54 protein-coding genes and 1 tRNA gene (2 of these 55 running past the window's edge) are annotated in these 56578 nt (G+C 62.0%); 29 read left to right on the top strand and 26 right to left on the bottom strand.

What is annotated here, in order from left to right; genetic code table 11:
* Window positions 1-549: the 3' portion of an FkbM family methyltransferase gene (locus tag MVC20_RS17150; RefSeq protein ID WP_297543592.1), read on the top strand. Its footprint begins 372 nt before the window's first position; the window shows 549 of its 921 coding nt (coding positions 373-921); its start codon lies beyond the left edge, outside the window; the stop codon is at window positions 547-549.
* A 30-nt stretch (window positions 550-579) separates the two neighbouring features.
* The gene (locus tag MVC20_RS17145) at window positions 580-1173 is read left to right on the top strand and encodes an HD family hydrolase (RefSeq protein WP_297543590.1); all 594 of its coding nucleotides are present in this window, start codon (window positions 580-582) and stop codon (window positions 1171-1173) included.
* Here the strand turns inward: MVC20_RS17145 and MVC20_RS17140 are convergent.
* The 5 genes from MVC20_RS17140 to cysQ all read right to left on the bottom strand — a co-directional run bounded on the left by MVC20_RS17140 (window position 1170) and on the right by cysQ (window position 5850).
* The gene (locus MVC20_RS17140; protein WP_297543588.1) at window positions 1170-2201 is read right to left on the bottom strand and encodes a glycosyltransferase family 2 protein; all 1032 of its coding nucleotides are present in this window, start codon (window positions 2199-2201) and stop codon (window positions 1170-1172) included. The two genes, MVC20_RS17145 and MVC20_RS17140, sit on opposite strands and share 4 nt — an antisense overlap.
* A 36-nt stretch (window positions 2202-2237) precedes the next feature.
* Complete coding sequence (gene galE, locus MVC20_RS17135) at window positions 2238-3221, bottom strand: UDP-glucose 4-epimerase GalE (RefSeq protein WP_297543587.1); 984 nt, start codon at window positions 3219-3221, stop codon at window positions 2238-2240.
* Window positions 3222-3242: 21 nt separating this feature from the next.
* Entirely contained in the window at window positions 3243-4136 is an 894-nt protein-coding gene (locus MVC20_RS17130; RefSeq protein ID WP_297543585.1) for a UTP--glucose-1-phosphate uridylyltransferase, read from the bottom strand.
* A 114-nt stretch (window positions 4137-4250) separates the two neighbouring features.
* A complete protein-coding gene (locus MVC20_RS17125; RefSeq protein WP_297543583.1) occupies window positions 4251-5051 on the bottom strand; it encodes a manno-octulosonate cytidylyltransferase in 801 nt (266 codons plus the stop codon).
* A gap of 1 nt (window position 5052) precedes the next feature.
* The gene (gene cysQ / locus MVC20_RS17120) at window positions 5053-5850 is read right to left on the bottom strand and encodes a 3'(2'),5'-bisphosphate nucleotidase CysQ (RefSeq protein ID WP_297543581.1); all 798 of its coding nucleotides are present in this window, start codon (window positions 5848-5850) and stop codon (window positions 5053-5055) included.
* Between the two features lie 133 nt (window positions 5851-5983).
* On the opposite strand from cysQ, the gene MVC20_RS17115 reads away from it, so the two are divergent.
* A complete protein-coding gene (locus tag MVC20_RS17115) occupies window positions 5984-6805 on the top strand; it encodes an ABC transporter permease (RefSeq protein ID WP_297543579.1) in 822 nt (273 codons plus the stop codon).
* Between the two features lie 10 nt (window positions 6806-6815).
* On the opposite strand, the gene MVC20_RS17110 is transcribed toward MVC20_RS17115, so the two are convergent.
* The 12 genes from MVC20_RS17110 to MVC20_RS17055 form a co-directional block, all read right to left on the bottom strand.
* Window positions 6816-8435, bottom strand: a complete 1620-nt coding sequence (locus MVC20_RS17110; RefSeq protein ID WP_297543577.1) for a DUF4139 domain-containing protein — start codon at window positions 8433-8435, stop codon at window positions 6816-6818.
* Between the two features lie 99 nt (window positions 8436-8534).
* Window positions 8535-9812 carry an amidohydrolase family protein gene (locus tag MVC20_RS17105; protein ID WP_297543575.1) on the bottom strand — a complete coding sequence of 426 codons (1278 nt, stop codon included), beginning with the start codon at window positions 9810-9812 and terminating at the stop codon, window positions 8535-8537.
* Window positions 9812-10756, bottom strand: a complete 945-nt coding sequence (locus MVC20_RS17100; RefSeq protein ID WP_297543573.1) for an ABC transporter permease — start codon at window positions 10754-10756, stop codon at window positions 9812-9814. Before MVC20_RS17100 ends, MVC20_RS17105 begins: the two co-directional genes overlap by 1 nt.
* Before the next feature lie 3 nt (window positions 10757-10759).
* Window positions 10760-11809, bottom strand: a complete 1050-nt coding sequence (locus tag MVC20_RS17095; protein ID WP_297543571.1) for an ABC transporter permease — start codon at window positions 11807-11809, stop codon at window positions 10760-10762.
* Entirely contained in the window at window positions 11799-13346 is a 1548-nt protein-coding gene (locus MVC20_RS17090; protein ID WP_297543569.1) for an ABC transporter ATP-binding protein, read from the bottom strand. The genes MVC20_RS17095 and MVC20_RS17090 overlap by 11 nt, the downstream gene beginning before the upstream one ends.
* Entirely contained in the window at window positions 13347-14375 is a 1029-nt protein-coding gene (locus tag MVC20_RS17085) for a BMP family protein (protein WP_297543567.1), read from the bottom strand.
* A 148-nt stretch (window positions 14376-14523) separates the two neighbouring features.
* A complete protein-coding gene (locus tag MVC20_RS17080) occupies window positions 14524-15357 on the bottom strand; it encodes a transglutaminase family protein (protein WP_297543565.1) in 834 nt (277 codons plus the stop codon).
* Complete coding sequence (locus tag MVC20_RS17075) at window positions 15354-16409, bottom strand: permease (RefSeq protein ID WP_297543563.1); 1056 nt, start codon at window positions 16407-16409, stop codon at window positions 15354-15356. Before MVC20_RS17075 ends, MVC20_RS17080 begins: the two co-directional genes overlap by 4 nt.
* Window positions 16410-16449: 40 nt before the next feature.
* A complete protein-coding gene (locus MVC20_RS17070; RefSeq protein ID WP_297543562.1) occupies window positions 16450-16767 on the bottom strand; it encodes a metalloregulator ArsR/SmtB family transcription factor in 318 nt (105 codons plus the stop codon).
* Between the two features lie 40 nt (window positions 16768-16807).
* Complete coding sequence (locus MVC20_RS17065; protein WP_297543560.1) at window positions 16808-17626, bottom strand: MaoC family dehydratase N-terminal domain-containing protein; 819 nt, start codon at window positions 17624-17626, stop codon at window positions 16808-16810.
* A 9-nt stretch (window positions 17627-17635) separates the two neighbouring features.
* Entirely contained in the window at window positions 17636-18820 is a 1185-nt protein-coding gene (locus tag MVC20_RS17060; protein WP_297543558.1) for an acyl-CoA dehydrogenase family protein, read from the bottom strand.
* Window positions 18821-18908: 88 nt separating this feature from the next.
* The gene (locus MVC20_RS17055) at window positions 18909-19844 is read right to left on the bottom strand and encodes a LysR family transcriptional regulator (RefSeq protein ID WP_297543556.1); all 936 of its coding nucleotides are present in this window, start codon (window positions 19842-19844) and stop codon (window positions 18909-18911) included.
* 153 nt (window positions 19845-19997) lie between these two features.
* Between MVC20_RS17055 and MVC20_RS17050 the strand changes: the two genes are divergently transcribed.
* The 5 genes from MVC20_RS17050 (at window position 19998) to MVC20_RS17030 (ending at window position 24203) form a co-directional block, all read left to right on the top strand.
* Entirely contained in the window at window positions 19998-21125 is a 1128-nt protein-coding gene (locus MVC20_RS17050) for a CaiB/BaiF CoA-transferase family protein (protein WP_297543554.1), read from the top strand.
* Window positions 21118-21807, top strand: a complete 690-nt coding sequence (locus MVC20_RS17045) for a class I SAM-dependent methyltransferase (protein WP_297543552.1) — start codon at window positions 21118-21120, stop codon at window positions 21805-21807. The genes MVC20_RS17050 and MVC20_RS17045 overlap by 8 nt, the downstream gene beginning before the upstream one ends.
* Window positions 21808-21880: 73 nt before the next feature.
* A complete protein-coding gene (locus tag MVC20_RS17040) occupies window positions 21881-22588 on the top strand; it encodes an ABC transporter permease (protein WP_297543549.1) in 708 nt (235 codons plus the stop codon).
* 13 nt (window positions 22589-22601) lie between these two features.
* Window positions 22602-23351, top strand: coding sequence for an ATP-binding cassette domain-containing protein (locus MVC20_RS17035; RefSeq protein WP_297543547.1), 750 nt, complete (start codon window positions 22602-22604; stop codon window positions 23349-23351).
* Between the two features lie 24 nt (window positions 23352-23375).
* On the top strand, window positions 23376-24203 hold the full coding sequence (locus MVC20_RS17030; RefSeq protein ID WP_297543545.1) for an extracellular solute-binding protein: 828 nt from the start codon (window positions 23376-23378) through the stop codon (window positions 24201-24203).
* 87 nt (window positions 24204-24290) lie between these two features.
* On the opposite strand, the gene MVC20_RS17025 is transcribed toward MVC20_RS17030, so the two are convergent.
* On the bottom strand, window positions 24291-25160 hold the full coding sequence (locus tag MVC20_RS17025; RefSeq protein WP_297543543.1) for a helix-turn-helix transcriptional regulator: 870 nt from the start codon (window positions 25158-25160) through the stop codon (window positions 24291-24293).
* A 155-nt stretch (window positions 25161-25315) separates the two neighbouring features.
* Between MVC20_RS17025 and MVC20_RS17020 the strand changes: the two genes are divergently transcribed.
* Both MVC20_RS17020 and MVC20_RS17015 read left to right on the top strand, forming a co-directional pair.
* Entirely contained in the window at window positions 25316-26230 is a 915-nt protein-coding gene (locus tag MVC20_RS17020; RefSeq protein ID WP_297543541.1) for an MBL fold metallo-hydrolase, read from the top strand.
* Window position 26231: 1 nt separating this feature from the next.
* Window positions 26232-27182 carry an MBL fold metallo-hydrolase gene (locus tag MVC20_RS17015; protein WP_297543539.1) on the top strand — a complete coding sequence of 317 codons (951 nt, stop codon included), beginning with the start codon at window positions 26232-26234 and terminating at the stop codon, window positions 27180-27182.
* Window positions 27183-27228: 46 nt separating this feature from the next.
* Here MVC20_RS17015 and doeA read toward each other — a convergent pair whose 3' ends face one another.
* The gene (gene doeA / locus MVC20_RS17010; protein ID WP_297543537.1) at window positions 27229-28413 is read right to left on the bottom strand and encodes an ectoine hydrolase DoeA; all 1185 of its coding nucleotides are present in this window, start codon (window positions 28411-28413) and stop codon (window positions 27229-27231) included.
* A 168-nt stretch (window positions 28414-28581) separates the two neighbouring features.
* On the opposite strand from doeA, the gene eutB reads away from it, so the two are divergent.
* The 10 genes from eutB to MVC20_RS16960 all read left to right on the top strand — a co-directional run bounded on the left by eutB (window position 28582) and on the right by MVC20_RS16960 (window position 41295).
* Window positions 28582-29583: a hydroxyectoine utilization dehydratase EutB gene (gene eutB / locus MVC20_RS17005; protein ID WP_297543535.1), complete on the top strand. Its 1002-nt coding sequence runs from the start codon at window positions 28582-28584 to the stop codon at window positions 29581-29583.
* Window positions 29573-30562: a cyclodeaminase gene (locus MVC20_RS17000; RefSeq protein ID WP_297543533.1), complete on the top strand. Its 990-nt coding sequence runs from the start codon at window positions 29573-29575 to the stop codon at window positions 30560-30562. The genes eutB and MVC20_RS17000 overlap by 11 nt, the downstream gene beginning before the upstream one ends.
* A complete protein-coding gene (locus tag MVC20_RS16995; protein ID WP_037275922.1) occupies window positions 30559-31032 on the top strand; it encodes an Lrp/AsnC family transcriptional regulator in 474 nt (157 codons plus the stop codon). The genes MVC20_RS17000 and MVC20_RS16995 overlap by 4 nt, the downstream gene beginning before the upstream one ends.
* 110 nt (window positions 31033-31142) lie before the next feature.
* A complete protein-coding gene (locus MVC20_RS16990; protein ID WP_297543531.1) occupies window positions 31143-32618 on the top strand; it encodes an NAD-dependent succinate-semialdehyde dehydrogenase in 1476 nt (491 codons plus the stop codon).
* A 79-nt stretch (window positions 32619-32697) separates the two neighbouring features.
* Window positions 32698-34068, top strand: coding sequence for an aminotransferase (locus tag MVC20_RS16985; protein WP_297543528.1), 1371 nt, complete (start codon window positions 32698-32700; stop codon window positions 34066-34068).
* A 227-nt stretch (window positions 34069-34295) separates the two neighbouring features.
* Window positions 34296-35405, top strand: coding sequence for an ABC transporter ATP-binding protein (locus MVC20_RS16980; RefSeq protein ID WP_297543526.1), 1110 nt, complete (start codon window positions 34296-34298; stop codon window positions 35403-35405).
* A gap of 110 nt (window positions 35406-35515) precedes the next feature.
* On the top strand, window positions 35516-36631 hold the full coding sequence (locus MVC20_RS16975; protein ID WP_297543524.1) for an extracellular solute-binding protein: 1116 nt from the start codon (window positions 35516-35518) through the stop codon (window positions 36629-36631).
* A 98-nt stretch (window positions 36632-36729) separates the two neighbouring features.
* Window positions 36730-38394 (top strand): ABC transporter permease, encoded by a 1665-nt coding sequence (locus MVC20_RS16970; RefSeq protein WP_297543522.1) that lies wholly within the window; start codon window positions 36730-36732, stop codon window positions 38392-38394.
* 5 nt (window positions 38395-38399) lie between these two features.
* The gene (locus MVC20_RS16965; RefSeq protein WP_297543520.1) at window positions 38400-39590 is read left to right on the top strand and encodes an ABC transporter permease; all 1191 of its coding nucleotides are present in this window, start codon (window positions 38400-38402) and stop codon (window positions 39588-39590) included.
* An 82-nt stretch (window positions 39591-39672) separates the two neighbouring features.
* Window positions 39673-41295 carry a GMC family oxidoreductase N-terminal domain-containing protein gene (locus MVC20_RS16960; RefSeq protein ID WP_297543518.1) on the top strand — a complete coding sequence of 541 codons (1623 nt, stop codon included), beginning with the start codon at window positions 39673-39675 and terminating at the stop codon, window positions 41293-41295.
* On the opposite strand, the gene MVC20_RS16955 is transcribed toward MVC20_RS16960, so the two are convergent.
* Window positions 41283-41900 (bottom strand): TetR/AcrR family transcriptional regulator, encoded by a 618-nt coding sequence (locus MVC20_RS16955; RefSeq protein WP_297543516.1) that lies wholly within the window; start codon window positions 41898-41900, stop codon window positions 41283-41285. The genes MVC20_RS16960 and MVC20_RS16955 overlap by 13 nt on opposite strands.
* 97 nt (window positions 41901-41997) lie before the next feature.
* A complete protein-coding gene (locus tag MVC20_RS16950) occupies window positions 41998-42156 on the bottom strand; it encodes a hypothetical protein (RefSeq protein WP_297543514.1) in 159 nt (52 codons plus the stop codon).
* Window positions 42157-42328: 172 nt separating this feature from the next.
* On the opposite strand from MVC20_RS16950, the gene mbfA reads away from it, so the two are divergent.
* The 4 genes from mbfA to sthA all read left to right on the top strand — a co-directional run bounded on the left by mbfA (window position 42329) and on the right by sthA (window position 47174).
* The gene (gene mbfA, locus MVC20_RS16945; protein ID WP_297543512.1) at window positions 42329-43306 is read left to right on the top strand and encodes an iron exporter MbfA; all 978 of its coding nucleotides are present in this window, start codon (window positions 42329-42331) and stop codon (window positions 43304-43306) included.
* Window positions 43307-43937: 631 nt separating this feature from the next.
* On the top strand, window positions 43938-44870 hold the full coding sequence (locus tag MVC20_RS16940; protein WP_297543510.1) for an AEC family transporter: 933 nt from the start codon (window positions 43938-43940) through the stop codon (window positions 44868-44870).
* Window positions 44871-44900: 30 nt separating this feature from the next.
* Entirely contained in the window at window positions 44901-45734 is an 834-nt protein-coding gene (fghA, locus tag MVC20_RS16935; protein ID WP_297543508.1) for an S-formylglutathione hydrolase, read from the top strand.
* 3 nt (window positions 45735-45737) lie between these two features.
* On the top strand, window positions 45738-47174 hold the full coding sequence (gene sthA / locus MVC20_RS16930) for a Si-specific NAD(P)(+) transhydrogenase (protein WP_297543506.1): 1437 nt from the start codon (window positions 45738-45740) through the stop codon (window positions 47172-47174).
* Between the two features lie 55 nt (window positions 47175-47229).
* Here sthA and clpB read toward each other — a convergent pair whose 3' ends face one another.
* Complete coding sequence (clpB, locus tag MVC20_RS16925) at window positions 47230-49848, bottom strand: ATP-dependent chaperone ClpB (protein ID WP_297543504.1); 2619 nt, start codon at window positions 49846-49848, stop codon at window positions 47230-47232.
* A gap of 235 nt (window positions 49849-50083) precedes the next feature.
* Here clpB and MVC20_RS16920 point away from each other — a divergent pair, with 235 nt between their 5' ends.
* The 3 genes from MVC20_RS16920 to pyrF all read left to right on the top strand — a co-directional run bounded on the left by MVC20_RS16920 (window position 50084) and on the right by pyrF (window position 51487).
* Window positions 50084-50338, top strand: coding sequence for a hypothetical protein (locus tag MVC20_RS16920; RefSeq protein WP_297543502.1), 255 nt, complete (start codon window positions 50084-50086; stop codon window positions 50336-50338).
* 146 nt (window positions 50339-50484) lie between these two features.
* Window positions 50485-50739 (top strand): hypothetical protein, encoded by a 255-nt coding sequence (locus tag MVC20_RS16915; RefSeq protein ID WP_297543500.1) that lies wholly within the window; start codon window positions 50485-50487, stop codon window positions 50737-50739.
* Window positions 50740-50794: 55 nt separating this feature from the next.
* Window positions 50795-51487, top strand: a complete 693-nt coding sequence (gene pyrF, locus MVC20_RS16910) for an orotidine-5'-phosphate decarboxylase (RefSeq protein WP_297543498.1) — start codon at window positions 50795-50797, stop codon at window positions 51485-51487.
* Window positions 51488-51494: 7 nt separating this feature from the next.
* Here the strand turns inward: pyrF and MVC20_RS16905 are convergent.
* The 3 genes from MVC20_RS16905 to MVC20_RS16895 all read right to left on the bottom strand — a co-directional run bounded on the left by MVC20_RS16905 (window position 51495) and on the right by MVC20_RS16895 (window position 53702).
* Window positions 51495-51568: transfer RNA gene (locus tag MVC20_RS16905), tRNA-Gly, on the bottom strand.
* An 89-nt stretch (window positions 51569-51657) separates the two neighbouring features.
* Entirely contained in the window at window positions 51658-52581 is a 924-nt protein-coding gene (locus tag MVC20_RS16900) for an orotidine 5-phosphate decarboxylase (RefSeq protein WP_297543497.1), read from the bottom strand.
* Window positions 52582-52655: 74 nt separating this feature from the next.
* Window positions 52656-53702: a Glu/Leu/Phe/Val dehydrogenase dimerization domain-containing protein gene (locus MVC20_RS16895; RefSeq protein ID WP_297543496.1), complete on the bottom strand. Its 1047-nt coding sequence runs from the start codon at window positions 53700-53702 to the stop codon at window positions 52656-52658.
* 119 nt (window positions 53703-53821) lie between these two features.
* Between MVC20_RS16895 and MVC20_RS16890 the strand changes: the two genes are divergently transcribed.
* Complete coding sequence (locus MVC20_RS16890; protein ID WP_037275888.1) at window positions 53822-54277, top strand: Lrp/AsnC family transcriptional regulator; 456 nt, start codon at window positions 53822-53824, stop codon at window positions 54275-54277.
* A 3-nt stretch (window positions 54278-54280) separates the two neighbouring features.
* Window positions 54281-55441, top strand: coding sequence for a geranylgeranyl reductase family protein (locus tag MVC20_RS16885; RefSeq protein ID WP_297543495.1), 1161 nt, complete (start codon window positions 54281-54283; stop codon window positions 55439-55441).
* A gap of 76 nt (window positions 55442-55517) precedes the next feature.
* On the opposite strand, the gene MVC20_RS16880 is transcribed toward MVC20_RS16885, so the two are convergent.
* On the bottom strand, window positions 55518-56578 hold the 3' portion of the coding sequence (locus MVC20_RS16880; protein WP_297543494.1) for an iron-containing alcohol dehydrogenase. 85 nt of this gene lie beyond the right edge of the window; only the last 1061 of its 1146 coding nucleotides appear in the window; its start codon lies beyond the right edge, outside the window; the stop codon is at window positions 55518-55520.

Here is a 56578-nt window from a genome sequence, read left to right as displayed (position 1 = left end):
TCGGCGCGGACATTCGATCGGTTGCGGGTCAACGCGGGCACACTGCCGGGCGTCACGATCCACCGCGCGGCGATCCATGCGCGGTCTGGCCAGGTGCTGACGTTTGTGAATACACATCTCAGCCATGCCTCTGCCCGCCTGATGGGCGCCGTGCCAGCGGGCGCGCAGGACCGGACCGAGACCGTGACGACGCTTGCCATCGACGATCTTGTCCCAACTGGCACCGCCGCACTGATCAAGCTTGATGTCGAGGGAGCCGAGATAGAGGCCATCGCTGGCGCGGCCCGCGCTCTGAGCGATGGGTCCGTTCTGATCTACGAGGATCACGGCAATGATCCGGATTGCACGGTGAGCGCGCATTTGCTGGCACAGCCGGAGATGAGGCTCTATTCCAGCGAAAGCACCCTCAGACCGATGTCCGATCTTGCCAGCGTCAGGGCGGTAAAGACCGACACGTTCAAAGGATATAATTTCGTTGCGGCACGCGCTGATTCCCCTCTTTTGGCGCGGATACAAGAGAGCTTTGCAAAAGCGCCTCAGCCGCGCTAGGCAGGGTCGGTCAAATCAACCGGAGGACCCATGCCGAAACCCCGCGCTTGGCAAAAGATGCTCTCGGGCCGCCGGCTCGACCTTCTCGATCCCACGCCCGTCGATATCGAGATCGAGGACATTGCACACGGGCTCAGCTTTGTTGCGCGCTGGAATGGGCAGACCTTGGGCGATTTTGCCTACTCGGTGGCCGAGCACTCCTTGCTGGTCGAAAGGCTCTATTCCCGCCTGACGCCTGCTGCTCCCGCCAAATGGCGATTGGCCGCGCTCCTGCATGATGCGCCGGAATACGTGATCGGCGACATGATATCCCCGGTCAAGAACGCGGTCGGGCCGGGCTATGACGATCTTGACAGACGCCTTGCTGCGGCGATCCACATCCGCTTTGGCCTGCCCGCCGCGATCCCGCCTGCGATCAAGAAACAGATCAAGCAGGCCGATAAAATCAGCGCCTGGATGGAGGCAACGGAGATCGCGGGGTTCTCGGTGGCTGAGGCGGATCGTTTCTTTGGCAAACCTGATCCTGCGCTGCTGCAAGGGCTTTGCATCACCCTTCGTCCCCCGGTCGAGACGCGCAATGACTACACCGCGCGCTATCAGGCCCTTATCGCCGAGATTGGCTAATTCCAACCGCCGCGCGACATGAGCCCCATCGCCTCGAGTTGGCGCCAGCCAACCAGCCGGGTCGAACCTTCGCACCATAGATCCGGGTCTGCCTGCAACGCGTCGTAGTAGCCGTCATAGAGACTACTATTGGCAAAATGCTCTTGCCGGGCCTTTTCTTCGGCAGAGCGTTCGACCACGGTGTTGAGGAATTTGCTGTGCAGCAGGATGCCCGAGGTCATCTCGCCCCCGGTCGTGTCATAGACATGATTCAGCCGTCGGGGCAGGAGCGCATGCGCGGAACTCACATAGGCATAGCGTCGGTTCCATTTGACCAAGGGCACCTTGCCCATGGTTGGTGCACGGCGTGGATCGCTGGCAAAGAACATCCGGGCACGCGGGCCGCCTTGAATCCACAGGTTCTGCAAATCTGGCTTGCGCCGCATGCCATAATTGCCGCCATCGAACCAGCAGAGTGCTTGAAACGGGTCTGTTCCGGCCTCGTAGGCATAGGTCGACAGGGGGCCTTGGGGGTACATATCAAGCATCAGCGCGCCGAAGGACCGGCGCTTTTGTCCCTCTAGCCACTCGCAGAGCGCAGGCAGGGTTCGCGTGTCGTGATAGGGATAGATCAGGCATTCGTCGGCATCGAGGGTCAGGCACCAATGACCGTGTCCGTGCTTCATCTGCAACCAGGTCAACCAATCAACGCCAAAACGCGACAGCTTGTAGCTATGATCCGTGCTCCACAAAGAGACATCGGGTTGTGCGGCGAGGTAGTCACGTGTGCCATCGTCGCTGGCATTCTCGACAATCAGAAAATGCCGCACGCCAAGGTTCCGGTGATGGTCGAGGAAATAGGGCAGACGCAGCGCCTCGTTCCGGACTGTGCTGAAACATAGGATGTCACCGGGTCTGATCCGGGATGTTTCGTCACGAACACAGCGCAATTGCCGTCTCTTGCGAAAGCTGCGCCAGAGCAGGCGGCGCCGCTTCCATCGCAAGCGATAGTCCATCGCCAGATTGCTGATCCTCTCGCCCGCGCCCATGTGGTCCCCGTGATCCCCCAAGCGGCAGAGTCAGCGCTATTTGTCGTAATGTCCAGTCTGATGCCAGCGCCACGCATCCTCGATCATCTGTGTGAGCGTGGAGCGTTTCGGCTGCCAGCCCAGCTCTGCCGCGGCGCGGGTCGATCCCGAAACAAGCCGCGTGCAGTCGCCTGGCCGCCGTGCGCCTTCGACCACGGGCACGGCCCGGTTGGTCACGACCGCAGATTGGTCGATCACCTCGCGCACGGAAAATCCGGTGCCGGTGCCAAGGTTGAAAATGCGGCTGCCCTTGCCTGCCTCCAGCCATTTGAGGCCAAGAACATGTGCATCAACCAGATCACTGACGTGCACATAGTCGCGGATGCAGGTGCCGTCGGGCGTGTCGTAATCCGTGCCAAAGATCGTCAGCGCATCACGCTTGCCGTCGATTGCATCCAGCATCAGCGGAATGAGATGGGTTTCGGGTTGGTGGAATTCACCGATCTCTGCCTCTGGGTCGGCACCCGCGACGTTGAAATAGCGGAAAATCACATGGCGCAGGCCATATGCGGCCCCGAAATCGTGGAGCATATCCTCGATGGCGCGCTTGGAGGCGCCATAGGCATTGATCGGATGCTGCGCGCACCCTTCGTCAAGCAGGACGTTGTCCTGATCGCCATAGGTGGCGCAGGTCGAGGAGAACACAAAGTCGAGACAGTCCGCCGCCACTGCCGCCTGAATCAGAGACAGCGACCCGGCGACGTTGTTGTGCCAATAGAGACCTGGATCACGCATGCTCTCGCCCACCTGGCTGAGTGCTGCAAAATGCATCACCGCCGCGGGTCGATAGGTGGCAAATACCTCATCGAGCCGCGCGCGATCCGTCAGATCGCCTTGCTCGAAGGGGCCGAATTTCACGGCGTCCTGCCAGCCTGTGCACAGATTATCGTAGGTGACGGGCGTATAGCCCGCAGCCGCCAATGTCTTGCAGGCGTGGCTGCCGATATAGCCCGCCCCGCCTGTGACCAGAATATGCGTCACCAGACTTCCTTTCGTGGAGTCTTACTGAGCCGCTTTTTCAGAGTGGACCACGTCGGAAATGTAATTCCAGAGTTCATCCCGCAACTCGTCACGCGCCAGGGCAAACGCCACCGTTGCCTGCAAAAACCCTGCTTTAGAGCCGCAATCGAACCGCTGGCCCTGAAAGCGGAAACCGTAGACCTCTTCGCCATCTTCGCGCGCGGCGTCAATGGCATCGGTCAGTTGGATTTCGCCACCCGCGCCTGCCTGTTTGCGGTTCAGTTTCTGCAAGACGGTGGGGGTCAGGATATAACGCCCGATCACCGCGAGGTTCGAGGGCGCTGTGCCTGCGGCCGGCTTTTCCACCATGCCCTTGGTCGACACGATGCTTCCCATATCCTCCTTGATATCGAGAATACCGTAGGACTTTGTCATGGCGTCCGGCACTTCCATTGCCGCCACGATATTGCCCTGCGTTTCCTCAAAGGCTTCGACCATCTGTGCAAGACAGGGCTTTTCCGCGGCGATCACGTCGTCCGGCAGGATCACGGCAAAAGGTTCGTTCGAGATGAGCCGCCGCGCGCACCACACGGCATGGCCCAGACCTAGCGGCTTGTGCTGGCGCATATAGGCCACTTCGCCGCTGTCCATGTTGGTGGATTTCAGGATTTCGAGCAGATCATCCTTACCTTTGCGGCGCAATTCGGCCTCAAGCTGTGGGGCGTAGTCGAAATAATCCTCAAGCGCACCTTTGCCGCGCGAGGTGATGAAGATGAATTCCTTGATCCCGGCGGCGCGCGCCTCGTCTATGGCGTATTGCACCAAAGGGCGATCAACCAGCGTCATGATTTCCTTGGGCACCGATTTCGTGGCTGGCAAAAACCGTGTTCCAAGCCCGGCGACTGGAAAGATTGCCTTGGTTACTTTGCTACGCATGGAATGCTCCTGGAAAACTTTTGGTCACCTTACACAACAGCGACGTCTTTTGCATCGTGTTAAGGGGAAAATTCGCGAAATGTTGCGCTTTGGCAGGGTATTGATGAGCGATCTTTAGCCCATGCCCATTTCCCGCATCATCGCCTCGATGCGCGGTACGTCTTCGGGGTTGTTCAACTCCCAGAATTGCCGCCCCTGCGCCGCGACCTCGACGCAGAGCACCGGGCGTCCGCGTTCGAGAAACCGCAGCTGTTCGAGCCCTTCGAGCTTTTCCAGCGGCCCCATCGGCCAAGTGGCATAGTCGCGCAGCGCTTGCGGACGGTAGGCGTAGACACCGACATGGTGAAAGACCGGCGTCTCCTCGTCGGTCTCATAGCGACGAGGGGTGTAGGGAATCACTTCCTTGGAAAAGTAGAGCGCGCGCGCGCCCTCGCCAAAGACCGCCGTTGTGCCGCCGACCCGGCCATTTGCGCGGTCGTCGAGAAAGCCGTTGAGGGCGCGACCGTCACATCGCAGCACGGGCGTTGCCACCTCTGCCCCGGAATCTGCGCGCAGGCCAGCGATCAGATCCTCGACGAACCAATGCGGGGTGAGCGGTGCGTCGCCTTGCAGGTTGACGATGATGTCATAGTCGCCGCCCATGACCTCCAGCGCCTCGGCACAGCGCTCGGTGCCGTTGCCGCAACTTTCAGAGGTCATGACGACCTCTGCACCGAATGCCTCGGAGGCTGCGCGGATACGGTCGTCATCGGTGGCCACAACAACCCGGTCGACACCCTGCACCTGACGGGCGGCCTCCCATGAGCGCCGGATCAGGCTCTTTGCCTCGCCCGTGGCCCCGGTCAGGGCCACGAGCGGCTTGCCGGGATAACGGGTCGAGGCGTAACGCGCGGGAATGACGATGACGACGCTCATCTCATGCTCCTTTCAGGACCACGCCGGGGGCGAGGGCGATGAAGAACGGATTGGCGAAATCTGCCTTTCCGTAGGTGAGCGGCTGGTGATCCTCGAAGCGTACCACTTGCCCCCCGGCCCCGTTCAGCACGGCATGCCCGGCGGCTGTGTCCCATTCCATCGTGCGCCCCAGACGGGGATAGAGATCGGCCTCGCCGGTCGCGACAAGGCAGAACTTGAGCGAGGAGCCCGCGCTCGTCATGTCCTTGACCGCGTATTTGCCGATGTAGTCGTCGGTGGCCTGATCGCGGTGCGATTTGCTCGCCACGACCATGAGCGCGGTATTGTCCGGTTGCGCCACCCGAACGGGCCGCAAGGCACCGGGCGTGTCCAATGCAAACGGCCCTTCTTCCTCGACCGAATTGCCATCGGCCAGCGTGTAGAACATGCGCCCCTTGGCTGGGGCATAGACCACGCCACGGGTCGGCACGCCCGCTTCGACATAGGCGATGTTGACTGTGAAATCGCCGCGCCGGTTGATGAATTCCTTTGTCCCATCCAGCGGGTCGACGATCAGAAAGGTCTTGGCCGTCTCGCCATGCGATGTTGCCTGTTCCTCTGTCACCAGCGGAACCTCGGGGAAAGCGGCGCGCAGGCCGGCGGAAATGATCGCATCGGCCGCCTCGTCCGCCTCTGTCACGGGGCTTGCGTCGGACTTGACCTTTACCGCGAAATCATCCGCCTCGTAGATGTCCATGATCTTTGCCCCGGCTTCAAGCGCTAGGGCCCGCATCACCGAAATCAGCCTGTCATACTCCAAATCGCCACTCCTTTGCCGCCAAGACGCCACTTTGCGCCGTTAACCGATGGATTATATCTGCGCCCTTATGATACGCTCTCGCAAGGACGGCAAGAAACCCGGACCAAAAATAAGAGGCCAGCGGCCCCGCGCCATGTTCAAGACCACGCGACCCAGATCGAGCCTGCATTCGGCAATCAACATTGCTGAACTGATTTATCATGCCGCCGTGCGGGACGTGCGCAAGAGCGATCGAAATGCTGTGCTGGCATTGGTCAAGAACATCATGACCGTGATCATCATGGTGATGGCATTCTACCTGTTGTTCACCGTGCTCGGCCTCAAGGGTATGAAAATCCGCGGTGATTTTCTTTTGTTCATGATGTCCGGCATCTTTGTTTACATCACCCATATCAAGGCGATGAGCGCGGTCATGGGGGCCGAAGGGCCGGCTTCTCCGATGATGCAACACGCGCCGATGAACACGGTCATCGCGATCTGTTCGGCGGCGCTCAGCTCGCTTTACATTCAGGTTCTGTCACTGTTCGTTGTTCTGTTCATCTATCACGTGGGTTTTGTGCCGATCAGTATCTATCAGCCCATTCAAGCCTTTGGGATGATACTGACTGCGTGGTTCACGGGCGTTGCCGTAGGTCTCGTGCTCTTGGCGATGAAGCCATGGGCGCCGGGATTGGTTTCGATCATTGCCATGATCTATCAGCGCGCAAACATGATCGCATCGGGCAAGATGTTCGTGGTCAACACCCTGCCCACCTTCATGATGAACATGTTCGACTGGAACCCGCTGTTTCATATCATCGACCAGACGCGCGGCTTCGTTTTCATCAACTACACGCCGCATCGGACCTCGCTTGAATATCCGTATTATGTCGGCCTTGCGCTTTTGATGATCGGCCTCATGGCGGAATTCTACACTCGCCAATATGCATCGAGCAGTTGGGAAGCGAAGCGATAAACCGCCGCTGTCATTGCAGCACCTTGCCCTCGGGCCACGTCATTCGCGTGTTTACCGTGATTGTCTGCGTCTCCTGAGAAGGAAGATCAAAGGTCCACGCCATCACCCCGCGCGCATCGTCGACATCGCGCTCTGTGGGCATGGGATCGGCGCTCCAGGTTATCTCCAGATCCTCTTGTTCGGACACCGGCACGCGGTCGATCAGGCGCAGCGGCCACGTCTCGCCGGTCAGGTTCTCGACGCTGATCTCGACCGTCTCTGTCTGCTCATTGGATTTCGTGAGGATCCCCCGGTCGCCTTCGTTGCGGTCGCGTACAAGACGGGTCAGGCGGAGCCCCTCGATGGGGCCAAAGGACATGCTCGCCTTGGCCCCGTCGGGGATCAGGTTCAGCCAGCGTTGCCCGACATAGCGCCCATCGAGGTAGAACCGCGCCTCGGATGTGGGCAAGAGGATCTCGCCGGTGTCATTCGTCAGGCGCGCCATGAGATAGGCGGTCTGATCCAGCATCGGCACCGCCTGTGCCACGACCTCGGCCCTGGTTTCCATCGGGGCCAGCATGAGGCGCACATTATCCGCCCCGGTGGTGACACTGACAGGGGCGGGATAGCGATAGCTGACCGATAGCCCATCAAAGCTGGCAACGGCGATGTCAGAGGCCGCGGCCTCTGCCACGGGTGCGGCCATGAACACCGCTTCGGCCTTGCCGCGCGCCATCGGTTGAATCGCCTCGGGATCATCAATCCGCACGATCCAAGGCCAGATTTGTCCCGGTTCGGTCTGCTCTGACGGTCGCAGGGTCGAGAGGGTGAGCGCGATGTCCTGCCAATTCTCGCCGGTGGATTGCTGCACAAAAGCGCCGCGTTCGATCCTGAGTGCGCCGCTGTCGCGCGCCAGATGCAGATCATAGAGCGGCTGCCAGCCTGCATCGGGGATGGTGTAGGTTACGGTCAGCGTGCCTTGGGTGTCTGCATCCGAGGTGATCGCCACGGCGAGCATGGCGCGGGCCTCGTCCTCGGGCACGAGTGCGTTCAACGCTTGCCGCGCGGCATCGCGCGCCTTGATCTGGTCCTTGAGGGCACGTTTGGCGGCCTCGGCCCGGCGGGTTGCGGCGGCTTCGGCCTGACGGGCCAACAGGGTCTCGCTGCCGATCATGGCGCTCAGGTCGCGCAGTTGATCCGGCGTCAGGGTTGCGGTCCCGTCCCCTTGACCGATCTGCGCCAGAAAGGCGATACGCGCGCGTGCCGCCTCGGCCTCGATCTCTATGTCGGCGATGCCTTCGCGGGCAAGGCGCAACGCCTCTTCCAGCCGCTCGACCTCGGCACGGGCCGCGATCAAGGCCGCACTTTCGGGGGCATCGCGGGGCGGCACGTAATCGTTGCGCGTGGTGAGCCCTCCCATACGCGCGCCCTCAACCGCTACCCGCACAGAGGCGAGGGGCGTGCCTTTTGGCAAATCGGCCAATATCAGGTCATGCTGCCCCGCCGGGGCGCTAAAAGCCACTTCGCGGGTCACGGTTGCGCCTTGCGGATAGAGGGTTACGGCGCTGACACGGCTCGAGAGGGCGATATCCGCGGCCATGGCGGGCAAGGCGAGCGAGGCGAAAGGCAGAACGAGGCAAAGGGCACGCATGGGGGACCACTCCTGAAGAATTTGCCGCGATGTTCCTGTCTTGCTGCTCCGGGTGCAAGCCTGCCGCTTGGTCATCCGGGCTGATAGGCCGGGAAACGCCTATGCAACCGGGTGCCGCCGCCGCACAGAACCGGGCCGCCCCGCGATCTCTAGCGTGGCATCTCCGCGCGGTGTGCGCGCAATCACCTGCCCCTTGGACACGACCGCAAGGCGCGCGGCGCGCAGGCGCACCGCCTCGATCGGATCGCCCGCGTCGAGCACGACGAGCGAAGCCACGGCACCCACATGCAAGCCATAATCCGCCAGCGCCAGAATGCGCGCGTTCTCGACCGTCACCATGTCGAAACAGCGCCGCATTTCTTCGGGGCTACTCATCTGGGCCACGTGTAGCCCCATGAAGGCGACATCAAGCATGTCGGCGGTGCCGAGCGAATACCATGGATCGCGCACGCAATCCTGCCCCCAGCCGACGGTGATGCCCTGCGCCTGCATTTCCTTGACCCGCGTCAGACCGCGCCGCTTGGGAAAGGTGTCGTGCCGCCCCTGCAGCATGATGTTGATCAGCGGATTGGGGATTGCGGCGACGCCTGCCTCGGCCATCAGCGGCAAGAGCTTGGACACATAGTAATTGTCCATCGAATGCATCGAGGTGAGGTGGCTGCCCGCAACCCGCCCCTGAAGCCCGAGGCGCTGCGCCTCATAGGCCAGTGTTTCGATATGGCGACTGAGGGGATCGTCGCTCTCGTCGCAATGCATGTCCACCATCAGGCCGCGCTTCGCCGCAATCTCGCAGAGTTCCCGGACCGAGGCTGCGCCATCCGCCATCGTGCGTTCGAAATGCGGGATGCCGCCCACCACGTCGACGCCCATGTCGAGGGCACGGAGCGTGTTGGCGCGCGCGGTGGGATCGCGGTAGAAACCATCCTGTGGAAAGGCCACAAGCTGCAGGTCGATATAGCCTTTGACCTTGTCGCGCACGTCGAGCATGGCCGCCACGCCCTTGAGACTGTCGTCGCAGGTATCGACATGGCTGCGGATCGCCAAGAGGCCCATTGAAGCGGCCCAATCGCAATACTCCAGAGCGCGGTTGACCATCTCTTCCTCGGTGACGATCTGCTTGAGTTCGCCCCAGAGGCCGATCCCCTCCAGCAGCGTGCCCGAGGCGTTGATGCGTGGCAGGCCGTAACTCAGCGTCGCGTCAAGGTGGAAATGCGGATCGACAAAGGGCGGGCTGACCAGATCGCCGCTGGCGTCGATCACCTGGCCTGCCTCGGCCCCTTCAAGCCGCCCAATCGCCGTGATCCGGTCGCCGGCAATGCCAATATCGGCCACGGTGCCATCGGGCAGCGTGCCGCCCTTGACGATCAGATCGAACATCAGCGTTCTCCCTTGTTGAAGGCCACCATCAGGGCAGCCGGCACCTCGGCGCGGCGCGACATGACGATGAGCGCGAGGATCGAGAGGACATAGGGCGTCATCAGAAAGACCTGATAGGGAATGTCCGCGCCGAGCGGTGTCTGCTGCACCCGGATTTGCAGCGCGTCAAAGGCCGCAAACAGCACTGCGCCCAACAGCGCCTTGCCCGGTTTCCAAGCGCCAAACACCACCAGCGCGATGCAGATCCAGCCGCGCCCGTTGACCATCTCGAAGAAAAAGGAGTCAAAGGCCGACATGGTCAGAAACGCACCCCCCATGGCCATCAGCCCCGATCCGACGATCACCGCGCCCATGCGCAAGCCCGTGACAGACAGGCCCTGTGCCGCCACCGCCGCCGGATTCTCGCCCGCCGCGCGCAGCGCAAGGCCAAGCGGCGTGCGATAGAGCACGAGGCTGACCACGCCCACGAGGAGGAAGGCCAGATAGGTCAGTGGTGTCTGCGAGAAAAGCGCTGGGCCGATCAGCGGAATGTCGGACAGCAGCGGGATCTCCCATGGCTGAAAGGCCGTGATTTTCGGCGGGCTTGTCACCTCTGGCAGGGCGAGGCGATAGGCGTAATAGGTCGAGGAGGTAGCAAGGAGCGTGACGCCAAGCCCCACCACATGCTGCGAGAGGCCGAAAGGCACGGTCAAGAGGCTATGCACCGCGCCAAAGCCCATGCCGACGACCATCGCCACCGCAACACCCGGCCAGAGACCCAGACCGGAATACACCGCCATCCATCCGGCAAATGCACCGGCAACCATGATCCCCTCGATGCCAAGATTGAGCACGCCCGCGCGCTCGCAGATCAACTCGCCCAAGGTGGCAAAGATCAGCGGGCTCGCAATGCGGATCGCGGCGGCCCAGAAACTGGCGGAGAGGAGGATATCAAGTATGTCCATGCGCTATTCCCTCACCACCCGGAATCGCGTGAGCAATATCGCCAGCACCATGAGCAAGAGTGCTGTCGCCAGCATGATATCGGCCAGATAGGTCGGCACGCCCACGGCGCGGCTCATGCTGTCGGCACCCACGAAGATACCCGCCACGAAGAGGGCGGCAGCGATGACGCCGAGCGGATTGAGCAGCGCCAGCATCGCCACAATGATCCCGGTATAGCCAAAGCCGGGGCTGAGATCGAGCGTGAGGCTGCCCTTGACGCCTGCCACCTCCGAGAAACCGGCGAGCGCCGCAAGGCCACCCGACAGAAGCGCCGTCTTGATCAGTACCGCGTTGACCGGGATACCCGCAAAGCGCGCTGCCTCACGATTGAGGCCAACGGCGCGCATTTCATAGCCCAGGGTTGTTCGTCGCTGGATCACCCAAACGAGCGCGGCCGAGATGAGAGCCAGCGCAAAGCCCCAATGCAGGCGCAGACCCTCGACGATACGCGGCAGGCGCGCCTCGGCAATCAGGCGTTCGGATTTGGGCCAGCCCATGCCCATCGGGTCCTTGAGCGGTCCTTCCAGCAGGAGTGAGATGAAGAGGAGAAAGATGAAGTTGAAGAGGAGCGTCGTGACCACCTCATCAACGCCAAACCGTACCTTGAGCAGCGCGGGGACGAGCAGAACAGCCGCGCCCGCCAACATCGACACGAGGACCAGCGTGGGCAAGAGCGCTGTGGCAGACCATGGCAACGCGCCAGTTCCAAGGACCACCGTCATCAGGGCCCCGGCATAGAGCTGTGCCTCCGCGCCGATGTTCCAGAGCCGGGCACGGAATGCAACGGCCACGGCAAGCCCGGTGAAAATGAGCGGCGTGGCGCGGTTGAGTGTCTCTAACACCGCGAATTTTGATCCCGCCGCGCCTTTGAGGATCAATCCCAATACGGCAAAGGGATTGGCCCCCGCCAGCATCGCCAAAAGCGAGGCCACGATCACCGTTGCGGCAATCGCCAGCACGGGCGGCAGAGTGCTGCGCGCGAGGCTCGGGTTGGCGATGGGTTCAAGACGCATGTGCCACCCCCGCTTCAAACCCGTGACCCGCCATCCAGACGCCCAGTTCGGCAGGGGTCATCGTGCCGCGCGCAAATTCGGGCGAGAGGCGACCTTCGGACATCACATGGATCACGTCCGAGAGCGCCATGATCTCGTCCAGATCTTCGGAAATCAGAAGCACCGCCGCGCCCCGGTCGCGGGCCTTGAGCAACTGTTCATGCACATAGTTGACGGCGCCGATGTCCAGTCCGCGCACGGGCTGGTTGGCGAGGATGATACGCGGATTGGCCTCGAGCACGCGGCCAAGGATCAGTTTCTGCATGTTGCCGCCCGAGAGCAGGCGAATGCGTGTATCTGGCCCTGGGCAGCGAATGTCGTAGCCTTTGATGATCGCCTGTGTCTCGGCCTCGGCGCGGGGCCAGCTCATCCAACCCGCGCGACTCATCGGGGGTTTGTGATAGCTCTCCAGAATGGCATTCTCGGTGAGGGAGAAATCGGCGATTGTGCCGGTTTTGTGCCTGTCTTCGGGGATACGCGCGATCCCGTGCTCGACTGCGGCGCGTGGGCTCCATTGCGCCATTTCCGCGCCGCCCAGATCCAGCCGACCCGACGCAGGGATGCTGAGACCGGCAATCACATCGGCCAGCGCCGCTTGCCCGTTGCCGGAAACTCCGGCAAGGCCGGTGATCTGGCCTGCGCGCAGGGCGAGGTTCAGGGATTTCAACCCCGGCGCGCTGCCCCGGTCGGCCGTGGTGACGGCGTGCAATTGCAAGAGTGGCGCGCCAGGCGTGCCGGGGGCAACCCGTGGCGCGCTGACGTCACTGCCGACCATAGCAGCGGCAAGCGCGTGACGGTCGGTATTGGCGGTTTCCATCTCGGCCACCACCTTGCCATGGCGCAGGATCACGACCCGGTGGGCAATATCCATCACCTCATGCAGCTTGTGGCTGATGAACACGATCGAGAGGCCCTTGGCCACCGCCTCGCGCAGGGTAGCAAAGAGATCGTCTGTTTCCTGTGGAGTCAGAACGGCGGTCGGCTCATCGAGAATGAGAATACGCGCTTCGCGGTAGAGCGCCTTGAGGATCTCGACCCGCTGCCGTTCCCCCACGGTCAGGCTACCGACACGCGCGTCAGGATCGACCGCCAGGTGAAAATCGGCGGAAAGCCTTGCGATCTTGGTGCGCGCGGCGGCACGCTCCGAGCGCCAGCGCCAAAGCGGCTCGGTGCCTAGCGTGACGTTCTCCAGAACGGTGAGGTTGTCGGCCAGCGTGAAGTGCTGATGCACCATACCCACGCCCGCCTCCAATGCGGCACGGGGATTGCCGGGGGGCAGGGCCTGTCCCATCACCATCACCTGTCCCTCATCGGCGGTATACTGGCCGAACAGGATGTTCATCAGCGTGGTTTTGCCCGCACCGTTTTCCCCCAGGAGGGCCACGACCTCGCCTCGATGCAGGTCGAGGCTCACCGCGTCATTCGCGGTGAGCGCGCCGAAACGCTTGGTGATCCTGTCAAGGCGCAGAACGACCTGCGCCGTATCTGCGCCTGTCATTTACGAGGATTTCGGCTCTTCGTCGTTGATCTCGACGGTAAAGGTGCCCGCCTTGATCGCCGCCTCGCGTTCTGCCACCAGCGCCAGTGCCGCCTCGGGCACCTTGCCCTCGAAGGTCCCAAGCGGCGCCAGAGAGCATCCGCCTGCCTTCATGAAGGAATAGACGCCGTAGTCGGCGGCTGTGAAATTGCCCGCGTTCACAGCGGCAATCGCCGCATCAAGCGTCGGTTCGAAATGCCAGAGTGCCGAGGCGACGACCGTTTCGGGATAGTCGGCTTGGGTGTCGATCACGTTGCCGATGGCCAACACGCCCTTTTCCTGCGCCGCATCCGACACGCCAAAGCGTTCGGCATAGAGCATGTCCGCACCCCCCTCGATCATGGCAAAAGCGGTTTCCTTGGCCTTGGGCGGATCGAACCAGGACCCGATAAAGCTCACCTGGAACTTGATCTCGGGGTTCATTTCACGGGCACCGGCCATGAAGGCGTGCATCAGGCGGTTGACCTCGGGGATCGGGAAACCGCCGACCATGCCGATATTGGCGGTCTTGGTCATCGCGCCCGCAATGATGCCCGAGAGGTAAGAGGCGTCCTGAATATAGTTGTCGAACACCGCGAAATTCGCCAGCGCCGGGTCCTCCTTGAAGCTCGACCCCATCAGGAAGGCGATATCGGGGTAATCGGCGGCCACTTCGCGCGCTTCTTGCTCGACCGCGAAGACCTCACCGATGATGAGCTTGTAGCCCTGTTCGGCATATTCGCGCATGACACGGGCGTAATCGGTGTTCGAGACATTCTCGGAATAGACATACTCGACATCGCCCCGCTCTTGCGCGGTCATGGCGGCCTTGTGAATCCGGCTGACCCATTGTTGTTCGACGGGCACCGTGTAGATACCGGCGGTCTTGATCGGTTCGGCGGCGCGCAGCGGCGAGCGCAGGCCAGAGGCCCCGGCGATGAGCGCGGCGCCGGCCGTGGTGGCCATAAAGCGACGGCGAGAAAGTGGCAGGCGTGTCATGTTGATCTCCATGTTGTCAGTGGGCAGTCTTTTTGGTTTTACCAATTGGTAAAATTTATCCGGTCAATTTTCTACAGAAATTTACCATTGGGCAAAACTAAACCGCTGAGAGGCAGACTCCCAGCGGTTTATGCTCAAAATGCAGGCAGCTCTGCAAGGGTCAGGTCGCGGGCAGCCGCGCGATGATGGGCAGTTTCCGCCATGTGCCGTCCGGCCCCGGCTGTATCGGCTCGGCCAGGAGTTTGAGGCGGGCCATCGTGTCGCCCATGTCATAGCCGTGACCCATCGAATGCCCGAGCGCGACACGCCAACCGGGACGCGGATTGAGACCGGGTTTTGTGGGTCCAAGCCCCGCCTTCATGTGATGCGCGATGTCCCAGTCTAGCACCTCGCCTGCATGGCGGGTGACAACCCAGCAATGCATGTCATGGGTGGTGCCCCCCTTTTCCGCCGGAAAGAAGTAGCCATAGACATAGCCCGCCTCATAGCCCGCCGCGCGCAGGCTGGCGACGAGATAGGTGTTGATATCCACGCAAGAGCCGGGCGTTGTGCCGCATGAGAGGTAGGGCACTGCTTCGGCCTCATCATTGAACCGCGCCTCGGGATGATCGTAGGAGAAACGCGCCTCAGCCTCGGCGACCAATGCGTCGATGCCCGCGCGCCCTCCGCCTGCCTTGGTGGCAATGGTGCGGCTGGCCTCGGCCAGATCATCGGCAGCGACGGTATAGCGGGTGACGCGTGGGGTATAGACCGCCGCGGGATAGTCTTGGGCCTCGGGCGCAGAGCCGAGGGTATGGGTGAGGGTGACAGTTTCGTCCGCCGCCTCGATCCAGAGTGCCGCAAGGCCCAATTCGGCCTCTAGCGCGACGTCGATGATCCGCCCGCCGGTCACGCTTGCCCGTGTTACCGCGTTTTGAGGGCTGCACATGCCGGCCGGGGCCAGCAGGCGCGCGCCGGGCTCAAGGCCGCTCACCTCAATCTGCAACTGTCTCATGCCATGTTCCAGAGTTGAAAGATCAGGCCCGCCGCAAACGCCCCGGTGAGCGACAGTGCGATGTAGAGCGCGAAAACCCGTGGCTTGACCAAGGCCCAGACTGCGATGGCCGCCGGCAAGGACGTGACGCCACCGGCCACGAGAAAGGCGAGACCGGCACCGGGGGCCATGCCCTGGCCAATCAACCCGCCGACCAGCGGAAGGGCGGCGTAACCATTCAGATAGGCAGGCACGCCGATCAGAGTGCCCAACAGGATCGGGATAATGCCGGTGCCCCCAAGCGCCTGCGTGATGGTCTCTGCCGGGATAAAGGCGAGCATGAGGCTCTCCAGTATAAAGGCCAGAGTCAGCCATTTCAGCAGAAACAGGGTCACATTCAGCGCCTCACGGCCGAACTTGGCCCTGCGCGCCGGATCGGTCCAAAAGCGCCAGACGACAGGTTTGGGTGCGCGCACTTTGCTGCCGCCACAACCGCCGTTGCCGATTCCATCGCGCAGCGGATCACTCAGCCCCCCGGCGCGGCCCAACAGATGCACGACCCATCCCCCCATAAGCCCCAGACCGATGGCGGCGAGCGTCTTGGCAATGGCAAATTCCAGCCCCAGAACACCGGTTGTCAGCACAAACATCGACGGGTCCATGACCGGCGAGGCAAGCCAGAAGGCCATGACCGCCGAGAGTGGTACGCCCATTGCCAAAAGCGCTGCGATCAGCGGAATCACCCCGCAAGAGCAAAAGGGCGAGAGCCCCCCCGCCAAGGCCGCAAGCAGGATCATCACGGCGGGCGCGCCGGTAAAGGCGCGGGCGATCAGATTATCCGCACCGGTTGCAGTGGCCCAGGCTGCGATGCCGATGGAGAGCAAGAGAAACGGCGCGGTGCCGAGCAGCGCGTCGGCCGTAAAGGCGAGCGTGGCGCGCGCCTGTGTCGCGTCAAAGACCGCAAGAACGATCAAGATCAGCGCCGACATCAGCCAGATGCGGTGCTCTTTCCATGCGCGTCGGAACAGGGCCGCGGCGCGGGGTTGAGGCAGGCTCGAGTCTGTCATGTCCATATCCCTAGAAAAGTCGTTTATTTGGGGTAAAAAATAGCGTTCAGGCAGCGTTTTCAGTCTTGGTCAGTTTTACCCCGGTGCAGCATTCCGATGTCAGGAAATTAAGTGTCCGCCGCATGGCGGCATAGTCCACGCGATTGATCACCGTACGCCCCTGCCGCTCTTGCACCACCAAGCCAGAGTCGACCAAGGCCGACAGGTGATGCGCGAGGGTCGAGGGCGCCTGGTCCAGATGTTGCCCGATCTCGCCCACGTTCAGCCCTTCTTCGCCCGCACGCACCAACAGTCGAAAGACTGCAAGGCGCGTGTCATGGCCAAGAGCGGCAAGGGCGCGGGCGGTGGGGCTTGTTGTGCTCATGGGTTTAATATAACTAGTTTTCTAGTTATGTCAATCTATCTCATGCGGCCCGCGCGGCCATGGTCGCCACCCCATCACCCACGCGCCGTACCCGCAGGTCGAGGCCACCCTCAGTCTCGCGCGCCTCGATCGCCACGGGCAGGTTGCAGATGAGCGGGGTGAGGCCGCGATAGGTGAACCGCGTGGGAAGGCGGCCCAGGATATGCGTCGCCAGATTCATCATCCAGACCGCCTGCATCGGACCATGCACCACCAGCCCCTCGTATCCCTCAACCCCGGTTGCATAGGGGTGGTCGTAATGAATGCGGTGGCCATTGAACGTGAGCGACGAGAACCGGAAAAGAAGGGTCGAATCCGGCGTAATCTGCCACGCGGTTGCGTTGGTCCATTCCTCGGCGGGCTCTGGTGCCTTGGCCTGTCCCGGCTTGGGGTCTTCGCGATAGACGATATCCTGCCGCTCGGTCAGGCGCGCCGTGCCGCCTACACTGTAAACGTGCCGCTGTGTGACAAAGCCCAGCTTGCCGCTGCGCCCCTCCTTGAATGTCACATCGTCGATCGTCGTCTCTCGTGTCACCAGATCGCCGGGGGCAAAAGGCGCGTGAAACTCGATCTCTCCTCCAGCCCACATGCGGCGGGGCAGGGGCAGGGCAGGCAGGAAAATCCCCGTCTTGGGATGACAATCGCGCCCCAGCTGATCCGGCGTGACCGTATCGGGAACCAGACACCAATGCAGCCCAACCGGCATCTCTGCTTCGGCCAAAGTGCCAGCCAGCGTGGCACGGTATTCCCGCACCAAGCGCTCGGAAATTGGTTCTGACCGGCTATAGCTGCGCCCGATCCAATCCGCGTAATCGTTCATTCCGTTCCCCTATTGCCCGCGTCCTGGTCCGTAGGACTTTGGCAGGCCCAGTACCTGCTCTGCAATATGGCACAGGATCAGATTGGTCGAAATCGGCGCAATCTGATAGAGCCGCGCCTCGCGCCACTTGCGCTCGACATCATATTCCTCGGCAAAGGCAAAGCCGCCATGGGTCTGCATGCAGGCCTCGCCCGCTTCCCAGCTTGCCTCGGACGCAAGAAGCTTTGCAGTATTGGCCTCGACACCGGGATTCAGCCCTGCATCATACATTGCGGCAGCGCGATAAACGATCGCTTCGGCGGCCATCAGATGCGCATGTGCGCGGGCCAGCGGAAACTGCACGCCCTGATTGACCCCGATGGGCGCGCCAAACACCACCCGCTCGCGGGCATAGTCCGCGCCGGTCTTGAGGAACCACTTGGCATCCCCGATACATTCGGCGGCAATGAGAATACGCTCGGAATTCATGCCCGAGAGGATGTAGCGAAACCCTTTGCCCTCCTCGCCGACCAGACAGTCCGCCGGAATACGCAGGTTGTCAAAAAACACTTCGGTGGTGGCGTGATTGATCATGGTTCGAATGGGGCGGATGTCGATGCCGTTCCCGACTTGGCCGCGCAGGTCGATCAGGAACACCGACAGGCCATCGGTTTTCGATTTCGCCTCTTCGCGCGGGGTCGTGCGCGCCAAGAGGACCATCAGGTCCGAATGTTCCACCCGGGAGGTCCAGATTTTCTGGCCGTTGATCACGTATTCATCGCCGTCCCGCCGCGCCGTGGTTTTCAGCGCCAGCGTGTCGGTGCCGCTTGTCGGCTCGGTCACGCCAAAGGCCTGAAGCCGCAAGGAACCATCGGCGATACCGGGTAAATAGGCGGCCTTCTGTGCCTCCGACCCGTGGCGCAGCACGGTGCCCATCGTATACATCTGCGCATGGCAGGCGGCGGCGTTGCAGCCAGAGCGATGAATTTCCTCGAGAATGACCGCCGCCGCTGTCAGGTTAAGACCAGATCCACCGAACTTCTCGGGAATCATCGCCGCCAGATACCCCTCGCGGATCAGCGCATCGACAAAGTCCTTGGGATAGGCGCGTCGCGCATCCAGATCGCGCCAGTAGGCGCCGGGAAACTCGGCGCAAACGCGGGCCACACCTGCGCGGATGTCGGCATAGTCTGCCGTTGGATCAAAAGATGTCATGTCCGTCTCTCACAATGCTCGGCCCCTAGGTGACAGGTTTTTTATGCCAGCGGAAATATCAATGCCCGCTTGCGGCCATTGACCGCGCCTATAGCCGCAGCTCACCTTGCCAGATGCCTCGCCGCACCAGATCGCGCAGCACGTCGAGTGTGATCGCCTCGACCGCGCGGCTGGCGCGGCTGGTTGGAAAGGCGGGATTCGAGACAAGATAGACGGGCCGCACCATGTCGGGGTCCGTGATCGGCGCTCCGACAAGTTCGCCCCGTGCCACCGCATCATGCACCGCCGAGGGTGAAAAGATCGCATGACCAGAGCCGCGCGCCACCAGTTCCTTGATTTGCGTCATCGCGTCCATCTCAACGGGCACGTTGAGGTGCAGGCCAAGCGGGGCGGCATAGCTCTCGATGGTCTTGCGCAGGCCGTGGGCGGCCTGAGGCAGGATCATGTCAAGCGGTTCCAGCGCGTGGAGCGGCACGGGTGTGCCGGGAGGTGTGCCAAAGGGCCAGTTGTCCGGGGCGGAATAGACATGCAGACGCTCATCCAGAACATGCGTGATCCGGAAATGATCCGCGTCCTGAAGGTCATAGATCAGGCCCATGTCAACGGTGCCATCGCTGACCCATGCCTTGATATATCCGCTCATGGCCTCGACCACGCGCAGGCGGATATCCGGCAATTCCACCCGCACGGTTTCGGCCAGGGGCACGGACAGCACCATCGACACCGAGGGCGGCAAACCGAAACCAACCTTGCCGCGCGGCGCGCCCGAGGCATCGCGCATTTCGTCCACGCAACGTGACATCGCGGCGCTGATCTCGCGCGCGTGGCGCAAGAGAACCTGTCCTTCGGCGGTCAGCATCGAGCCGCGTGGCGAGCGGTCGATCAGGCGCACGCCAAGTTCGGCCTCCATCCGTGCGACATGCTGCGAGAGCGAGGGTTGCGCCACACCCAGCCGATGCGCCGCCGCCGAGAGCGAGGGGGCTTCGGCGATGGCAATGAAGTAGCGGAGTTGGCGAATATCCATAGGCAAAAAGCCTATCAAAGCGAAATGCTAGAGCGCAAGCCTATGGTTGCCCATAGTCGGGCCTTATACCCGTTCAAAAAGACGGGTATTTCCCACGGCCGATGCAATAATGCATGGTCCGGCCAGACTGCCTCCAAAGGAGAAGAGACCCCGATGCGCACTGACCTTGCCGGATTATTGGTTGTTTCCGTCGAACAGGCGGTCGCCGCGCCCTATGCGTCAGGCCGTCTGGCAGAGGCCGGTGCGCGGGTGATCAAGGTCGAGCGGCCCGAAGGCGATTTCGCGCGGGGGTATGACGCCTTGGTCCATGGCGAAAGCGCCTATTTCGTCTGGCTCAACCGAGGCAAGGAATCGCTCTGCCTCGACCTGCGGCAAGAGGCGGACCGCGCGTTGATGGAGCGGATGCTCAGCAAGGCCGATGTGTTCATCCAGAATCTCGCGCCGGGTGCGATTGATCGTCTGGGATTTGCGCCCGCCCGCTTGCGTGCCGATTACCCGCGTCTGATCACGGTCTCGATCTCGGGCTATGGCGAAGAGGGGCCGCTGGCGGATCTCAAGGCCTATGATCTCTTGGTGCAGGCCGAAACCGGTCTCTCGTCGATTACCGGAAATGAGCATGGCCCGGCGCGTACCGGGGTTTCAGTATGTGACATCGCTGCGGGAATGACCGCTTATCAGGCCATTCTCGAGGCGCTGATCGGGCGCGCGACAACGGGCGAGGGCAGGCACATCGCGGTGTCACTGTTCCATGCGCTGAGCGACTGGATGAACGTGCCCTATCTGCAATATGCTTACGGCGGCAAGGTGCCACCGCGCGCCGGTCTCAATCACCCCACGATCGCCCCCTATGGCGTCTATCAGGGCAGCGATGGCAAGGCGGTTTTGATCTCGATCCAGAACGAGCGCGAATGGGCCACGTTCTGCGACACGATCCTGGGCGATGCGACGCTTGCCCGCGATCCGCGCTTCGACAGCAATTCGAACCGCGTTGCCAATCGCGAGGCTCTCGATGCGGTGCTGCGCCCGATCTTTGCCGCCCTGCCCCGCGATGCCATGGCCGAACGCCTGCGCGCGGCGCGTATCGCCTATGGGCGCGTGAGCGAGATGGAGGATCTGGTCAGCCATCCCCAGAACCGCCACGTCACGGTTGAGACACCGTCTGGCCCGGTGCGAATGCTGGCCCCCGGCGCGCAGATGGACGGTGTCGAGGCCGCCCTGGGGCCTGTGCCCGCCCTTGGGGCGAATAGCGCCGCGCTGCGCGCAGAGTTCGGCGATGACTGAAGCGCCGGATACAGCCGCGCGCCTCTTGGCGATCCTGTCTGAGATTGGCGCGCGGGCGGTGCTCGATATCGGCTGTGGTCACGGGGCGTTGGCGCGCACTCTGGTACAGGCGGGCTATGACGTGACCGGTATGGATCCGGCATCCGAAGCGGTGGCCGCCGCCCGCCTGGCTGTTCCCGATGCCCGGTTCGAGCGTGGCGGAGCAGAGCAGTTGCCCTTTGCCGCAGAATCCTTTGACGCCTGTATTTTCCTGAACGCGCTGCATCATGTCCCCCTGCCTCTGATGCAGAACGGCCTGCTAGAGGCGTTGCGCGTTCTGCGCCCCGGCGGAGAAGTCGTCATTGTAGAGCCCTTGGCAGAGGGCGCTTTCTTTGAGGTCATGCGCCCGGTCGAGGATGAGACAGAGATGCGCCACGCGGCGATTCGGGCGATTGATGCCATTCTGGCGGCGGGCGCGGCGACCGGGCCTGCGCCCGTGACGTATCATCGACCTACGCCGGTGGCCGATTTGGACGCCTTCATCGACTATCTCGCCCGCGTCGATCCCACGCGTCGCGCATTGGCCGAAGCGCAGCGCGACACGCTGGCGCGCCTGTATGCGGCGCATGTCACCGCTGGGCCAAACGGCCCAGAATTGAGCCAACCGCTCCGCCTCTGGCGCTTGCGAGCCGCAAAACCCTGAGGCGTTGTCGCGTTAGGGGCTGGAGTATTGTGTCTTTTTGTGTATTTTTTCCCGAAGAGGGGAGAAATCGCACGTGTTCAGCTTTGGCGACATCATGTCCGAGGCCTTGGTTCTGATCCTCAATTGGGATCGGAACCTGAGCGAGATCGTCGGGCTGTCGCTCCATGTCACGCTTTCCGCGGTGCTTTTGTCCTGCCTGATCGGCCTGCCCTTGGGGGCGATGGTGGGTGCGTTCCGGTTTCCGGGGCGCGGGGTGATGACGGTTATCCTCAATGCCTTGATGGGATTGCCGCCGGTGGTGGTTGGGCTGTTCGTCTATCTCATGCTGTCCGCCTCCGGCCCTTTTGGCCCCCTTCAGTTGCTCTACACCCCTGCCGCGATGATCATCGCGCAGACGATACTTGTAACCCCGATCGTGGCGGCGCTCACGAAACAGGTCGTCGAGGATCTGCATGGCGAATACGCCGAGCAGTTCGCCTCGATGGGCCTGCGCGCGCATGAACGGGTTGCGGCCCTGCTTTGGGATGCACGGTATAGCCTGATGACCGTGGCGCTGGCGGGGTTTGGCCGCGCCGTGGCCGAGGTAGGCGCTGTGCTGATCGTGGGCGGCAATATAAACCATGTGACCCGCGTGATGACCACGACCATTGCCCTCGAGACATCCAAGGGAAATCTCGAGCTGGCGCTGGCCCTTGGCGTGGTGTTGCTGGTTCTTGCGGTGCTCGTGAACGCGGTTGTGATGGCGCTCCGGGCCTCTGCGGTGCGGGCGGCCTATGCGTGACACGGTGATGGATATGACCACCGCTGAGGTCGCCACGCGCATTCCGCTGCTAGAGGCGCGCGGCCTGTCATTCGACGCGGGTGGCAAGCGGCTGATTCATGATCTGTCCCTTTCGATACCCGAGGGGCGGCGCATCTTGATCATGGGGGCGAATGGCGCTGGCAAGAGCCTGCTTTTGCGTTTGCTGCATGGTCTCTTGACGCCGTCCGCCGGGCAAGTGCTCTGGCAGGGGCAAGCCCCTGATGAAAAAGCGCGCCGCGCGCAGGCCATGGTGTTTCAGCGCCCCGTGATGCTGCGGCGGTCGGTGCTGGCCAATCTCATCTTTGCGCTTTCGGTACATGGCGTGCGCGGTGCAGAGCGTGCGGCAGAGGCGGCGCATGCACTCGAACTGGCCGGGCTCAGCGAACTGGCGCGACATCCCGCGCGTGTCCTCTCGGGCGGCGAGCAACAGCGCCTTGCCTTGGCGCGCGCTCTGATCTGCAAGCCGCGCCTCTTGTTCCTCGATGAACCGACCAGCAGCCTCGACCCGGCCTCGACCCAACGGATCGAGGATCTGATCAACGCGGCCCATGCGCGCGGCGTGACGATTGTCATGGTCACGCATGATCTGGGACAGGCCGGGCGGTTAGGGGACGAGGTGATTTTCATGCATGCAGGTCGCGTCGCCGAAACTGGCCCGACTGAGCAGGTTCTTGGTCGTCCCCGGTCCGAGGCTGCGCGCGCCTGGACCCAAGGGCGGCTCTACACAGGCACAACTTTCTGACATCCAAAAGACAGGGACAATTTCATGCTCAGACGTCATCTTTTCTCGCTTGCCGCAGGTGCGGCTCTTGCCTTGGGCCTGTCTGGGGCCGTGCAGGCGCAGGATCAGTTCATCGTGGTGCAATCCACCACTTCGACGCAGAATTCGGGGCTCTTTGACCATATTCTTCCGATCTTTCAGGAAAAGACCGGCATAGAGGTGCGCGTGGTGGCGGTGGGCACCGGGCAGGCGATCAAGAATGCCGAGAATGGCGATGGCGACGTGCTCTTTGTCCATGCCAAGGCGGCAGAAGAAAAATTCGTGGCCGAGGGACATGGGCTGCAACGGTCGGACGTGATGTATAACGATTTCATCCTCGTCGGCCCGCCCAACGATCCGGCAGGTATTGCGGGGACCACGGACATCGTCGCGGCCCTCACCAAGATTGCGGAAGCCGGCGCGACCTTTGCTTCGCGCGGGGATGACAGCGGCACCCACAAGGCAGAACTGAAGCTGTGGAAAGAGGCGGGCATTGATGCCGCAGCGGCGTCTGGCGATTGGTATCGCGAAACCGGCTCCGGGATGGGGGCCACGCTCAATACCGGCACGGCGATGGGGGCCTATGTGCTGACCGACCGCGCCACGTGGATTTCCTTTGGCAACAAGGGCGAATACCAGATAGCGGTGGAAGGCGACACGCGCCTGTTCAACCAGTATGGGATCATCCTCGTGAACCCGGCAAAGCACGAGAACGTCAAGGCCGAGGCCGGGCAGGCCTTCATCGACTGGGTGTTGTCAGCAGAGGGGCAACAGGCCATCGCGGATTACAAGATCGACGGTCAGCAGTTGTTCTTCCCCAACGCGAACGGCTGACCTTGTTCTTCAAGCGGATTTGAAACTGGGCGGAACGTCGAGAGAGTTCCGCCCAATGCATTTGTGACCTGTCTGAGAACGGCCGGTTCAGGCGGAAATCCAGCGCACCTCGCCCAGTCCCCTCAGATCATAACCGCCGAGCGCCGAGGCTTTGGCGACCATCGTTTCGGACCGCATGAAGGCGACAAGCCGCTGCACGGGGTCGGTGAAATAGGCGCGACGGTCGATCAAGAGGTCAAAGCGCTCTTGCACCAAGGGACGGAACACCAGCCGAAATTGCCGCGCCATGGATTCGATCCCCAAAGTCGCCTCGGCCTCTCCTGCGGCCACGGCGGCGGCGGCATCGCTTTCGGTATGGGCGGGGCTGGCAGGCGTCAGGATGTCATCCGCTGTCATGCCCGCTTCGGCCATCATGCTTGCAAAGAGCGCCGTGGTGCCTGCCCCCTCTTGGCGCAGGATCACGCGACGGCCGCGCAGATCGCCGATCCCCTGGACCATATCCGCCACGGCAGGTGTCAGGATCAGCCCACGCGTGCGTTCCGCCCAGCCAATGAGCACAGCGTCGCGCAATCCGCGCGCCTCGAGCGCGGGAATGTTCCAGTCGGTTTCGCCGGGAATATGCAGCCCGGTCACAACCGCACGCCCTTCGGCAAATACCTCCAGCCCGTCACAGCTTCCGTTCCAGAGGGTTGCAAGGCACGCGCCGCTCTCACGCAGCGCCCAATCCAGCAGCGGATCATGCGAGCCGGTCACAAGCATCGGGCGCTCGGAGGGCAGGGTGACACCTGTTCCCTCAATCCAGCACATCAACTCGTTTTGGGGAAACAAGAGCTTGCCGGTGATCTTGCGATGCGGGATCTCGCCGGTGGCGACCATGTCGTAGACCTTGCGCTCCTTCACCCGAAGCAGGTCTGCGACCTCCTTGGTTGTCAGATAGGCGGGAAGTTCACTGTCCATGGGCTTTGATGATCACACATTAGAAATCCTATGCAGCGTTCCTATCGCATCTCTGCGCGGAAATCAGCATCAAACGCAGCCTGTTTCGCCTTGTATTCTGATGCCTGCCAGAGCATCATATTCATAAATACGAATAAATAAGGGATGAGGAAACCATGCATTTCAACCGACGTCAAATTCTGGCGGCCTTGGGTGCCGGCACGCTTGTCGGTCTGTCGCGCCCGGGCATTGCCGCGACAGAGCTCACGCTGGGCAGTGCCAAGATCTCCACCCTCAGCGACGGCAATCTCGTGCTGCCGATGGAGTTTCTGCTCGGCAACCTGCCCGCTGCCGATGCCGCCCCGATTCTGGCGCAGTATGGAATTACTGGCGACACGGTCGAGCCGCCCTGCAATCTGACGCTGTTTCAGGATGCCGAGCGCACAGTGCTGTTCGACGCAGGGTCCGGGCCCGGGTTCATGCCGAGTGCCGGGAAGATTCTCGAAGCGCTCGAATCCGTCGGTGTCAGCGCTGATGACATCACCCATGTCCTCTTTACCCATGCGCATCCGGATCACCTCTGGGGCGTGCTGGATGACTTCGACGATCCGGTGTTCGCGAATGCCAGCTACATGATCGGGCAGGCGGAATGGGAGTATTGGACAGACCCCGCCACGGTCGAGAGCATCGGTGCCGAGCGGGCCAGCTTTGCCGTTGGCGCCGCCCGGCGTCTGGCGGCGATTGAGGATCGGATGGAATTCATCGCAGGCGGGCAAGAGGTGCTGCCGGGTATCCTCGCACATGATACGCCTGGCCACACACCCGGCCACATGGCGTTTGAACTCCGTCAGGGCACCGAGGCGGCATTGGTCGTGGGGGATGCCATTGGCAACGGTCATCTGGCCTTTGCCCGGCCTGATTGGGCCAGCGGATCGGATCAGGATGCCGAGACCGGGATCGCGACGCGCACGCGACTCCTCGACCAGTTGGCGACCGATCAGATGGCGATGGTCGGCTTTCATCTGCCCGGGGGCGGGTTGGGTCGGGTCGAACGCGATGGCGATGCATACCGGTTTGTTGCGGAGGTCTGAGATGATGCGTGTGACCCTCGGCACCCTCTTGCTCTGCGCCGCCAGCGCCGCCGTCGCGAGCGAGGATATCCCCGACCAATACCCGGCCTCGCTGCTCTATTCCAAACCGGTCGAGGTGATCCCGCATGTCTGGTCCGCCATCGGGGCGACCGCCCCCCCGACCTATGAAAATGCCGGACACAACAACAACCTCAGCTTCATCGTCACGGGCGATGGCGTGGTGGTGATCAATGGTGGCGCATCCTACGGGCTGGCCATGGCCCTGCACGATGAAATCAAGATGGTTACCGATCAGCCCGTCAAGCTGGTGTTCAATGAAAACGGTCAGGGCCACGCCATGTTGGGCAATTCCTATTGGGCGGAACAGGGCGTGCCCATCGTGGCACATAGCGATGCGGCGGCCGAGTTCGAAAATCATGGCGGCGGTGATCTCGAGGCGGCGCAGCGCGTGACCAAGGAGCGCGCCGAAGGCACCAGCGTGGTGCTGCCGACCGAGACCTTCAGCGAGGAGTATATCGTCGAGATGGGCGATGTCCGGATCGAGGCACGCTATCTGGGGCCAGCCCATAGCCCCGGAGATATCGTCGTATGGCTGCCGGGGCAAAGCCTCGTGATTTCCGGTGACATGGCGTTTCACGAACGCATGTTACCGATCTTCCCCGATACGATCACGGCGGATTGGCTGGAAACCTGGGATACAGAATTCGAGGCGCTGGGTGCCACCTATGTGATTCCCGGTCACGGCCACCCAACCAACATGGATCAGGTGCGCCGTTACACCAAGGGCTACCTTGAACATCTGCGCGCCCAGATTCGCGCGCATATCGACGCGGGCGGTGATCTGGCCGATGCCTATTACGTCGACCAATCCGCCTATACCCATCTCGACACGTTCGAGGAACTGGCCACCAAGAATGCCGGCCGGGTCTATGAACAGATGGAATGGGAATAGGGCGGAATTGCAAAAGGCCCCCACGGTCGATGGGGGCCTTCTCTGCTCAATCCTTGACGAACATCTTGCGCGGGCGGTTGCAAAAGGTTTCCGCCGGGCCGCTTTCCTTGATCAGAATGGACTCGGTGATCTCCAATCCCCAGTCGGACATCCAGAGCCCCGGCATGAAATGGAATGTCATGCCCGGTTCCAACACGGTTTCATCCTCGGAGCGCAGGGAAATCGTGCGCTCGCCCCAGTCGGGCGGATAGCTCAGACCGATGGGATAGCCACAGCGCGCGCCACGTTCGATCCCGGCGCGTTCCAGCGGGGCGGCCAACGCATTGGCAATGTCGCAGGCGCGGTTGCCCGCCTTCGCGGCCTCCAGCCCCGCCTCTAACCCCTCGACCAGCGCCTTTTCCGCATCGAGCAGGAATTGCGGCGGCTTGCCCAGAAAGAGCGTGCGGCAGAACGGCGCGTGATAGCGCCGGTAACAGCCCGAGATCTCAAAGAACGTGGCCTCGCCGGTCGCGAATTCTCGCCCATTCCACGTCAGGTGCGGTGCCGCGGCATCAGAGCCTGACGGCAAGAGCGGCACGATTGCGGGATAGTCGCCCCACGCGCCCTCGACCCCCCGGATGGCATCGCGAAAGATCTCTGCCACGATCTCGTTCTTGGGAATGCCCGGCTCGACCCGCTCCATCAGCCCGTCGGTGATCTTTTCCGAAATCAGCGCCGCCTTGCGCATGAACCCAAGCTCTTCCTCGGATTTTACCGTGCGCTGCCAGTTCACCAGTGCGGTGGCGTCGAGGAATGTGGCCTCTGGCAGTTCCTCGCGCAGGGTCTGCATTGCCTTGGCAGAGAAATAGTAATTGTCCATTTCCACGCCGATCCGCTTGTCGGCAAGGCCCATACCCTTGAGCCGCTCCGCCAGATCCTGCATCGGGTGGCGTTCGGTCGACTGCACGTAATTGTCGGCATAGCCGATCACGCGGTCGTCGGTCATCCAGACGGTGCGCACGCCGCCATTGGCATCCTGATTGCGGCCCCACCAGATCGGATCTGCCTCGGGAAAGACCAGAACGCCCTGGTGCACATAGAACGACCAGCCATCATAGCCGGTCAGCCAATGCTGGTTGGACGGGTCGGTGACAAAGAGCGCGTCAAGGTCAAGCCGGGCCATGGCGGCGCGGGTCTTGTCCAGCCGCCGCTGGTATTCCTGTGCCGAGAAGGGCAGGTCTTTTTCGATCATGTCGGGGATCCGTAGTTAAATTATCCTGACCATAGTTGTGGCTTTGGCTGCCGCTCGCCCCAAGAAAAACGCCGCATCCTGTCGTTTTCAGACCATCTCGCGACGCGGAGTTGACGCTAGGCTCGCCGCGACGCAAGCTGCGCGCCATCTGACAAGAGGAATACCAAGATGCGTCCCGTTCTGGCCGATGTCTATGCCGCTGCACAGGTGATCGCCGGGGTGGCGGACCGCACGCCGCTGGTGCCTTCGCCCTATATGAGCGGGATTGCGGGTGGTGAGTTCCTGCTCAAGCTGGAGAATATGCAGCCCATCGGCGCGTTCAAACTGCGTGGCGCGCTCAATGCCGTGGCGGGTGCGCAGAACGCGGCTGGCGTTACCTGTTGCTCGACCGGCAACCATGGCCGCGGCGTGGCCTATGCGGCGCGGGCACGTGGCTTGCGGGCGGTGATCTGCATGTCGGAATTGGTGCCGCAGGCCAAGGTAGACGGCATTCGGGCGCTGGGGGCCGAGGTGCGGATCATCGGCCGCTCTCAGGATGCCGCCCAGGCAGAGGCAGAGCGTCTGGTTGCCGAGGACGGGCTGACCGAAATCTCGCCCTTTGACGACCCGCTGGTGATTGCGGGCCAGGGCACCATCGGGCTGGAACTCATGGCGGCGCGCCCTGATCTGGAAACGCTGCTCATACCCTTGTCGGGTGGCGGTCTGGCGGCAGGCGTTGCGCTGGCCGCCAAGACGATCAAACCCGACCTGCGCGTCATCGGCATCAGCATGGACCGAGGCGCCGCGATGTACGAGAGCCTGCGCGCCGGCCATCCTGTCGACGTCGAAGAGGTACCAAGCCTGGCCGATAGTCTGGGCGGCGGCATCGGTATGGCAAATCGTCTGAGTTTTGCCATGTGCCGCGATTTGCTGGATGATGTGGTCCTCGTCACGGAAGAAGAGATTTATCGCGCGATGCAGGTGCTCTATTACGAGGATCGGATCGTGGCAGAGGGGGCCTGCGTCGTGGGTATTGCAGCGGTGCTGAGTGGCAAGGTGCTGCCGCAAGGGCCCACCGCCACCATCATCACCGGCCGCAATCTCGATATGGCGATGTTCACCAGGGTTGTGACCGGGCAGGATGTGATTTTGGGCGACAAGGTAATTAAGGGTAAGACATATGGCACATGATATTCGGATCGTGACAGAGGCGGAATTGCGCGGCGCGGTCAAGCTGGACCGTGAAACCGTCAAGGTGATCGAGAAAGCCTTTGGGGCGCTCTCGGATGGCGGCGTTGTCATGCCGCCGGTGATGTCGATGGACCTCGCGGATGTGCATGGCGAGGTGGATGTAAAGACCGCCTATATCCCCGGCTTTGACGGGTTCGCGATCAAGGTCAGTCCGGGGTTCTTTGACAATCCCAAGCTGGGACTGCCCAGTCTCAACGGGCTGATGATCCTGTTTTCCGCCAAGACCGGTCTGGTCGAGGCGGTATTCCTCGACAATGGCTATCTGACCGATTTGCGCACGGCCGCCGCCGGTGCGGTCGCGGCGCAGCATCTCGCCCCCGAGACTGTGCATACCGTAGGTATCATCGGCACGGGTGTTCAGGCGCGGCTTCAGGCGCGGGCGGCGCGGCTGGTGCGTCCGTTTGACCGGCTGCTCATCTGGGGGCGGGATGCCGAGCGCGCGCGCGCCTGCGCGGCTGATCTGGCTGACCTCAAATGCGTTATCCGCGTGGTAGACTCTCCTGCCGATCTGGTGCTGGCCAGCCAGTTGGTCATTACCACCACCCCGGCACAGTCCCCGGTGATCGAGGCGAAATGGCTACATCCCGAATTGCATATCACCGCCATGGGGTCAGATCAGGCGGGCAAGAACGAAATTGATCCGCAGGCCCTGATCAAGGCCGATCTCTACGTTGCCGATCGCGCGACGCAGGTAGAGCATCTGGGCGAGTTGCGCAGCGCGATCGGGGCCGGGATATGGACCAAGGGCGCGCCGGTCGAGTTGGGCGATGTGATCCGGGGGCGCGCGCGCGGGCGCAAGAGCGATGCCGAGATCACCATTTGCGATCTGACCGGCACCGGCGTGCAGGATACGGCGATTGCCACGCATGTGATGGCGCGGCTCAAGGGGCGCGATCTGGGCACGGTCATCACCGCATGAAACTTGATGCGCGCGATCTCGATATCCTGCGGGTGCTGGCTGATGAGGGCCGCATCACCAAGGCCGATCTGGCAGAGCGGGTGGGCCTATCGGCCAGCCCGTGCTGGGAGCGGCTCAAACGGCTGGAAGAGGCCGGCCTGATCGAAGGGTATCATGCGCGCATCAATCTCAGGAAACTGGGGTCGCATGTGACCGTCTTTGTTGCGGTGGAATTGGCGGATCATACACCCGCCTCCTTCCGCGCCTTCGAGGACAGTATGCAGCGCTACGGCGAGGTGACGGCCTGTTGGGCGCTGGGGGGCGGGTTTGACTATCTCATGCAGATCGTGACCCGCGACATCGACACCTATCAGCGGCTGATTGATGAGATGCTTGAGGCGCGGATCGGGCTCGCGCGCTATTTTACCTATATCGTGACCAAGCCGGTCAAATCCCCGCGCTTGCCGCCGCTCGAGATGTTTTTCGAATGAATCATCTATTTTGAGGGCGCCTGGCAGAAGATTAGTCTGCGCTTGCGGCAAACTTCAGTCTCCCTCTTTGGCAGGGCCAAGACATTCTTTGGCGCGAAGGGAGCGCCACCATGTCCGACTCAGCCATCTGGACCCGCAACGGGATCACCGACACACGCCTTGTGCGCAGCTTTGCCTATGTGGGCGGCAAATGGGTCGGCGGCGACGATACGGCAACCTTTGCCGTAACCAATCCCGCCGATGGCAGCACGCTGGGGGCCGTCGCCAGCCTCAGCGCAGATCAGGCGCGCGCTGCGGTGGATGCGGCACAGGCGGTGTTCGGGCAATGGGCCATGACCCTGCCACAAGACCGCGCAGCCCGATTGCGGCGCTGGTTCGACCTGATAATCGCACATCGCGAAGATCTTGCCCGTATCATGGTGCTGGAACAGGGTAAGCCGCTGTCAGAGGCGCGCGGCGAGATCGACTATGCCGCGAGTTTCGTGGAGTATTATGCCGAAGAGGCCAAGCGCCCCAATATCGAGGGGGTCACAAGCCACCTGCCCGATGCCGAGGTGGAGCTGTGGCTGGAGCCTGTGGGCGTGGCCGCGCTCATCACGCCATGGAACTTCCCCTCTGCCATGCTCACGCGCAAGGCGGCGGCGGCCATGGCGGCAGGCTGTACCGTGGTGGCACATCCGTCGGCCGAAACGCCGTATTCCGCGCTGGCCCTGGCCGAACTGGCCGAGCGGGCGGGGTTTCCATCGGGCGTGTTCAACGTGGTCACGGGTGATGCTGCCACTGTGGTTGCGCCATGGACCCAGGATGCGCGCGTGCGGGTTCTCAGCTTTACCGGCTCGACCGAAATCGGGCAGTTGCTCTATCGCCAATGCGCGGGCACGGTCAAGAAACTGGTGCTGGAACTGGGCGGCCACGCGCCCGTGATCGTGTTCAAGGATGCCGATCTGGAAACTGCCGTTAAGGAAGCGATCAAAGCGAAATTCGCCACCTCTGGACAGGACTGTCTGGGTGCGAACCGCATCTACGTGGAGCGCACGATTTACCAGGCATTTTGCCGACGGTTTACCGACGCGGTACAGATGCTCACGATGGGGCGTGGGATTGACGATCCCGACCTCGGTCCGTTGATGAACGAAAGGGCCGTTCGAAAGCAGGAAGAGCATGTGGCCGATGCCCTGGCGCATGGCGCAACGCTGGCCTGCGGCGGCAAATGCGATGCCCTGGGGCCGCTCTTTTATCAAGCCACTGTTCTGACGGATGTGTCCGACGCCGCCGCAATCATGCGCGACGAGACCTTTGGTCCGGTGGCGGCAATCACGCCCTTTGACACCGAGGAAGAGGTTGTCGCACGCGCCAATGCCACCGAATACGGTCTTATCGCCTATCTGCACAGCCACGATCCGCGCCGCATCTACCGCATGACGCGGGCGCTGCAATTCGGCATGGTGGCAGTGAACCGCACCAAGGTCACGGGCGCACCGATCCCCTTTGGTGGGGTTAAGCAATCGGGGCTGGGCCGTGAAGGGGCGCGGCGCGGCATGGAGGAATTCATGGAGATCAAATATGTCTGCCGCGATTGGGCGTGAGCAGACGAAATCTTGAAAAGATTTCGGCCCGGAATTTTTTCAAAATTCCGGTGCCCCAGAACAAACGAAAGGAACAAAAATGCTGCGGAATGACCAACTCGATCAATGGGATCGCGAGAATTTCTTTCACCCCTCCACGCATCTTGCGCAGTTCGCACGCGGCGAGGCACCCAACCGCGTGATCAAGACCGGCAGCGGCAGTCATATCGAGGATCGCGACGGCAATCGCCTGCTTGATGCCTTTGCCGGGCTTTACTGCGTCAACGTGGGCTATGGCCGCCAAGAGATTGCCGAGGCGATCGCGGCGCAGGCGCGGGAACTGGCCTATTATCACGCCTATGTGGGGCACGGGACCGAGGCGTCGATCACCTTGGCCAAGATGGTTCTGGACCGCGCACCGGCGCATATGTCCAAGGTCTATTTCGGTCTCTCGGGCAGCGACGCCAACGAGACCAACGTCAAGCTGATTTGGTATTACAACAACATCCTTGGACGCCCCGAAAAGAAGAAGATCATCAGCCGTTGGCGCGGGTATCACGGTTCGGGGCTGATGACCGGCTCGCTTACCGGCCTCGAACTCTTCCACAAGAAATTCGACCTGCCGCTGGCGCAGGTGATCCACACCGAGGCCCCCTATTATTACCGCCGCGCCAATCTGGATCAGAGCGAGGCGCAGTTTGTCGCGCATTGCGTGGCGGAGCTGGAGGCGCTGATCGCGCGCGAGGGGGCTGATACTATCGCCGCCTTTATCGGCGAGCCGGTGCTGGGCACCGGGGGAATCGTGCCGCCGCCCGCAGGCTATTGGGCCGCTATTCAGGAGGTGCTTGCCAAGCATGACATCCTGCTTGTGGCGGATGAGGTCGTGACCGGCTTTGGGCGCTTGGGCACCATGTTCGGTTCGGATCACTATGGCATGAAGCCGGACCTCATCACGATCGCCAAGGGCCTTACCAGCGCCTATGCGCCGCTCTCTGGCAGCATCGTCAGCGACCGCATGTGGAAGGTGCTGGAGCAGGGCACGGACGAGAATGGCCCCATCGGCCATGGCTGGACCTATTCGGCGCATCCTATCGGTGCGGCGGCGGGCGTGGCCAACCTCAAGCTGCTCGATGATCTGAACCTGATCGCAAACAACCGCGAAGTGGGTGGCTATCTTAATCGCGGCATGGCCGAGGCGCTGGGCGCACATGCACATGTCGGAGAAGTGCGCGGCGAAGGGATGCTCTGTGCCGTGGAGTTCGTCAAGGATCGCGATGACCGGGTATTCTTTGAGGCCGCCGACAAGGTGGGGCCGCAGATTTCCGCCGCGCTGGCGGCCGCGGGCGTCATTGCGCGTGCCATGCCGCAGGGGGATATTCTAGGCTTCGCGCCGCCCTTCTGCCTGACCAAATCCGAGGCGGATGAGGTGATTCACAAAACTACAAAAGCCGTGCAATCCGTGCTGGGATAGGCCTGTTTCCGGCGAAAACACTGCCGGGGCTCGCGCTAAAGCGGTGCGAGCCTCAGTCTCTCGCAGGAAAATTGACTTATCTTGCGTGACTTGCAGGCGATTTGACCTGCGCAGGTCGGTTTCGGGAAAAAAGCGCCGCAATCCGCTTGCATGTGAAGGGCCATCTTGTTTTAGTTTCTTCCGAACGCGAGGCAAACGCTTGCGATAAATAAAATAGGGAGCCGACTTTGGCAGATACCGGGAACAACGATGCGTTCGTTGCGTTTGAACGTGTCCAGAAGAGCTATGACGGCGAAACTCTGGTCGTCAAGGATCTGAACCTGACCATGCCCAAGGGCGAATTTCTGACGATGCTGGGGCCGTCGGGGTCAGGCAAGACGACTTGTCTGATGATGCTCGCGGGGTTCGAGACCGCCACACATGGCGAGATCAAATTGGACGGTGTGAGCATCAACAACATCCCGCCGCACAAGCGCGGAATTGGCATGGTGTTCCAGAATTACGCGCTTTTCCCGCACATGACGATTGCAGAGAACCTCAGCTTTCCGCTGGAGGTCCGCAAGATTGGCAAGTCCGACCGCGAGACCAAGGTCAAGCGGGCGCTGGAAATGGTGGAAATGGGGGCCTTTGGCGGGCGCCGCCCGTCGCAACTGTCGGGTGGGCAGCAACAGCGGGTGGCCCTCGCCCGTGCGCTGGTCTTCGAGCCCGAATTGGTGCTGATGGACGAACCGCTTGGCGCGCTGGACAAGCAGCTGCGCGAAAAGATGCAGTTCGAAATCACCCACCTTGCGCACAATCTCGGGATTACCGTGGTCTATGTGACCCATGACCAGACCGAGGCGCTGACCATGTCGGACCGTGTGGCCGTGTTCAACGATGGCCGGATCCAGCAGATTGCGCCGCCGGACGAGCTTTACGAGAGCCCCAAGAACAGCTTTGTCGCGCAGTTCATCGGTGAGAACAACACCCTCGAGGGGCGTGTCAAAGAGATCAAGAATGGCATCGCGGTTGTGCAGCTGGACAACGGCGACCTGATTGACGCCAAGCCCGTTAATGTCGAAAAGCCGGGCGACAGGACATTGGTTTCCATCCGTCCGGAGCGCGTCGAATTCAACCGGGATCGACTCAAGCCGGACGCCCATACGCTCAAGGCTGAAGTGCTGGAATTCATCTACATGGGTGACATTTTCCGCACGCGGCTACGGGTAGCGGGATCGGACGATTTCATCATCAAGACCCGCAACGCCCCCGATCAACGCCGTCTGCAGCCCGGAGAGCAGATCGAGATCGGCTGGTTGCCGGAGGATTGCCGCGCACTGGATGCGCCCCAAGTATAAGAATACGCGCGCCGGTCACGGAACCGGTGCGGGTTGAGCAAGGCCCTCGACGTTCCGCCCGTAGCGCTGGGCCCAACCATCGAAAAACGGGATAAACTGGGAGTATGTTTATGAAACTGACGAAAACCCTGCTCGCGACCACGGCTCTGACCGTCGCTGCGGGCACCGCCGTCACCGCACAGGATATGGCCAACAGCCTGACCATCGTCAGCTGGGGCGGGGCCTATCAGGCCAGCCAGGACAAAGCCTATGTTCAGCCCTATCTGGCCGCCAATCCCGGCGTGACCGCGACCTGGGACGAAAGCTCGGCTGAGGCTGTGGCCAAGCTGCGCGCGATGAACGAAGCCGGCAACATCACCTGGGATCTGGTCGATGTGGTGGCGTCCGACTCGATGCGTCTGTGCGACGAAGGTCTGGCGATGGAAATCGACCATGACGAAATGCTGGCCGCTGCGCCCGATGGCACCTCTGCCAGCGACGACTTTGGCGATCTGATCGTCAGCGACTGCTTCATTCCGCAGATCGTTTACTCGACCACTTTCGGCTATCGCACCGACATGGTGCCCGCCGGTACCGAGCCGCCGAGCAGCGTTTGTGACGTGTTCGACCTTGCCAAGTATCCCGGCAAGCGCTCGCTGCAGAAGCGCCCGATCGATAACATGGAATGGGCGCTCTATTGCGACGGCGTGGCCAAGGACGAGATTTACGACGTTCTGGGCACCGATGAGGGCGTCGAGCGCGCTCTTGCCAAGCTTGGCACGATCAAGGACCAGGTTGTCTGGTGGTCTGCCGGTGCGGAGACCCCGCAGCTTCTGGCCGATGGCGAAGTCTTCATGGGATCGACCTTCAACGGTCGCCTGTTCTCGGCAATTGCTGAACAGAACCAACCCATCGCGATGCTCTGGGACATGCAGTCCTTTGACCTCGACGGTTGGATCGTTCCCGCAGGTCTGCCCGCAGACCGTCTGGCACGCGTGATGGACTTCCTCAAGTTCGCCACCGACACCCAGCGTCTGGCCGATCAGGCCGCCTACATCTCCTATGGTCCGGCGCGCACCTCTTCGGCACCGCTGGTTGGCAAGCATGCCGACCTCGGGATCGACATGGCACCGCATATGCCGACTGATCCTGCCAACGCGGGCAACGTCCACATCTACGACTACGAGTGGTGGGCTGACAACCGCGACGATCTGGATGCCAAGTTCCAGGCGTGGCTGGCCCAGTAAACTGGCACGATCTCTGGTGGGGCCGCTTGCGGCCCCACGCTCCTTTGACCGGGCTCAAGACCCGGCTTGAATAAACAGATCACTTCGACGGGGAAGACATGAGCGATAGCACCCACACCGGCCCGATGCTTGCCGCCGATGGCACGCCGCTGAAACGCAGCCTGCGCCGCGCCTTGCGGGCCCAGAAGATGCGGGCACTGGCGCTGATCGCCCCTCTGTTGATCTTTGTCCTCCTGACCTTCATCGCGCCCATCGTCGACATGCTGTTCCGCTCCGTCGAGAACCAGATCGTTGGCAACACCCTGCCCATGACCGTCGAGGAATTGCGCGATTGGGAAGCGACCGAGGTTCCCGATGAACAGGTGTTTCGAGCGCTGTTCTTCGATCTCTTTTTGGCCGCCGAGGCCAAGGAACACACCAAGCTGGGCAGCCGCCTGAACTATGAGAAGAGCGGTATTTCCTCGCTCTTCCGGACCTCTGGGCGTGACATGGGCGACATTGGAGAGGTATTCCAAGACGCGCTGGAAGAGATTGATCCCGCCTTTGAGGAGGCCTCCACTTGGGTCGAGATGATGTCGGGTGGTGCCGGGGCAGAGCCGAACGCACGTCTGATGTCCAATCAGATCGCCCGGCTTGAGGCCCTGGAGGCAACCACCTTCAGCGGTGATGCCGAATTCCTGCCCGGTGCCGCAATTTCCGATATTCTGCCCAACACCGCGCGTGCTTATGCGGCTTTTGCTGCCTTTACCCAATTTGTCGATGGCAAGAGTGTCACCAAGGAAGAACCGTGGGAGGCAGTTTATGCCGCCCTGGCGCTCGACCTCGAGGATCCGGCCACGAAAACGGCGGTCGCCAGTTATGCCGGACCCGGTGCTGACAACTTGCGGGCGGCGGCTGCGGCAACGTTGCCGCCGATCGCGATGCGTGATGCCTTTTTCGAGTCGAACAAGGACTGGGCGAATGTGACGTTTTGGGAAACCATCAAAACCTATTCGCCGCCCTATACCACCGGCTACTTCCTGAATGCCGTGGACATGGAAAAGACGCCGCAAGGTATCGCGCTGCGCAGCGAGGATGAACGCATCTACGGCATTCTCTTTCAGCGTACGATGTTCATGTCGCTGATGATCACCTTTTCCTGTGTCGCCCTTGGCTATCCCGTGGCGTGGATTCTGGCCAATCTGCCGACGCGCACCGCGAACCTTTTGATGATCCTCGTCCTTCTGCCATTCTGGACCTCGCTTCTGGTGCGTACCAGCGCGTGGAAAGTGATGTTGCAGCAACAGGGGGTCATCAATGACGTTCTGGTATGGCTAGGTCTTGTCGCGGATGAGAGCCGTCTGGTGATGATCAACAACCAATTCGGCACAATCGTGGCGATGACGCATATCCTGCTGCCCTTCATGATCCTGCCGATGTATTCGGTGATGCAGACCATTCCCCCCAGCTATCTGCGCGCCGCCAAGTCGCTCGGGGCGAACAATTGGACGGCGTTCTGGCGCGTATACTTTCCACAGTCGGTTCCCGGAATCGGCGCGGGATCTATCCTCGTGTTCATCCTTGCCATCGGTTACTACATCACGCCCGAGATCGTGGGCGGCACCACAGGCACCTTCATTTCCAACCGGATCGCATATCATATCTCGTCCTCGCTCAACTGGGGTCTTGCGGCGGCGTTGGGCACGATCCTGCTGGCGGTGGTTCTGATCCTCTACTGGGCCTATGACAAGATCGTCGGCATCGACAACGTGAAGCTGGGGTAAGAGACATGAACGGATTCACACTGACACCGGTTGAAACCAAGCCGCTCTCCTTTTCGTTGCCAGTGATCGGCGCGGCCGGGGGCTTTGTCGGCCTCTTTGTCGGTACGGCGCATGGCTCTGGTCTGATGGGCGTTGCGATCGGGGCCGTGGCGCTCATGGTGCTGGCCTATGTTGCTCTGGTGGTCCTTGGATTGGCTCAGGAAAAGATCACGCGCTGGGGCCTTGTCGCGCTCTTTATCGTTGCGGGCGTGCTCTTGGCAGGCGTGCCGGGGTTTGTGCTCGGGCTGCTCTTTGGTCTCTTCTTCTCATGGTTCATCTTCTGGATTGGCGAAGGGCGCTATCGCGCCAATCTTGCGCCGTATCTGACCAGCGGTCAGGTGCTCTGGCACTATGCGTTCCGGGTGATCTGTGGGGCGATCTTCATCTTTCTGATCACGCCCATCCTTGTGGTGATGCCGCTCAGCTTCAACGCGCAGAACTTCTTTACCTTCACACCGGAGATGCTGCGGTTCGATCCCGCCGGGTATAGCCTCAAGCACTATCAGGATTTCTTCACCTCGAACGAATGGCAACAGGCGCTGCGCAATTCGCTGCTGATCGCGCCGGCAGCCACCGTTCTTTCGGTGAGCTTTGGTACGCTGGCCGCGATTGGTCTGAGCTCCGAACATGTGCCGTTCCGCCGGGCGATCATGGCGATCCTGATCTCACCGATGATCGTGCCCCTCATCATCTCGGCGGCGGGGATGTATTTCTTCTATAGCCGGATCGGGCTGCAAGGCACTTACATTGGGGTCGTTCTGGCGCATGCGGCATTGGGTATTCCGTTTGTCATCATCACCGTGACCGCCACGCTGGTCGGATTTGACCGCTCGCTGACGCGGGCGGCGGCAAACATGGGTGCAGACCCTGTGACGACCTTCTTCCGGGTTCAGATGCCGCTCATCCTGCCGGGCGTGATTTCGGGCGGCCTCTTCGCCTTCATCACCTCTTTCGATGAGGTGGTTGTCGTGCTCTTTGTCGGTTCGGCCAATCAGCAAACCCTGCCGTGGGAGATGTTCACCGGCCTGCGTGAACAGATCAGCCCGACCATTCTGGCGGTGGCGACGATCCTTGTGGTGATCTCGATTGCGCTGCTGACGACCATGGAGTACCTGCGCCGCCGGTCCGAACGGTTGCGCGGCATGAGCCCAAGCTGATCCTTCGCATCTCTGACGCGACGTCGCGCTTTGGTCTGGGGCGGTCTCCAGCATAGCGTGGCCGGGCAGAGGGAGGCGCGCAATGGTCTATGACTACATCATCGCGGGTGGGGGATCGGCGGGCTGCGTCCTTGCGGCGCGGTTGAGCGAGGACCCTAGCATCACTGTCTGCCTGATCGAGGCAGGCGGTTCCGGGAAAGACATCTTTGTCCGCGCGCCGGGCCTCGTTGCGGCGATGGTGTCAGGCCGCCCCAAGATCAACAATTGGGCGCTGACAACCGTGCCCCAGCCGCAGCTGAACGGGCGGCGGGGATTTCAGCCGCGCGGTCGGGCGTTGGGCGGCTCGAGCGCGATCAACGCCATGCTCTACGTGCGCGGCCACCCCTCCGATTATGATGAGTGGGCCGAACTTGGCTGTGATGGTTGGGATTGGCAGAGCGTTCTGCCGTGGTTTCGTGCCGCGGAACGGAATGCGCAGCATGGCGGTGCACTGCATGGCCAGTCTGGGCCACTTCAGGTCACGGACCAGAGCGCGCCGCGTGCTATTTCCGAGGCCTTCATCGCTGCCTGCGAGAGCCTGCAAATCCCCCGGAACCCCGATTTCAACGGCACGACCCAAGAGGGTGCGGGGCATTATCAGGTTACGCAGTTCTTTGACGGTCCGCGCCGCGGCGAACGCTGCTCGGCCGCGGCTGCCTATCTCTTTCCGGCAATGAGGCGGTCCAATCTGACGGTGATCAGCCGAGCCATGGCCGAGCGCGTGATCTTTGACGGCAAACGCGCCACGGGCCTCCGCTACCGCCACAAGGGGCGCGAGCAAGAGATACGCGCGCGACGCGAAGTGATCCTGAGCGGTGGGGCCTTCGGTTCGCCGCAGCTTCTCATGCTGTCAGGGATCGGCCCAGCCGAGGTGTTGCAGGCGCAGGGTATCGCGCCTCTGCATGACCTGCCGGGTGTGGGTGAAAACCTGCAGGATCATCTGGACTACATCCTCGCGGAAACCTCGAAGCGCGATGATGTCATCAGCCTGGATCCCAAGGGCCTCTGGCATCTGGGCAGGGCGGCCTTGGAATGGCGCAAGACCGGGCAGGGATCTTTCGCAACGCCCTATGCCGAGGCCGGGGCGCTTTTGCGCTCTGGTCCGGATGTGGAGCGCCCGGACCTGCAACTGCATTTCGTCATCGGAATTGTCGAGGATCACATGCGAACCCTGCATTTTCGCCCCGGCTATTCCTGTCATGTCTGCGTGTTGCGGCCTCATAGCCGGGGGCGGGTGACGCTACGCTCTGCCCGTGCCACGGATGCGCCGCTGATTGATCCGGCGTTCCTGAGCGATCCGCGCGATCTGGCGCTGATGATGCATGGGGCGCGGCAGATGGACAGGATCTTGCGCGCGCCTGCGCTCACACCCTGGCGCAAGGAGCGTCTGCACCCGCATGATTGGTCAGATGCGGCACTCGAGGCCGATATTCGCGCCCGTGCCGATACGATCTATCACCCTGTCGGAACCTGCGCGATGGGGCGCGGGGATATGGCTGTGGTCGATCCCGCCGCGCGTGTTCACGGGGTTGAGGGGCTGCGCGTGGTTGATGCGTCGATCATGCCGCGCCTCGTCGGCGGTAATACCAACGCGCCCACGATCATGATGGCTGAAAAGATCGCGGCGGACATGCTGGGACGCGCGGCCCCCAATCAGGCGCGATAGCGGGCCAGAAACATTTCGACCGCGCCATTGACCACACGCTCGATATCCGCCTCCGATACCTCTATGCACATGCCACATAGGCTGCGGATAAAGAGATCGCCCTTGCACAGTTCACCGAACTGAATGGCGGCGAGATCCATGTCGTCGATATTCAGCACCCCGGCTTCGACATAGGGGCGCAGAACCTTGCTCAGCCGTTCGCGCACGAGATCCGGACCAGAGGCATAGAAGCGTTGGCCCAATTCGGGAAAGCGATGCGACTCCGACACGCAGATGCGAAACACCTGCTGGCCGAAATCCGACAGAAAGAACCTTACGATCCGCGTGGCCGCCTCGTGCAACACATGCTCGATGCTCGCCCCCTTGCCGATCACTTCCAGCGCCTCTTCGGCTTGTCGATTGCATTCGACCCGTGCCACTTCGGAAAAGAGCAGCCGTTTGTCCGGGAAATAGCTGTAGAGCGTCGCCTTGGATACCTGCGCCTCTCGCGCGATTTCATCGACGCTGGCACCTTCAAATCCGTCGCGCATGAACACCCGCCGCGCCCCTTCGAGCACTTGGTCGAACTTGCGACCTTTCTTGATTTCAACGGCGGGTGCCGACATCCTACCCCTCCCCACAGGTCGGGACAGTGTAGTCGGCCCAACCCCGTAACCGCAAGCCCGTCTGCGCGCGGTCACGGAGCGGTGTTCCTGAAGTAACTTATCGGTTGATACCGGAATTGCCCTGCGTCACGGGCGCGGGCGCAGGTTCGGGATAGGTCAGCGTTGGTGTCAGGCTGCTGGTATCAAAGCTGAAGGCCAGGGCAGGAACCGCCATCAGGCTGAGCGAGAGGGTGAGAACGGTCAGGGCGTGTTTCATGTCGAACTCCATAACTGAACTAATCTGTTCACTTTCATATCTAAACAGATCAGTTCAGAAATCAAGACAAAACTAAACAGATCGGTTCACTTTTTGCGCGGCATCACGCCCCTTTGCCTTTGCTGAAACGGCGCGCTACAGTGATTTAGAACAATTCTAATCGAGGTATCCGATGATTCCCGGCATGACATCCCGCCGCCGTTTTCGTGATTTGAGCGAACAGGAAATTCTGGCCCTCGCGATTTCCTCGGAAGAAGATGACGCGCGCATCTACCGCTCCTATGCAGAAATGTTGCGCCAGGATTTCCCGGACACGGCCGCGATATTCGATGGCATGGCGGCCGAAGAAGACGGCCACCGCAAGCGCCTGATCGAGTTGCATCGCAGCCGCTTTGGCGAAGTGATCCCGCTGATCCGGCGCGAGCACGTCGCCGGTTTCTATGCCCGGCGCCCGATCTGGCTGGTCGAGAATCTCGGGATCGAGCGTATTCGTGACGAAGCCGAGGCGATGGAGCGTGATGCCGGTGCCTTTTACCTCAAGGCCGCGCAGCGCACTGCGGATGCCGCGACGCGCAAGTTGCTTGGGGATCTCGCGGCGGCGGAGGCCGGGCACCAATCCCGCGCCGGAGAGCTGGAGGCCAAGCATCTCGATGCAGACGCGCGCGATGCCGAAGACCGCACCGCGAAACGGCAGTTCGTGCTGACATGGGTTCAGCCGGGGCTTGCCGGGTTGATGGACGGCTCCGTGTCCACGCTCGCGCCGATCTTTGCTACGGCCTTTGCCACGCAGGACACATGGACGACCTTCCTCGTCGGCCTAGCGGCCAGTGTCGGCGCGGGCATTTCCATGGGCTTCACCGAGGCCGCCAGCGATGATGGCGAACTCTCGGGGCGCGGCAGCCCGATGAAGCGCGGTTTTGCCTCGGGCATCATGACCACGGTCGGTGGGCTTGGCCATGCGCTGCCCTATCTCATCCCGGATTTCTGGACGGCGACGATCATTGCCTTTGTCATTGTGTTTGTCGAACTCTGGGCGATCGCCTGGATTCAGAACAAATACATGGAAACGCCGTTCTTTCGAGCGGCGTTCCAAGTGGTTCTCGGCGGTGCCCTGGTTTTTGCAGCCGGTGTTCTGATCGGAAGCGGCTAGGCGCTAGTCACCATTTTCAAACGGTGCAGGCGGAGACCTGCGCGGCTCAGGCGTGGTTGCGTTCGGCGGACTATTTGTCGACGAGGGTGTGTCTGTGGTGGCACCGGACCTCTGTTGATCGAGATACCGCTCCAAATCCCACACACAGTATGCTTCGGACCCTGAGCATGTGAATGCTCTGTCTTCGGCGAAAAGAGTATAGTCTGTCGTCCCCGAGGATGTGGATGACGGATAATACGTCTCCTTCATATCATACTGTTTTCCGCGAACGGTGATCTTGTAGGTCCTGACCTCCGGCGTGCAGCCAAGAAGAACAATCACCGCTGAAAAGGCGATAAGTTTTTTATGTAAAGGCATAGCTATCCCCCCAAATCTTCGCGTGCCTAACGCGAAATGCGCACAGCAATCTAATCAGGGCGGAGATTGATCTTAGTAGAATTATGTAAAAACCTTGATCAGATCGCGCAGGTAGCAGCCACACCACCACCCGCGTGAGAGCATATCAGAAAGGGCTGAAAAAGATAGAGCGCAGGCAGCCCATCCGCTCATGAGCATGCCGCGCGACGTAATCTTGTCTAGTAGGCATATGGTTGCGATTGACCCTGCCCTTCTGCCTGTCTACCAAACCCGCATGCTGAGTATCTTTCTTCAGACCCTACCTTTCTTCATGATCATCGGGCTAGGGTATGGCGCCGGGCGCAGCGGGTTCTTTCCCGAGGCGGCGACAGCGTGGTTGACCAAGTTCGTGTTTTACTTTGCGCTTTCGGCGATGCTCTTTCGGTTTTCGGCCAACCTGACACTGGCTGAGGTGCTGGATTGGAATTTCATTCTGGCCTACCTCTGGGCCACGGCCTTTGTCTATGGGATCGCTACGGCGGTGGCGCTCTTGCGCCGCGTGAATGTGCAGGAGGTCGCCATCGAGGCGCAATGCGCGGTCATCGGCAACGTGGGGTTTCTCGGTGTGCCGATGCTGGCCATGCTGATGGGCGAGGCGGCGATCGGCTGGGTGATGATCGTGCTGGCGGTCGACCTTATCGTGTTTGGCTCGCTTGTCGTCATTCTGATCACCGGCTCACGTGATGGGCGGCTCAGCCTTGGCATCCTGCGCACGGTCGGCATGGGTCTTTTGAAGAATCCGATGATTGTTTCGATCGTTCTGGGCCTGACTTGGTCTGGGCTGCGCTTGCCCATTCCGGACCCGATCAACGATTTCGTGCGTATTCTGGGCGGCGCGGCGACGCCCGGCGCGCTCTTTGCCATCGGGGCTTCGCTTGCGTCGAAATCGGCAGAGCGGCCGTATATCGCGGGCTGGCTATCCTTTTGCAAGCTGGTGCTGCACCCGATTTTCGTGGCCTTTGCTGCTCTCTACCTGTTCGAGGTCGACCCCTATGCCGGGGCGGTGATGATCGCGGCGGCCAGCCTGCCGGTGGCGGGCAATGTGTTCATGCTTGCGCAACATTATGGCGTCGCGCCCAAGCGTGTATCGTCCTCGATTCTGATTTCCACCGGCGCTGCCATCATCACGGTGTCGCTTGTCATCGGTTGGGTGAACCAACTTTACTGAACAGTCCTACGGACGTTAGAGGAGAACATGATGAAAACGGTTTCGGAAAACACCTGTTTCGGCGGCACGCAGGGCGTCTACACCCACACCTCGGACGTGTGCGGCGTCGACATGACATTCGGCCTCTTTCTGCCTGCCGAGGCGCAGGACGGTCAGGTGCCGGTACTTTGGTATCTCTCGGGCCTGACCTGCACTCATGAGAACGCGATGACCAAGGCCGGCGCACAGGGCTGGGCGGCGGAACAGGGCATCGCGCTCGTTTTTCCGGATACAAGCCCGCGCGGCGATGGTGTGGCCAATGATGACGCCTATGATCTCGGGCAGGGGGCCGGGTTCTATGTGAATGCAACCCAATCTCCCTGGGCGCCGCATTTCCAGATGTGGGATTATGTCGCCACGGAATTGCCAGCGTTGATCGGTGAGAATTTTGCCCTCGATATGGACCGCCAGGCCATCACCGGGCATTCCATGGGCGGGCATGGCGCGCTGACGCTGGCCATGTCGCTGCCGGGGCGGTTCCGGTCCGTGTCGGCCTTCTCTCCTATCTGCAACCCGACCAACAGCGATTGGGGGCGCAAGCAGTTCACGGCCTATCTCGGCGCGGACGAGTCCGCTTGGGCGGCACATGACGCCAGCCTCTTGATGGCAGAGCGCGGCTTTGACGGGCCGGTTCTTGTGGATACCGGCACCAAGGATCAATTCCTTGACCTGTTGCGCCCCGAAACGCTGGCCCATGCCATGACCGCCCGCCGCCAGGAGGGCACATTCCGGATGCAAAAGGGCTATGACCACAGCTATTTCTTCATCTCGACATTCATGGAGGACCACGTGGCCTTTCATGCCGAGGCGCTTTATGCGGATTGAGACATGAGCCATTATGACCTGATCATCGTTGGCAGTGGTCCCGCAGGCCGGGCCGCTGCCATTCAGGCGGGCAAGCTCAAACGGCGTGTGCTGGTGATTGACCGCAAGGACCGATTGGGCGGCGTGTCGGTGCATACCGGCACGATCCCCTCCAAGACGCTGCGCGAGACCGTGCTCAACCTGTCGGGGTGGCGCGAGCGCAGCTTTTACGGCCGCTCTTACCGGGTCAAGGACAACATCGGTGCCGATGACCTCAAGGCCCGGCTGCATATGACCCTGGATCACGAGGTTGATGTTCTGGAGCATCAGTTCAATCGCAACCATGTGGACACGTTGCACGGAATGGCGCGTTTTATGGACGCAAATTCCATCGAGGTTGCGACCGAGGCGGGCGATGTCACGCGCCTGACCGCCGACCGTTTCCTGATCGCCACGGGCACCAAGACCTATCGGCCCGATACGGTTCCTTTCAACGGCCGCACGGTGGTGGATAGCGACGAGTTTCTGGAACTGGCGCAGATTCCACGCAGTCTGATCGTCGTGGGCGCGGGCGTGATCGGGGTGGAATATGCCACGATGTTTTCCGCCCTTGACGTGCGCGTCACCCTGATCGAGCCGCGCGACACCTTTCTCGATTTCATCGACCGGACGCTCATTCAGGATTTCACCCATCAAATCCGCGAGAATGGTGTTGATCTGCGACTTGGCGCTGCCATCGAGCGGATCGAGGACGCGGGCGAGCATGTCGAGGTGAGCCTTGCCAACGGCCGCCATGTGCGCGCCGAAATGCTGCTCTTTGCTGCCGGACGGATGGGGGCAACCTCTGCGCTCAATCTGGCGGCGGCCGGGATCAAGACCGATCATCGCAACCGGATCGAGGTCAATCGCAAGACCTATCAAACGGTGGTGCCGCATATCTATGCTGCGGGGGATGTGATCGGGCATCCCAGCCTTGCCTCGACCTCGGTGCAACAGGGGCGCGTCGCGGCCTGTCACGCGCTCGAAACCCCGACCCTGCCTGAAAGCCCCTGGTTTCCCTATGGCATCTATTCCGTGCCGGAAATCTCCACCTGCGGCATGTCCGAAGAGGAAATGCAGGCGCGCGGAATTCCCTATGAGGTGGGCGTTGCGCGGTTTCGCGAAACTAGCCGCGGGCATATCATGGGGCTGGAGCACGGCATGCTGAAAATGCTCTTCTCGCTCAAGACGCGCCGGGTTCTGGGGGTGCAGATCGTGGGCGAGGGGGCGACGGAGCTGATCCACATCGCGCAGGCGGTTTTGAACCTCAAGGGCACGGTGGATTATTTCGTGCAGAACACGTTCAATTATCCGACGCTGGCTGAGGCCTATAAGATCGCGGGTCTCGATGCCTTTAACCGGATGCCCATTCCCGAGGAATACAAGGTCAGGCGGGATGGGGCGAAGTCAGATACAGTCTGACCGATGTGCCCTAAAGAAAACGCCCCTCTGATCACTCAGAGGGGCGTTTCCAGTCTTAGTGGACCACCGCGTCCTTGGGCGGTTCCTGGTTGGTGCTGCCGACCCGGTTGCCGATGATGAGCCCCTCGGGCCCCGCAGTCACCGGAACAACCGATCCGTCAAGGATATCCCCCGACAAGAGCGCCTCGGCCAGAGGGTCCTGCAACGCGCGTTGGATCACCCGCTTGAGAGGGCGCGCGCCATAGACGGGATCATAGCCCTCGTCAGCCAGCCATTTGCGAGCGCTGTCGTCCAGTTCCAGTTGGATCTTGCGGGCTGCCAGCCGCTTGAGCAGGCGTGCCATCTGGATATCGACGATACCGTCCATCTGCGGCCGTGTGAGGCGGTCAAAGACCACGATCTCATCAAGCCGGTTCAGGAACTCGGGCCGGAAATGCGCGCGTACGGCATCCATGACATCGCGCTTGGCGCTTGCGGCATCTGCCCCCTCAGGCAACTGGCTGAGCGCCTGAGAGCCAAGGTTCGACGTCAGGATGATCAGCGTCTGCTTGAAATCCACGGTGCGGCCCTGACCATCCGTCAGCACGCCATCATCGAGCACCTGCAAGAGCACGTTGAACACCTCGGGATGCGCCTTTTCGACCTCGTCGAACAGGACCACCTGATAGGGTCTGCGACGCACGGCCTCGGTCAGCACGCCGCCTTCGTCATAGCCGACATAGCCCGGAGGCGCACCGATCAGACGCGAGACAGAATGCTTTTCCATGAATTCGCTCATGTCGATCCGAACCATGGCGCTGTCATCGTCGAAGAGGAACTCGGCCACGGCCTTGGTCAATTCGGTCTTGCCGACGCCGGTTGGCCCAAGGAAGAGGAAGCTACCCAAGGGGCGCCCCTCGTCGTTCAACCCGGCGCGTGCGCGGCGCACGGCATTGGCCACAGCCTTGACGGCGGTGTTCTGGCCGATGACCCGGCGGTGGAGGTTGTCCTCCATGCCCAAGAGCTTGTCGCGCTCGCCTTCCAGCATCTTGGCGGTGGGGATGCCGGTCCAGCGTTCCACCACCTGCGCGATCTGCTCGGGGCGCACGGCCTCTTCGACCATCACGCCATCGTCGCCTTGGGTTTCGGCCTCGGACAGTTGTTTTTCCAGCCCGGGAATGACGCCATAGCTCAGCTCACCGGCGCGGGCGAGATTGCCTTCGCGCTTGGCGATGTCCAACTCGGCACGGGCGCGGTCAAGCTGTTCCTTGAGGTCGCGCGCGCCGGCCAGCTTGTCACGCTCGGCCTGCCATTTCGCGGTCATCTCGGAGGACCGCTGTTGCAGGTCGCCCAGTTCCTTTTCGAGTTTTTCCAGCCGGTCGCGCGAGGCGGCATCGTCCTCTTTCTTGAGCGCCTCTGCCTCGATCTGCTTTTGCAGGATCTCGCGGTCGAGCGCGTCAAGCTCTTCGGGCTTGCTGTCCACTTCCATGCGCAGACGGCTTGCGGCCTCGTCCATCAGGTCGATCGCCTTGTCGGGCAGGAACCGGTCGGTGATATAGCGATGCGAGAGCGTGGCGGCGGCGACAAGCGCGGAGTCAGAGATGCGCACGCCGTGGTGCAGTTCGTATTTCTCCTTGATGCCGCGCAGGATCGAGATCGTGTCCTCGACGGTCGGTTCTTCGACCACAAGCGGCTGGAACCGACGGGCGAGCGCCGCGTCCTTTTCCACATGCTTGCGATACTCATCGAGCGTGGTCGCGCCGATGCAGTGCAATTCGCCGCGCGCGAGAGCCGGTTTGATGAGGTTGGCGGCATCCATGGCGCCATCGGCCTTGCCGGCGCCCACCAGAGTGTGCATCTCGTCGATGAAAAGGATGATTTCGCCAGCGGCAGAGGTGACTTCGTTCAGCACGCCCTTCAACCGTTCCTCGAATTCACCGCGATATTTGGCCCCCGCAATCAGCGCGCCCATGTCGAGCGACAAAAGTCGCTTGTTGCGCAGGGACTCGGGCACGTCGCCATTGACGATGCGCAGGGCCAGACCCTCGGCGATGGCGGTTTTACCCACCCCCGGCTCACCGATCAGAACCGGGTTGTTCTTGGTTCGGCGACTGAGCACCTGCATGGCGCGGCGAATTTCATCATCACGGCCGATGATGGGATCAATCTTGCCCTCGCGTGCGGCCTTGGTCAGGTCGCGGGCATACTTTTCCAGGGCTTCGTAGGTGTCCTCTGCCGAAGCGCTATCGGCCGTGCGCCCCTTGCGAATGTCGTTGATTGCCTCGTTGAGTTTCTGCGCGGATACCGCGCCAGCCTCCAGCGCATCCTTGGCGGGGGATTTCACCAGCGCGAGCGCGGTCAGGATGCGCTCGACGGGAACAAAGCTGTCGCCTGCCTTTTGCGCCAGTTTCTCGGCCTCGGCCAGAACCTTGCCGGTTTGCTGATCCATATAGGTTTGCCCGGCGTCGCCCGAGACACGCGGAATCTTGGCCAGTGCGATATCGTTGGCCTGTGTCACGCGTTCCGGCGCGCCACCGGCGCGTTTGATCAGGTTGCTGGCCAGCCCCTCGGGGTCGTCAAGCAGCGCCTTCAGAATATGTTCGGGGGACAGTTTTTGATGGCTTTCGCGCATCGCGATGGTTTGTGCCGCCTGAATGAAACCACGCGACCGTTCCGTGAACTTGTTGAAGTCCATGGGCTTTCTCCTTTTTACAAGCGTTCCCCCGGGGGCGCACCCAGCATTAGGCATGCGGCGGTCGGGGACCTCTTTTCATAAATGGGTAACAGCGCCGTGAGGTTCAAGACAGATCGCGCGGGATTCGTACGAGCGCCACGTTTTCGTGACTGGGACTTGGCATAACCCGTTGCGATACCGATCTCTCCAAAAGTTATCCACAGGGCCGTGACGCCCTTCGAGGAGATCAGGAGCAATGACAGAGCAGGCAGTGAGACTTGAAGCGGTTGGTTACAATCCCGAATGGGCGGCCTTCGTCGCGCGGGCAGAAATGGTCGATGGGCAAGAGCGGTTGGTTTATCCAGTGTTTTTCCGGGCACCGCTGACCGCGGAATTCGCAAGGGTGATGCGGGGCCTTGTCGAGCGGGCGCGGTATCTGCACCGCTCTGGCCGGTCAGACCTACGGCTACGCCGCGCGGCTGGGCACCCCATGCCCACCTTGGCGGCGTGATCGACAGTCCCGGATCCTATCCAGAAAATGATGCAGAAGGGCCCTGATTTCACCGTGATGTTGCGCAAGGCTATCTTTAGTATCGACGCGATAAACAGCCGGCGTTTCGGGCCGTTTGTGTTGTAAACAGTGACAGGGTTTTAAGAATGCATATCATCAAGGTGCGTGCGCGCGATTTGCGCCAAGACAGTCAGGCCGACCGCGTGAGCGGCGTGTTGCTGCTGGAAACGGAAACCGGACAGATCAGTCTGAACGTCACGGCCCCTGCAGAAGAGGCAAGCCATGATGCCCTCTGGCGCGATGCCCTGCGGCAATTGAAGCGTTTGCCCGAGTTTCGCCGGAATGTGAACCGCATCACCTGGGCGGACTCTGCCCTTGACGGGATGCGCGCAGAGGCTTGACGCCGCGTATCTCCGCCGCGACAAGGGCGCATCCGACAGCAGAGGACCGCGCCCCATGACCGACGACCGCCTGATCGTAGCTCTCGATGTACCCAACGCGCTTGCCGGGCTGAAACTGGCCGAGCAATTGGGCGACTCTGTCGGATTCTACAAGATCGGCCTCGGAATGCTTACCGGCGGCGGGCTGGCCCTTGCCAACGAGCTGAAGGCCGAACACGGCAAGCGGATCTTTCTCGACATGAAGCTCTTTGACATCGGAGCCACGATCGAGGCGGCGGTGCGCGGACTGGCCCAGTTCGATCTGGATTTTCTGACCGTGCATGGTGACCCGCATGTGGTGCGCGCGGCGAAAGAGGGAGCCTCGGGCAAGCCGATGAAGATCCTCGCGGTGACCATCCTGACCTCGCTGGACCGGGCCGATCTGGATGCCGGGATGATCAAGCAAGGGGACGTGCCCGATCTGGTGGCCGAGCGTGCGGGCCGCGCCTTTGACGCCGGGGCAGATGGCGTGATTGCCAGCCCGCAAGAGGCCGCGATGATCCGCGCCCTGCCCGAAGCGGTGGACCGCCTGATTGTTACCCCCGGCGTGCGCCCCGCGGGCAGCGCCCTCGGCGATCAGAAACGTGTGGCAACCCCGGCGCAGGCCATCGCCGACGGGGCCGACCACATCGTCGTCGGGCGGCCCGTCTGGGCCGTACAAGACCCGCTGGCAGCGGCCCAGGCGATACTGTCGGAATTGCGCGGCTGAGAAAGTCTGGAGCGGGTAACGGGAATCGAACCCGTAACTGAAGCTTGGGAAGCTTTCGTGATACCTTTTCACCATACCCGCCGCAGCGCTCTGGATAGCACCGTCGCTTGGACTGCTTCAAGCGAAAACTTGTGGCGCCTCACAGTCGCGTTGTGATTAACCTGCCCGGATCAAGACCCAAAGCGGATCACGCTCTGACCTTTGGGGGTCGTGCTGCGATAGACCACCGTTTCGGGCAGGTGCAGCGTGAAGGGTGCGCGTGCCTGATCCGCTTGCCAGGGCGTGCCAAGGTCGAGGCAGTTAGCCTCGGCGCCAGCGAAATCGCGGCGCGGCGTCACCCATCGCAGATTGCCAAGGTCGCGGGCAATCTCCTGGCCTGCTTGGGTCACGCGGCTGCGGCGCAGCATTTCGCGGCCCAGCCCTTCGGTGCGGGGGTCCTGCCCCGGCAGATCGGACCAGACCCCGCAAAGATGCGCGCGTCCGCCAACGGGGCGCAGTTCTGCTGCAAGGCGCAGACCGCCGCCGCTGCTATAGCGTCCTTCGACCACCTGCGCCGCGCTCGAGAGGGGCACGGTGCGGCTGTTGCGGATCAGGAGCGGGATCACTTGGAGAGAGGAACTCATCGCGCCGGTGCCGGTCTGGGTGAAATCGATCTGTGGATCGCTGCCGCCGCCATTCCTGCGGCTGATCTGTTTGCGCGGCACGAATACCTCGGGCACGCGGCCCGGCTTCCATGTCAGAGAGGTGAGGAGGCAACCCGCAGGCGCGCCGGCATAATCAAGCCTTGGGTCGATCTGTGGCAATTCCCCGAGGTTCTGGGCGATGCGCTGACCGTCTACGTAAACCGTCGCCAAACGCACGAGTTCGCGTGCGGCACCTATGGTATAGCTCGACTGGCTCTCGCTCTCGGACCAGACGCCGCAGAGCGCGGTGCGTCCGTCCGTCGTCGGGCGCAGTTCGGTGGCAATCGTGAGGCCGCCACCGCTGCTGAAAGTGCCGTGCGTGAGGCTAACCCGTTCGCTCAGCGCGGTTTGCGCCGCGGCGCCCCCAGCCAGTCCAAGGATCAGAGCAAAAGACAGGGGCAAACGCAGCATGAGGGTCTCCGTGAGTGTTTGGCACAGTGTAACAGGCCGGAAACCCCGGCTCAATTCACGTTGGTAGAGCGGCGTCAGACGGCTACCTGCAACAGTTGTTCCTCGACCAGCCGGTCGGCGATCATTGCGGGGCTTACGCCTTCGCCCGATGCGCGCGCGAGAATATGCGCCATGCGCGCCTGCATTGCGTCCAGCCGCTCGTCGACCCAGGGGGCGCGCGGCGCGATGCGCAGGATTTCTGCGGCGACGTTGACGATCCCGCCACCATTGGCGACGTAATCGGGCAGGTAGAGGATGTCGCGCGCGCGCAGGCGCTCGGCATCTTCGGGGCTTGCCAGTTGGTTATTGGCGGCACCGCAGACCATCCGTGCCCTGATCTCGGGGATGCTGCGGGGATTGAGAACGCCACCGATGGCGCAGGGGGCAAATATATCGGCATCAACGGCATGGATGCTGCGCGGATCGACCATGGTCGCGCCATACTCTCGCACCGTGCTGGCCACGTGGGCGGGGTTCATATCCGCCACGCTCAGCTTGGCGCCTGACTCGTGCAGCAGGTGGCACAGATGCCAGCCGACATGGCCCAGCCCCTGCACCGCCACATGCCGACCGCTGAGGTTCTGCGTGCCCCAAAGCTGTGCCGCCCCGGCACGCATCGCGCCCAGAACGCCGCGCGCGGTTACCGGCGAGGGATCGCCGCTGGCATGTGTGCCGCTGTTCAGACCGGCGACAAAACGCGTCTCGCGGGAAAGCTCGGCCATATCCTCGGGGGACATGCCCATATCCTCGGCGGTCCAATAGCGCCCCTGAAGCCTGTTGATCGCGCGCCCCATGGCGCGCAGCAGTGCCGGTGTCTTGGCGTGGTCGGGATCGCCCAGGATGACGGCCTTGCCCCCGCCCAGGGGCAGTCCGGCGGCCGCGTTCTTGTAGCTCATGCCGCGCGAGAGGTTGAGCACATCTTCAAGAGCGGCGTCGTCGCCCTCGTAGGTGCGCATGCGCAGGCCGCCCGCAGCCGGGCCGAGCCGCGTGGAATGCAGCGCGATAAACCCGCGCAGGCCGCTCTCGCGATCCTCGACGCGGTAAACTTCTTCATGTGTGGATATCGCCAGACGTGTGAGCATGTTGGACTCCTCCTTGCCCACAAGGTAAGAGCGGTCAGGCGCGATAAAACAGCAAACTCTTGTCAATTGCGCGTGACCTTTGGGTGATATCCCCAAAAAACGGGGAAAGAGTAGGGAAAATGGATCGCATCGACCGTCAGATCATCGCTGCCCTGCAACGCGACGGACGCCAGAAGCTCGCCGATCTGTCGGCGGCGGTGGGGCTTTCGCCCACGCCTCTGGCGCGGCGCATCGCGCGGCTTGAAACAGAGGGGGTCATCACCGGCTATGCGGCACGGGTGAACCAGGAAAAGCTCGGCCTGCCGCTCAACGCCTTTATCTTTGTCGAGTTGGAGCATCACACAAGGGATGCGATTTCGGCCTTTGAGACGCGCCTTAGGCGGTTCGACGAGGTGATGGAATGTTACCTGATGACCGGCACACGGGATGTGCTCTTGCGGGTGGTGGCGGCCGATCTGAGGGATTTCGACCGCTTTCTGGAAGAGGGGTTGATGCAGACCCCGGGCATCCGCTCGATGCGGTCAAGTTTCGCGCTGCGCACCATGATCCGGCGCGATGCCCTGCCAGAGGTCTGAGAGGTGGACCGCTTCGACGTGATCGTGATCGGGGCCGGGCCCGCAGGCGCCTCTGCTGCCTTTGTGGCGGCGCAGGCCGGGTTGCGTGTGGCTCTGATCGACCGCAGGACCTTTCCGCGCGACAAGCTCTGCGGTGGCCTCGTGACCGGGCGTGCGCGGCGCCACTATGCTGATATTTTCGGGCATGAGATGCCGTTTGGTCCGCAGGACCGCAAGACCACGGTCGATTTCCGCTATCGTGGTCAGCCGGTGGGGATCATCGAGGATGCGCCAGCCCTTTGCGCCACGATGCGGTGGGATATGGATGCCATGCTGTGCCGTCATGCGTTGGCTGCGGGTGCGCAGAATTTCACCGGGCAGGCGGTGGCAGAGATCGACCGCGACAGCGGAACGGTGACGCTCAAAGGCGGCGCGATGCTAAGCTATGGCGTGCTGATCGGTGCGGACGGGGTCAATAGCCAAGTGGCGCGGGAGCTATTTGGCCAGCCGTTTGACCGCGCGCGCATCGGCTTTGGGCTAGAGATCGAGGCGGACGGCGCGGATGTGGATCCTGCCGCGCCGATCCGCATTGATCTTGGGGCGGCGCAATGGGGGTATGGCTGGGTCTTTCCCAAGCGCTGTTCGACCACGGTGGGCGTGGGAGGGGTCCTGGCCAGGAACCCCGAGATGAAACGCGCCATGTCCGCCTATTGCGAGATGCTGGGGATCGACGCGGCTGAGGCGTCTTTCAAAGGGCAATTCCTGCCCTTTGGGGATTTCCGCACCGTGCCGGGGCAAGGTGCCGTGTTGCTTGCGGGGGATGCGGCGGGGCTGGTCGATCCAATCACGGGCGAAGGCATCGGCTATGCGATGCAGAGCGGGCAATTGGCGGCGAAGGCGGCGATTGCGGCGCTGAACGACGGGCATCCGGAGACCGCGTTGACCCGCTATCGCCGCGCCTTGCGGCCGGTTCACCGCGCGCTGCGCATGGCGCGATTGATCCGTCCGGTGATCTTCATGCCCGCGCTTGAGCCGGGGTTTGCCCGAGCCTTTCAACGCTCCTCCAGCCTGCGGCGCGATTATCTGCGCCTGATGGCGGGCGAGGTGGAGTATGCGCAGATACTGGCGCGCTTGGTGTTGCGCTTGCCTCGGCTGGGTGTGATGGCGGTGCGCGCCAGCCGCTGATCGTGGGCTGGGGAAGGGATGGGGGACGCTGTCCCCCAAACCCCCTGAGGTATTTTGGGCCAGATGAAATCGGCCGTCAGAGAGCCGCCCGGAACAGCGCTGTCAGGTTGGCTTCGGTCAGGGTCACCGGGTTGCCGCCACAGCTCGGATCGGTCAGCGCATCGCGGACGAGGTCGGGGATCGCGGCCTCGGTCACGCCCAGATCGCTCAGGCGGCGCGGGATGCCGAGGCTGTCGTTGAAGTCCTGCACGAAGGCGCGGAATCCATCATAGCCGCCCTCAATTCCAAGATACCCTGCCGCCCGGTCAAACCGGTCGCGGATCACATCGGCGTTGAGGTCGAGAACGGCGGGCATGCAAACCGCATTGGTGGTGCCGTGGTGGGTGTTGAAATGCGCTCCGATCGGGTGGCTCATGGCGTGGATGGCACCGAGACCTTTTTGAAACGCGGTGGCGCCCATGGCGGCGGCGCTCATCATCTGGGCGCGCGCCTCGAGGTCCGTGCCATCGGCATAGGCGCGCGGAAGGTAGTCGATCACAAGGCGCATGCCCTCAAGGGCTATGCCCTGCGACATCGGGTGGTAATGGGGCGAAGAGAAAGCCTCGACGCAATGAGCAAAGGCGTCAAGCCCGGTGCCTGCGGTGATGAATTTCGGCATCCCGACCGTCAGCTCGGCGTCGCAGATCACGACCGTCGGCAGAACCTTGGGGTGAAAGATGATCTTTTTCGCATGGGTCACGGAATTGGTGATCACGCTGGCGCGCCCCACCTCCGATCCGGTCCCGGCGGTGGTGGGCACGGCGATGATCGGTGCGATGGCATCGGCATTCGCGCGCGTCCACCAATCGCCGATATCCTCGAAATCCCAGATGGGCCGCGTCTGCCCGGCCATGAAGGCGACCATCTTGCCCAGGTCGAGACCCGAACCGCCGCCAAAGGCGATCACGCCGTCATGCCCGCCCGCCTTGTAGGCGGCGACACCGGCCTCGAGGTTGATCTCGTTGGGGTTGGGATCGACCTCTGAGAACATCGCGCGGCCAAGGCCCGCGGCGTCGAGAATGTCGAGCGTGCCGGCCGTCACCGGCAAGCCCGCAAGACCCTTGTCGGTCACGAGAAGCGGGCGTTTGATCCCGGCCT

The organism is Roseovarius sp., assembly GCF_027019125.1.
Lineage (GTDB): Bacteria > Pseudomonadota > Alphaproteobacteria > Rhodobacterales > Rhodobacteraceae > Roseovarius.
This window is presented reverse-complemented; position numbering and strand designations above follow the sequence as displayed.

Bases quoted from the DNA above. Each gene is read 5' to 3' on its own strand.
- MVC20_RS17125 (WP_297543583.1), bottom strand. From the start codon at position 5,051: ATGAGCGTCGTCATCGTCATTCCCGCGCGTTACGCCTCGACCCGTTAT.
- doeA (WP_297543537.1), bottom strand. From the start codon at position 28,413: ATGATCGAAAAAGACCTGCCCTTCTCGGCACAGGAATACCAGCGGCGG.
- MVC20_RS17050 (WP_297543554.1), top strand. From the start codon at position 19,998: ATGCGCACTGACCTTGCCGGATTATTGGTTGTTTCCGTCGAACAGGCG.
- MVC20_RS17085 (WP_297543567.1), bottom strand. From the start codon at position 14,375: ATGGAGATCAACATGACACGCCTGCCACTTTCTCGCCGTCGCTTTATG.
- MVC20_RS16960 (WP_297543518.1), top strand. From the start codon at position 39,673: ATGGTCTATGACTACATCATCGCGGGTGGGGGATCGGCGGGCTGCGTC.
- MVC20_RS17105 (WP_297543575.1), bottom strand. From the start codon at position 9,812: ATGTTCGATCTGATCGTCAAGGGCGGCACGCTGCCCGATGGCACCGTG.
- MVC20_RS17130 (WP_297543585.1), bottom strand. From the start codon at position 4,136: ATGCGTAGCAAAGTAACCAAGGCAATCTTTCCAGTCGCCGGGCTTGGA.
- MVC20_RS16990 (WP_297543531.1), top strand. From the start codon at position 31,143: ATGTCCGACTCAGCCATCTGGACCCGCAACGGGATCACCGACACACGC.
- MVC20_RS17035 (WP_297543547.1), top strand. From the start codon at position 22,602: ATGACCACCGCTGAGGTCGCCACGCGCATTCCGCTGCTAGAGGCGCGC.
- MVC20_RS17075 (WP_297543563.1), bottom strand. From the start codon at position 16,409: ATGGACATGACAGACTCGAGCCTGCCTCAACCCCGCGCCGCGGCCCTG.
- MVC20_RS17140 (WP_297543588.1), bottom strand. From the start codon at position 2,201: ATGGGCGCGGGCGAGAGGATCAGCAATCTGGCGATGGACTATCGCTTG.
- MVC20_RS17020 (WP_297543541.1), top strand. From the start codon at position 25,316: ATGCATTTCAACCGACGTCAAATTCTGGCGGCCTTGGGTGCCGGCACG.
- clpB (WP_297543504.1), bottom strand. From the start codon at position 49,848: ATGGACTTCAACAAGTTCACGGAACGGTCGCGTGGTTTCATTCAGGCG.
- MVC20_RS16895 (WP_297543496.1), bottom strand. From the start codon at position 53,702: ATGCTCACACGTCTGGCGATATCCACACATGAAGAAGTTTACCGCGTC.
- MVC20_RS17030 (WP_297543545.1), top strand. From the start codon at position 23,376: ATGCTCAGACGTCATCTTTTCTCGCTTGCCGCAGGTGCGGCTCTTGCC.
- sthA (WP_297543506.1), top strand. From the start codon at position 45,738: ATGAGCCATTATGACCTGATCATCGTTGGCAGTGGTCCCGCAGGCCGG.
- MVC20_RS17070 (WP_297543562.1), bottom strand. From the start codon at position 16,767: ATGAGCACAACAAGCCCCACCGCCCGCGCCCTTGCCGCTCTTGGCCAT.
- MVC20_RS16995 (WP_037275922.1), top strand. From the start codon at position 30,559: ATGAAACTTGATGCGCGCGATCTCGATATCCTGCGGGTGCTGGCTGAT.
- MVC20_RS17100 (WP_297543573.1), bottom strand. From the start codon at position 10,756: ATGGACATACTTGATATCCTCCTCTCCGCCAGTTTCTGGGCCGCCGCG.
- MVC20_RS17060 (WP_297543558.1), bottom strand. From the start codon at position 18,820: ATGACATCTTTTGATCCAACGGCAGACTATGCCGACATCCGCGCAGGT.
- MVC20_RS16975 (WP_297543524.1), top strand. From the start codon at position 35,516: ATGAAACTGACGAAAACCCTGCTCGCGACCACGGCTCTGACCGTCGCT.
- MVC20_RS17015 (WP_297543539.1), top strand. From the start codon at position 26,232: ATGATGCGTGTGACCCTCGGCACCCTCTTGCTCTGCGCCGCCAGCGCC.
- MVC20_RS16970 (WP_297543522.1), top strand. From the start codon at position 36,730: ATGAGCGATAGCACCCACACCGGCCCGATGCTTGCCGCCGATGGCACG.
- fghA (WP_297543508.1), top strand. From the start codon at position 44,901: ATGAAAACGGTTTCGGAAAACACCTGTTTCGGCGGCACGCAGGGCGTC.
- MVC20_RS16985 (WP_297543528.1), top strand. From the start codon at position 32,698: ATGCTGCGGAATGACCAACTCGATCAATGGGATCGCGAGAATTTCTTT.
- MVC20_RS17025 (WP_297543543.1), bottom strand. From the start codon at position 25,160: ATGGACAGTGAACTTCCCGCCTATCTGACAACCAAGGAGGTCGCAGAC.
- MVC20_RS16890 (WP_037275888.1), top strand. From the start codon at position 53,822: ATGGATCGCATCGACCGTCAGATCATCGCTGCCCTGCAACGCGACGGA.
- MVC20_RS17055 (WP_297543556.1), bottom strand. From the start codon at position 19,844: ATGGATATTCGCCAACTCCGCTACTTCATTGCCATCGCCGAAGCCCCC.
- MVC20_RS16955 (WP_297543516.1), bottom strand. From the start codon at position 41,900: ATGTCGGCACCCGCCGTTGAAATCAAGAAAGGTCGCAAGTTCGACCAA.
- MVC20_RS17080 (WP_297543565.1), bottom strand. From the start codon at position 15,357: ATGAGACAGTTGCAGATTGAGGTGAGCGGCCTTGAGCCCGGCGCGCGC.
- MVC20_RS16940 (WP_297543510.1), top strand. From the start codon at position 43,938: ATGCTGAGTATCTTTCTTCAGACCCTACCTTTCTTCATGATCATCGGG.
- MVC20_RS17110 (WP_297543577.1), bottom strand. From the start codon at position 8,435: ATGCGTGCCCTTTGCCTCGTTCTGCCTTTCGCCTCGCTCGCCTTGCCC.
- mbfA (WP_297543512.1), top strand. From the start codon at position 42,329: ATGATTCCCGGCATGACATCCCGCCGCCGTTTTCGTGATTTGAGCGAA.
- pyrF (WP_297543498.1), top strand. From the start codon at position 50,795: ATGACCGACGACCGCCTGATCGTAGCTCTCGATGTACCCAACGCGCTT.
- MVC20_RS16950 (WP_297543514.1), bottom strand. From the start codon at position 42,156: ATGAAACACGCCCTGACCGTTCTCACCCTCTCGCTCAGCCTGATGGCG.
- MVC20_RS17065 (WP_297543560.1), bottom strand. From the start codon at position 17,626: ATGAACGATTACGCGGATTGGATCGGGCGCAGCTATAGCCGGTCAGAA.
- MVC20_RS17000 (WP_297543533.1), top strand. From the start codon at position 29,573: ATGGCACATGATATTCGGATCGTGACAGAGGCGGAATTGCGCGGCGCG.
- MVC20_RS17115 (WP_297543579.1), top strand. From the start codon at position 5,984: ATGTTCAAGACCACGCGACCCAGATCGAGCCTGCATTCGGCAATCAAC.
- MVC20_RS17045 (WP_297543552.1), top strand. From the start codon at position 21,118: ATGACTGAAGCGCCGGATACAGCCGCGCGCCTCTTGGCGATCCTGTCT.
- MVC20_RS16965 (WP_297543520.1), top strand. From the start codon at position 38,400: ATGAACGGATTCACACTGACACCGGTTGAAACCAAGCCGCTCTCCTTT.
- MVC20_RS17145 (WP_297543590.1), top strand. From the start codon at position 580: ATGCCGAAACCCCGCGCTTGGCAAAAGATGCTCTCGGGCCGCCGGCTC.
- MVC20_RS17090 (WP_297543569.1), bottom strand. From the start codon at position 13,346: ATGACAGGCGCAGATACGGCGCAGGTCGTTCTGCGCCTTGACAGGATC.
- eutB (WP_297543535.1), top strand. From the start codon at position 28,582: ATGCGTCCCGTTCTGGCCGATGTCTATGCCGCTGCACAGGTGATCGCC.
- MVC20_RS16920 (WP_297543502.1), top strand. From the start codon at position 50,084: ATGACAGAGCAGGCAGTGAGACTTGAAGCGGTTGGTTACAATCCCGAA.
- MVC20_RS16915 (WP_297543500.1), top strand. From the start codon at position 50,485: ATGCATATCATCAAGGTGCGTGCGCGCGATTTGCGCCAAGACAGTCAG.
- MVC20_RS16900 (WP_297543497.1), bottom strand. From the start codon at position 52,581: ATGCTGCGTTTGCCCCTGTCTTTTGCTCTGATCCTTGGACTGGCTGGG.
- MVC20_RS17095 (WP_297543571.1), bottom strand. From the start codon at position 11,809: ATGCGTCTTGAACCCATCGCCAACCCGAGCCTCGCGCGCAGCACTCTG.